The 52,404-nt window shown below is 53.5% G+C and carries 72 protein-coding genes (2 of these 72 cut by a window edge); 55 read left to right on the top strand and 17 right to left on the bottom strand.

Annotated elements, in window-relative coordinates:
* From cysG to nirB, 4 genes are all read right to left on the bottom strand, one after another.
* Window positions 1–579, bottom strand: partial view of a siroheme synthase CysG gene (cysG, locus tag CDA56_RS12970; RefSeq protein ID WP_004854905.1) — the beginning only. 795 nt of this gene lie to the left of the window's left edge; only the first 579 of its 1,374 coding nucleotides appear in the window; its start codon is at window positions 577–579; its stop codon lies beyond the left edge, outside the window.
* Between the two features lie 107 nt (window positions 580–686).
* Window positions 687–1,493 (bottom strand): nitrite transporter NirC, encoded by an 807-nt coding sequence (nirC, locus tag CDA56_RS12965; RefSeq protein ID WP_102803172.1) that lies wholly within the window; start codon window positions 1,491–1,493, stop codon window positions 687–689.
* Window positions 1,494–1,629: 136 nt separating this feature from the next.
* Entirely contained in the window at window positions 1,630–1,956 is a 327-nt protein-coding gene (gene nirD, locus CDA56_RS12960; RefSeq protein ID WP_004854898.1) for a nitrite reductase small subunit NirD, read from the bottom strand.
* Window positions 1,953–4,496: an NADPH-nitrite reductase large subunit gene (gene nirB, locus CDA56_RS12955; protein WP_032751535.1), complete on the bottom strand. Its 2,544-nt coding sequence runs from the start codon at window positions 4,494–4,496 to the stop codon at window positions 1,953–1,955. Before nirB ends, nirD begins: the two co-directional genes overlap by 4 nt.
* 240 nt (window positions 4,497–4,736) lie before the next feature.
* On the opposite strand from nirB, the gene CDA56_RS12950 reads away from it, so the two are divergent.
* Window positions 4,737–6,059, top strand: a complete 1,323-nt coding sequence (locus CDA56_RS12950; RefSeq protein WP_102803171.1) for a cytosine deaminase — start codon at window positions 4,737–4,739, stop codon at window positions 6,057–6,059.
* Here the strand turns inward: CDA56_RS12950 and tsgA are convergent.
* A complete protein-coding gene (gene tsgA, locus CDA56_RS12945; protein ID WP_004854892.1) occupies window positions 6,056–7,240 on the bottom strand; it encodes an MFS transporter TsgA in 1,185 nt (394 codons plus the stop codon). The two genes, CDA56_RS12950 and tsgA, sit on opposite strands and share 4 nt — an antisense overlap.
* 277 nt (window positions 7,241–7,517) lie before the next feature.
* On the opposite strand from tsgA, the gene ppiA reads away from it, so the two are divergent.
* The 5 genes from ppiA (at window position 7,518) to argD (ending at window position 10,860) form a co-directional block, all read left to right on the top strand.
* Window positions 7,518–8,087 (top strand): peptidylprolyl isomerase A, encoded by a 570-nt coding sequence (gene ppiA / locus CDA56_RS12940; protein WP_004854889.1) that lies wholly within the window; start codon window positions 7,518–7,520, stop codon window positions 8,085–8,087.
* Between the two features lie 108 nt (window positions 8,088–8,195).
* Window positions 8,196–8,363, top strand: coding sequence for a YhfG family protein (locus tag CDA56_RS12935; RefSeq protein WP_102803170.1), 168 nt, complete (start codon window positions 8,196–8,198; stop codon window positions 8,361–8,363).
* Entirely contained in the window at window positions 8,353–8,955 is a 603-nt protein-coding gene (locus tag CDA56_RS12930) for a putative adenosine monophosphate-protein transferase Fic (RefSeq protein ID WP_009654847.1), read from the top strand. The genes CDA56_RS12935 and CDA56_RS12930 overlap by 11 nt, the downstream gene beginning before the upstream one ends.
* A gap of 31 nt (window positions 8,956–8,986) precedes the next feature.
* Entirely contained in the window at window positions 8,987–9,550 is a 564-nt protein-coding gene (pabA, locus tag CDA56_RS12925; RefSeq protein WP_014227049.1) for an aminodeoxychorismate synthase component 2, read from the top strand.
* Between the two features lie 89 nt (window positions 9,551–9,639).
* The gene (argD, locus tag CDA56_RS12920) at window positions 9,640–10,860 is read left to right on the top strand and encodes a bifunctional acetylornithine/succinyldiaminopimelate transaminase (protein WP_025107834.1); all 1,221 of its coding nucleotides are present in this window, start codon (window positions 9,640–9,642) and stop codon (window positions 10,858–10,860) included.
* On the opposite strand, the gene CDA56_RS12915 is transcribed toward argD, so the two are convergent.
* Both CDA56_RS12915 and crp read right to left on the bottom strand, forming a co-directional pair.
* Window positions 10,850–12,928, bottom strand: a complete 2,079-nt coding sequence (locus CDA56_RS12915; protein ID WP_014839675.1) for a YccS/YhfK family putative transporter — start codon at window positions 12,926–12,928, stop codon at window positions 10,850–10,852. The genes argD and CDA56_RS12915 overlap by 11 nt on opposite strands.
* Window positions 12,929–12,979: 51 nt before the next feature.
* A complete protein-coding gene (gene crp / locus CDA56_RS12910; protein ID WP_000242758.1) occupies window positions 12,980–13,612 on the bottom strand; it encodes a cAMP-activated global transcriptional regulator CRP in 633 nt (210 codons plus the stop codon).
* Window positions 13,613–13,916: 304 nt separating this feature from the next.
* Between crp and CDA56_RS12900 the strand changes: the two genes are divergently transcribed.
* Window positions 13,917–14,321: an OsmC family protein gene (locus tag CDA56_RS12900; RefSeq protein WP_004854875.1), complete on the top strand. Its 405-nt coding sequence runs from the start codon at window positions 13,917–13,919 to the stop codon at window positions 14,319–14,321.
* A gap of 43 nt (window positions 14,322–14,364) precedes the next feature.
* Here CDA56_RS12900 and CDA56_RS12895 read toward each other — a convergent pair whose 3' ends face one another.
* From CDA56_RS12895 to CDA56_RS12880, 4 genes are all read right to left on the bottom strand, one after another.
* Window positions 14,365–15,237 carry a phosphoribulokinase gene (locus CDA56_RS12895; protein WP_102803169.1) on the bottom strand — a complete coding sequence of 291 codons (873 nt, stop codon included), beginning with the start codon at window positions 15,235–15,237 and terminating at the stop codon, window positions 14,365–14,367.
* 35 nt (window positions 15,238–15,272) lie between these two features.
* Window positions 15,273–15,491 (bottom strand): YheU family protein, encoded by a 219-nt coding sequence (locus tag CDA56_RS12890; RefSeq protein WP_004125965.1) that lies wholly within the window; start codon window positions 15,489–15,491, stop codon window positions 15,273–15,275.
* Window positions 15,488–16,447, bottom strand: a complete 960-nt coding sequence (locus CDA56_RS12885; protein ID WP_231719137.1) for a hydrolase — start codon at window positions 16,445–16,447, stop codon at window positions 15,488–15,490. The genes CDA56_RS12890 and CDA56_RS12885 overlap by 4 nt, the downstream gene beginning before the upstream one ends.
* Window positions 16,448–16,591: 144 nt before the next feature.
* Window positions 16,592–17,311 carry an NUDIX hydrolase gene (locus CDA56_RS12880; RefSeq protein WP_032693738.1) on the bottom strand — a complete coding sequence of 240 codons (720 nt, stop codon included), beginning with the start codon at window positions 17,309–17,311 and terminating at the stop codon, window positions 16,592–16,594.
* Between the two features lie 196 nt (window positions 17,312–17,507).
* On the opposite strand from CDA56_RS12880, the gene prs reads away from it, so the two are divergent.
* Entirely contained in the window at window positions 17,508–18,377 is an 870-nt protein-coding gene (prs, locus tag CDA56_RS12875; RefSeq protein ID WP_025107832.1) for a ribose-phosphate diphosphokinase, read from the top strand.
* A 4-nt stretch (window positions 18,378–18,381) separates the two neighbouring features.
* The gene (locus CDA56_RS12870; RefSeq protein WP_049084405.1) at window positions 18,382–19,872 is read left to right on the top strand and encodes a nicotinate phosphoribosyltransferase; all 1,491 of its coding nucleotides are present in this window, start codon (window positions 18,382–18,384) and stop codon (window positions 19,870–19,872) included.
* A gap of 61 nt (window positions 19,873–19,933) precedes the next feature.
* Here CDA56_RS12870 and CDA56_RS12865 read toward each other — a convergent pair whose 3' ends face one another.
* The gene (locus CDA56_RS12865; protein WP_004854860.1) at window positions 19,934–21,838 is read right to left on the bottom strand and encodes an ABC transporter ATP-binding protein; all 1,905 of its coding nucleotides are present in this window, start codon (window positions 21,836–21,838) and stop codon (window positions 19,934–19,936) included.
* A gap of 175 nt (window positions 21,839–22,013) precedes the next feature.
* Here CDA56_RS12865 and kefG point away from each other — a divergent pair, with 175 nt between their 5' ends.
* The 4 genes from kefG (at window position 22,014) to slyD (ending at window position 25,260) form a co-directional block, all read left to right on the top strand.
* Window positions 22,014–22,574 (top strand): glutathione-regulated potassium-efflux system ancillary protein KefG, encoded by a 561-nt coding sequence (gene kefG, locus CDA56_RS12855; protein WP_004854856.1) that lies wholly within the window; start codon window positions 22,014–22,016, stop codon window positions 22,572–22,574.
* The gene (gene kefB / locus CDA56_RS12850) at window positions 22,561–24,366 is read left to right on the top strand and encodes a glutathione-regulated potassium-efflux system protein KefB (RefSeq protein WP_014227043.1); all 1,806 of its coding nucleotides are present in this window, start codon (window positions 22,561–22,563) and stop codon (window positions 24,364–24,366) included. Before kefG ends, kefB begins: the two co-directional genes overlap by 14 nt.
* An 11-nt stretch (window positions 24,367–24,377) precedes the next feature.
* Window positions 24,378–24,578 carry a YheV family putative zinc ribbon protein gene (locus CDA56_RS12845; RefSeq protein WP_004106389.1) on the top strand — a complete coding sequence of 67 codons (201 nt, stop codon included), beginning with the start codon at window positions 24,378–24,380 and terminating at the stop codon, window positions 24,576–24,578.
* Window positions 24,579–24,672: 94 nt separating this feature from the next.
* Window positions 24,673–25,260 (top strand): peptidylprolyl isomerase, encoded by a 588-nt coding sequence (gene slyD, locus CDA56_RS12840; RefSeq protein ID WP_014227042.1) that lies wholly within the window; start codon window positions 24,673–24,675, stop codon window positions 25,258–25,260.
* A 59-nt stretch (window positions 25,261–25,319) separates the two neighbouring features.
* Here slyD and CDA56_RS12835 read toward each other — a convergent pair whose 3' ends face one another.
* Window positions 25,320–25,538, bottom strand: coding sequence for a protein SlyX (locus CDA56_RS12835; RefSeq protein ID WP_004106384.1), 219 nt, complete (start codon window positions 25,536–25,538; stop codon window positions 25,320–25,322).
* Window positions 25,539–25,760: 222 nt separating this feature from the next.
* Between CDA56_RS12835 and fkpA the strand changes: the two genes are divergently transcribed.
* The 11 genes from fkpA (at window position 25,761) to bfr (ending at window position 33,958) form a co-directional block, all read left to right on the top strand.
* Complete coding sequence (fkpA, locus tag CDA56_RS12830) at window positions 25,761–26,579, top strand: FKBP-type peptidyl-prolyl cis-trans isomerase (protein WP_025107830.1); 819 nt, start codon at window positions 25,761–25,763, stop codon at window positions 26,577–26,579.
* 166 nt (window positions 26,580–26,745) lie between these two features.
* On the top strand, window positions 26,746–27,468 hold the full coding sequence (locus CDA56_RS12825; RefSeq protein ID WP_004106380.1) for a helix-turn-helix transcriptional regulator: 723 nt from the start codon (window positions 26,746–26,748) through the stop codon (window positions 27,466–27,468).
* Entirely contained in the window at window positions 27,468–27,854 is a 387-nt protein-coding gene (gene tusD, locus CDA56_RS12820; RefSeq protein WP_032751527.1) for a sulfurtransferase complex subunit TusD, read from the top strand. The genes CDA56_RS12825 and tusD overlap by 1 nt, the downstream gene beginning before the upstream one ends.
* Window positions 27,854–28,213, top strand: coding sequence for a sulfurtransferase complex subunit TusC (gene tusC / locus CDA56_RS12815; RefSeq protein ID WP_004854839.1), 360 nt, complete (start codon window positions 27,854–27,856; stop codon window positions 28,211–28,213). Before tusD ends, tusC begins: the two co-directional genes overlap by 1 nt.
* A 7-nt stretch (window positions 28,214–28,220) precedes the next feature.
* On the top strand, window positions 28,221–28,508 hold the full coding sequence (tusB, locus tag CDA56_RS12810) for a sulfurtransferase complex subunit TusB (RefSeq protein ID WP_025107828.1): 288 nt from the start codon (window positions 28,221–28,223) through the stop codon (window positions 28,506–28,508).
* A 124-nt stretch (window positions 28,509–28,632) separates the two neighbouring features.
* Entirely contained in the window at window positions 28,633–29,007 is a 375-nt protein-coding gene (rpsL, locus tag CDA56_RS12805) for a 30S ribosomal protein S12 (protein ID WP_002920115.1), read from the top strand.
* A 95-nt stretch (window positions 29,008–29,102) separates the two neighbouring features.
* The gene (gene rpsG, locus CDA56_RS12800; protein WP_004106370.1) at window positions 29,103–29,573 is read left to right on the top strand and encodes a 30S ribosomal protein S7; all 471 of its coding nucleotides are present in this window, start codon (window positions 29,103–29,105) and stop codon (window positions 29,571–29,573) included.
* Between the two features lie 96 nt (window positions 29,574–29,669).
* Window positions 29,670–31,784: an elongation factor G gene (gene fusA / locus CDA56_RS12795; RefSeq protein ID WP_004115957.1), complete on the top strand. Its 2,115-nt coding sequence runs from the start codon at window positions 29,670–29,672 to the stop codon at window positions 31,782–31,784.
* A gap of 70 nt (window positions 31,785–31,854) precedes the next feature.
* On the top strand, window positions 31,855–33,039 hold the full coding sequence (gene tuf, locus CDA56_RS12790) for an elongation factor Tu (protein WP_004097636.1): 1,185 nt from the start codon (window positions 31,855–31,857) through the stop codon (window positions 33,037–33,039).
* 173 nt (window positions 33,040–33,212) lie between these two features.
* Window positions 33,213–33,407: a bacterioferritin-associated ferredoxin gene (bfd, locus tag CDA56_RS12775; protein WP_004125913.1), complete on the top strand. Its 195-nt coding sequence runs from the start codon at window positions 33,213–33,215 to the stop codon at window positions 33,405–33,407.
* A 74-nt stretch (window positions 33,408–33,481) separates the two neighbouring features.
* Window positions 33,482–33,958 (top strand): bacterioferritin, encoded by a 477-nt coding sequence (gene bfr / locus CDA56_RS12770; RefSeq protein WP_004125910.1) that lies wholly within the window; start codon window positions 33,482–33,484, stop codon window positions 33,956–33,958.
* On the opposite strand, the gene CDA56_RS12765 is transcribed toward bfr, so the two are convergent.
* The gene (locus CDA56_RS12765) at window positions 33,942–34,415 is read right to left on the bottom strand and encodes a prepilin peptidase (RefSeq protein WP_014839668.1); all 474 of its coding nucleotides are present in this window, start codon (window positions 34,413–34,415) and stop codon (window positions 33,942–33,944) included. The two genes, bfr and CDA56_RS12765, sit on opposite strands and share 17 nt — an antisense overlap.
* Window positions 34,416–34,795: 380 nt before the next feature.
* Here CDA56_RS12765 and rpsJ point away from each other — a divergent pair, with 380 nt between their 5' ends.
* From rpsJ to CDA56_RS12605, 31 genes are all read left to right on the top strand, one after another.
* Window positions 34,796–35,107 carry a 30S ribosomal protein S10 gene (gene rpsJ, locus CDA56_RS12755; RefSeq protein WP_001181005.1) on the top strand — a complete coding sequence of 104 codons (312 nt, stop codon included), beginning with the start codon at window positions 34,796–34,798 and terminating at the stop codon, window positions 35,105–35,107.
* A gap of 32 nt (window positions 35,108–35,139) precedes the next feature.
* Window positions 35,140–35,769 carry a 50S ribosomal protein L3 gene (rplC, locus tag CDA56_RS12750; protein WP_004106354.1) on the top strand — a complete coding sequence of 210 codons (630 nt, stop codon included), beginning with the start codon at window positions 35,140–35,142 and terminating at the stop codon, window positions 35,767–35,769.
* Between the two features lie 10 nt (window positions 35,770–35,779).
* Window positions 35,780–36,385, top strand: a complete 606-nt coding sequence (rplD, locus tag CDA56_RS12745; RefSeq protein ID WP_003031119.1) for a 50S ribosomal protein L4 — start codon at window positions 35,780–35,782, stop codon at window positions 36,383–36,385.
* A complete protein-coding gene (gene rplW, locus CDA56_RS12740) occupies window positions 36,382–36,684 on the top strand; it encodes a 50S ribosomal protein L23 (protein WP_000617546.1) in 303 nt (100 codons plus the stop codon). Before rplD ends, rplW begins: the two co-directional genes overlap by 4 nt.
* 17 nt (window positions 36,685–36,701) lie before the next feature.
* Window positions 36,702–37,523 (top strand): 50S ribosomal protein L2, encoded by an 822-nt coding sequence (gene rplB / locus CDA56_RS12735; RefSeq protein WP_000301869.1) that lies wholly within the window; start codon window positions 36,702–36,704, stop codon window positions 37,521–37,523.
* Between the two features lie 16 nt (window positions 37,524–37,539).
* Entirely contained in the window at window positions 37,540–37,818 is a 279-nt protein-coding gene (gene rpsS, locus CDA56_RS12730; RefSeq protein WP_001138115.1) for a 30S ribosomal protein S19, read from the top strand.
* A gap of 14 nt (window positions 37,819–37,832) precedes the next feature.
* The gene (gene rplV / locus CDA56_RS12725) at window positions 37,833–38,165 is read left to right on the top strand and encodes a 50S ribosomal protein L22 (protein WP_002919773.1); all 333 of its coding nucleotides are present in this window, start codon (window positions 37,833–37,835) and stop codon (window positions 38,163–38,165) included.
* Between the two features lie 17 nt (window positions 38,166–38,182).
* Window positions 38,183–38,881 carry a 30S ribosomal protein S3 gene (gene rpsC / locus CDA56_RS12720; protein ID WP_004106350.1) on the top strand — a complete coding sequence of 233 codons (699 nt, stop codon included), beginning with the start codon at window positions 38,183–38,185 and terminating at the stop codon, window positions 38,879–38,881.
* 12 nt (window positions 38,882–38,893) lie between these two features.
* Entirely contained in the window at window positions 38,894–39,304 is a 411-nt protein-coding gene (gene rplP / locus CDA56_RS12715; protein ID WP_002919759.1) for a 50S ribosomal protein L16, read from the top strand.
* On the top strand, window positions 39,304–39,495 hold the full coding sequence (rpmC, locus tag CDA56_RS12710; protein ID WP_002919754.1) for a 50S ribosomal protein L29: 192 nt from the start codon (window positions 39,304–39,306) through the stop codon (window positions 39,493–39,495). The genes rplP and rpmC overlap by 1 nt, the downstream gene beginning before the upstream one ends.
* The gene (rpsQ, locus tag CDA56_RS12705) at window positions 39,495–39,749 is read left to right on the top strand and encodes a 30S ribosomal protein S17 (RefSeq protein WP_004106347.1); all 255 of its coding nucleotides are present in this window, start codon (window positions 39,495–39,497) and stop codon (window positions 39,747–39,749) included. Before rpmC ends, rpsQ begins: the two co-directional genes overlap by 1 nt.
* 165 nt (window positions 39,750–39,914) lie before the next feature.
* The gene (rplN, locus tag CDA56_RS12700) at window positions 39,915–40,286 is read left to right on the top strand and encodes a 50S ribosomal protein L14 (RefSeq protein ID WP_000613954.1); all 372 of its coding nucleotides are present in this window, start codon (window positions 39,915–39,917) and stop codon (window positions 40,284–40,286) included.
* Between the two features lie 10 nt (window positions 40,287–40,296).
* Complete coding sequence (rplX, locus tag CDA56_RS12695; RefSeq protein ID WP_004106345.1) at window positions 40,297–40,611, top strand: 50S ribosomal protein L24; 315 nt, start codon at window positions 40,297–40,299, stop codon at window positions 40,609–40,611.
* Between the two features lie 14 nt (window positions 40,612–40,625).
* On the top strand, window positions 40,626–41,165 hold the full coding sequence (gene rplE, locus CDA56_RS12690) for a 50S ribosomal protein L5 (RefSeq protein WP_001096202.1): 540 nt from the start codon (window positions 40,626–40,628) through the stop codon (window positions 41,163–41,165).
* Between the two features lie 14 nt (window positions 41,166–41,179).
* Window positions 41,180–41,485 (top strand): 30S ribosomal protein S14, encoded by a 306-nt coding sequence (gene rpsN, locus CDA56_RS12685; RefSeq protein ID WP_002919667.1) that lies wholly within the window; start codon window positions 41,180–41,182, stop codon window positions 41,483–41,485.
* Window positions 41,486–41,518: 33 nt separating this feature from the next.
* Window positions 41,519–41,911 (top strand): 30S ribosomal protein S8, encoded by a 393-nt coding sequence (gene rpsH / locus CDA56_RS12680; RefSeq protein ID WP_004106343.1) that lies wholly within the window; start codon window positions 41,519–41,521, stop codon window positions 41,909–41,911.
* Between the two features lie 12 nt (window positions 41,912–41,923).
* The gene (gene rplF / locus CDA56_RS12675; RefSeq protein WP_004106341.1) at window positions 41,924–42,457 is read left to right on the top strand and encodes a 50S ribosomal protein L6; all 534 of its coding nucleotides are present in this window, start codon (window positions 41,924–41,926) and stop codon (window positions 42,455–42,457) included.
* 9 nt (window positions 42,458–42,466) lie between these two features.
* The gene (rplR, locus tag CDA56_RS12670) at window positions 42,467–42,820 is read left to right on the top strand and encodes a 50S ribosomal protein L18 (RefSeq protein WP_000358960.1); all 354 of its coding nucleotides are present in this window, start codon (window positions 42,467–42,469) and stop codon (window positions 42,818–42,820) included.
* Between the two features lie 14 nt (window positions 42,821–42,834).
* Window positions 42,835–43,338 (top strand): 30S ribosomal protein S5, encoded by a 504-nt coding sequence (gene rpsE / locus CDA56_RS12665; protein ID WP_004106339.1) that lies wholly within the window; start codon window positions 42,835–42,837, stop codon window positions 43,336–43,338.
* A 3-nt stretch (window positions 43,339–43,341) separates the two neighbouring features.
* Window positions 43,342–43,521 (top strand): 50S ribosomal protein L30, encoded by a 180-nt coding sequence (rpmD, locus tag CDA56_RS12660; RefSeq protein ID WP_001140434.1) that lies wholly within the window; start codon window positions 43,342–43,344, stop codon window positions 43,519–43,521.
* Window positions 43,522–43,524: 3 nt separating this feature from the next.
* Complete coding sequence (gene rplO / locus CDA56_RS12655) at window positions 43,525–43,959, top strand: 50S ribosomal protein L15 (RefSeq protein ID WP_004106336.1); 435 nt, start codon at window positions 43,525–43,527, stop codon at window positions 43,957–43,959.
* A 7-nt stretch (window positions 43,960–43,966) separates the two neighbouring features.
* Complete coding sequence (gene secY, locus CDA56_RS12650; protein WP_004106334.1) at window positions 43,967–45,298, top strand: preprotein translocase subunit SecY; 1,332 nt, start codon at window positions 43,967–43,969, stop codon at window positions 45,296–45,298.
* 31 nt (window positions 45,299–45,329) lie between these two features.
* Complete coding sequence (gene rpmJ / locus CDA56_RS12645) at window positions 45,330–45,446, top strand: 50S ribosomal protein L36 (RefSeq protein ID WP_000868187.1); 117 nt, start codon at window positions 45,330–45,332, stop codon at window positions 45,444–45,446.
* Window positions 45,447–45,592: 146 nt separating this feature from the next.
* Complete coding sequence (rpsM, locus tag CDA56_RS12640) at window positions 45,593–45,949, top strand: 30S ribosomal protein S13 (protein ID WP_004106333.1); 357 nt, start codon at window positions 45,593–45,595, stop codon at window positions 45,947–45,949.
* Between the two features lie 16 nt (window positions 45,950–45,965).
* Complete coding sequence (rpsK, locus tag CDA56_RS12635; protein ID WP_004138423.1) at window positions 45,966–46,355, top strand: 30S ribosomal protein S11; 390 nt, start codon at window positions 45,966–45,968, stop codon at window positions 46,353–46,355.
* A 33-nt stretch (window positions 46,356–46,388) separates the two neighbouring features.
* On the top strand, window positions 46,389–47,009 hold the full coding sequence (gene rpsD / locus CDA56_RS12630; RefSeq protein WP_004125897.1) for a 30S ribosomal protein S4: 621 nt from the start codon (window positions 46,389–46,391) through the stop codon (window positions 47,007–47,009).
* Window positions 47,010–47,034: 25 nt separating this feature from the next.
* Window positions 47,035–48,024 (top strand): DNA-directed RNA polymerase subunit alpha, encoded by a 990-nt coding sequence (locus CDA56_RS12625; protein ID WP_002919219.1) that lies wholly within the window; start codon window positions 47,035–47,037, stop codon window positions 48,022–48,024.
* A 40-nt stretch (window positions 48,025–48,064) separates the two neighbouring features.
* On the top strand, window positions 48,065–48,451 hold the full coding sequence (gene rplQ / locus CDA56_RS12620) for a 50S ribosomal protein L17 (RefSeq protein ID WP_001216372.1): 387 nt from the start codon (window positions 48,065–48,067) through the stop codon (window positions 48,449–48,451).
* Between the two features lie 107 nt (window positions 48,452–48,558).
* Entirely contained in the window at window positions 48,559–48,927 is a 369-nt protein-coding gene (locus CDA56_RS12615; RefSeq protein WP_042934199.1) for a DnaJ family domain-containing protein, read from the top strand.
* Between the two features lie 2 nt (window positions 48,928–48,929).
* Complete coding sequence (gene zntR / locus CDA56_RS12610) at window positions 48,930–49,355, top strand: Zn(2+)-responsive transcriptional regulator (protein WP_014227035.1); 426 nt, start codon at window positions 48,930–48,932, stop codon at window positions 49,353–49,355.
* A 58-nt stretch (window positions 49,356–49,413) separates the two neighbouring features.
* The gene (locus CDA56_RS12605; protein WP_072057189.1) at window positions 49,414–49,674 is read left to right on the top strand and encodes an alternative ribosome-rescue factor A; all 261 of its coding nucleotides are present in this window, start codon (window positions 49,414–49,416) and stop codon (window positions 49,672–49,674) included.
* Here CDA56_RS12605 and mscL read toward each other — a convergent pair.
* The 3 genes from mscL to rsmB all read right to left on the bottom strand — a co-directional run.
* Window positions 49,628–50,041, bottom strand: a complete 414-nt coding sequence (mscL, locus tag CDA56_RS12600) for a large-conductance mechanosensitive channel protein MscL (protein ID WP_004106310.1) — start codon at window positions 50,039–50,041, stop codon at window positions 49,628–49,630. The two genes, CDA56_RS12605 and mscL, sit on opposite strands and share 47 nt — an antisense overlap.
* Window positions 50,042–50,181: 140 nt before the next feature.
* Entirely contained in the window at window positions 50,182–51,558 is a 1,377-nt protein-coding gene (gene trkA, locus CDA56_RS12595; protein ID WP_004125888.1) for a Trk system potassium transporter TrkA, read from the bottom strand.
* 21 nt (window positions 51,559–51,579) lie between these two features.
* On the bottom strand, window positions 51,580–52,404 hold the 3' portion of the coding sequence (gene rsmB, locus CDA56_RS12590) for a 16S rRNA (cytosine(967)-C(5))-methyltransferase RsmB (protein WP_032751524.1). It continues 465 nt past the right edge of the window; 825 of the gene's 1,290 nt are visible here — the last part of the coding sequence; its start codon lies off the right edge, out of view — the gene reads right to left on this strand; the stop codon is at window positions 51,580–51,582.

Genomic DNA, 52,404 nt, shown 5'->3' with positions numbered 1-52,404 from the left:
GGCCAGCGACTGTGCCAGCCTGTCGTTAACAAACAGTTTCTCCCAAAAGCGTCGGCGCTCGCCGACGGTGGCAAACTGTTTCTTTACTCTTGAGCGCAGCTGACCTGCGTAGTGGGCCAGCTGGCCTAAATGCAGCGGTAAAACTGATTCCAGCTTTTCGCGCAGCAGGCGCGCCAGAACCGGCGAGGTGCCGCCGGATGAGACGGCCACCATCAGCGGCGAGCGGTCGATAATCGACGGCATAATAAAGCTGGCCTGCTGAGGGGCGTCGACCACGTTACAGAATATTCGCCTTTCTTCCGCTGACGCGCTGACTCGTTGATTAACCGCTTCGTTGTCGGTTGCGGCAATGGCCAGCCAGCAGTTATCAAGCAGAGCAGGATTAAACTCGCCCTGAACCAGGGTCAGCATGTTTGCATCGGCCCATACCTGGAATTGCGGCACAAAATCCAGGGCATTGACCGTTAATCTGGCGCCGGCGTCCAGTAACAGGCGAGCTTTACGTTCAGCCACATCGCCGCCGCCGACTAACAGGCAGTCGCGATCGCGTAATTGGCAAAATATAGGCAAATGGTCCACGACATTCCCTCTTAATTATTGGCAGCAGCCTTAGAATCTGGCTATCAGGCTATCTTATTTATCAGGTTGAACCTGGGCAATGTTCAACCTGCCTGCACCGATTACGTCTACTGAGCCAGACTCTTAGTCTCGTTAGTTTTTTCCGGGGCGGGGCGCTCCGATTGCGGCGTAGCATACCAATAACCCAATCCCATAAATACGACACCGGACAAAGTATTGCCGAGTGTTACCCATAACAGATTGTGACCGATTCCCGCAAGCGTGTAGGCATCGCTATGATGGCCAAACCAGGAGAGGGCGAACAGCGTCATATTCGCGACGGAGTGCTCATAGCCGGACGCGATAAACGCCAGCAGACACCACCAGATAGCAATAAATTTTGCCGCGCCTTCGGTACGGATTGCCATCCAGATCGCCAGACACACCAGCCAGTTACACAGTGCGCCTTTGAAAAAGAGCGCCATCGCGGATTGGCTGGTTTTTGCCAGCGCGACGGTGTGGACGAGGCTGGTATCGACCGGCAGCAGGCTGCCGCCGCCCCAGCTATACAGCAGCGCCACGAAAATGGAACCCACAAGGTTACCCATCCAGGTTTGCGGCAGAATCGCCCACATCTGCCCCTGGCTGATGGTCCCCGCCTTCACGCCCAGGGTCAGGAACATAGTGTGGCCGGTGAACAATTCAGAGCCGGCGATAATCACCAGCGTTAACGCAATGCCAAAGGTGGCGCCCATCACCAGCGGGCGAACGGCAGGGGCGAGCAGGTTGCCGAGGGTGAATATAAGGATGATGCCGAGGCCGACGTAGGCACCCGCCATCATGGCGCTTACCCAGAAGCTGAGTGGATGATTGGCCGAGAGGCGCGCAATGCGCCCGGCGTTGGCCGCGCACTTGTTTATTGTGTCTGTAAACATAGGAGTTCCTTTAGCACCTCATCCCTTGCGCTGGCTCTTGGTTAGCTGCCTTCGCGATGCAGTACAAATGACGTTGTGCCATCAATTGAAGAAAAAAATGCAAAAAAAGGGAGGCGTTGCGCCTCCCGTAAAGTGATTAACCGCGTAGCTGCACGACGCCGTCTTTCACTCGGGCTTCATAGTGCGCCACCGAATGGCTTTCATCTTCCATACACAGGCCGTCGCGCAGGCGGAAGCGCTGCTTTTTCAGCGGACTGGCCACCCACAGTTCGCCCTGATGCTCGGCGATCAGGCCGCGAGACAGGACGCTGGATTCAAAGAACGGGTCGATATTGCTAATCGCAAACACCTGGTCGCCGTGATAGGGGCGGAAAATCGCCACCTGTTTGTCGCCTAACAGCGCGCAGACGCCGGTTTCCGGCAGGATGTCATCGAGTTTGCAGATGTTTTTCCACTGGCTCATGCGTTTTCCTCCACCAGAGTTACCGGGATACGTTCGTAGGGCGCGGCCGGGCGATGCTGTTCACGCTCAGGGACCACCTGGACGTTCGGATCGCGCTTATCGCTGTTGATGAAGTGTTTAAAGCGCACCTGGGCCGCTGGGGTGTTAACGGTTTCCGTCCACTCGCAGACTACCGCTTCACGCAGGCGGGCCATCTCTTCTTCCAGATGTTCGTTCAGGCCCAGCTTGTCGTCGATGATGACCGACTTCAGATAATCGATGCCGCCTTCCAGGTTATCCAGCCACGGCGCGGTACGGGTCAGTTTGTCGGCGGTACGGATGTAGAACATCATGAAGCGGTCGAGGTATTTCATCAGCGTTTCGCGGTCAAGATCCGCTGCCAGCAGATCCGCGTGGCGCGGCTTCATGCCGCCGTTGCCGCAGACGTAAAGGTTCCAGCCTTTCTCAGTGGCGATGATGCCGACGTCTTTACCCTGGGCTTCCGCACATTCGCGGGTACAGCCGGAGACGCCAAACTTCATTTTATGCGGCGTACGAATGCCTTTGTAGCGGTTTTCCAGCTCGACGCCGAAACCCACGCTGTCGCCTACGCCGTAGCGGCACCAGGTGCTGCCTACGCAGGTTTTCGCCATCCGCAGCGCCTTGGCATACGCGTGACCGGTTTCGAAGCCCGCGTCGATCAGCTGACGCCAGATTTCCGGTAGATCGTCTTTTTGCGCGCCGAACAGGCCGATACGCTGAGAGCCGGTGATCTTGGTGTACAGATTAAATTCGCGGGCGATACGGCCGACGGCCACCAGTCCTTCCGGCGTGATTTCGCCGCCCGCAGAGCGCGGGATAACGGAGTAGGTGCCGTCTTTCTGGATGTTGGCCAGGAAGTTGTCGTTGGTATCCTGCAGCGGGGTATGCTGCGGCTTGAGGATATATTCGTTCCAGCAGGAAGCCAGCAGCGAGCCCACGGTCGGTTTACAAACCTCACAGCCGTAGCCTTTACCGTGTTTCGCCAGCAGCTCTTCAAAGGTTTTGATGCCTTCCACCCGGATGAGGTGGAACAGTTCCTGACGGGAGTATGCAAAGTGCTCGCACAGGTTATTGTTAACTTCGATGCCCTGTTTCGCCAGTTCGGCGTTGAGCACCTGAGTCACCAGCGGGATACAGCCGCCGCAGCCGGTACCGGCTTTGGTTTCCGCCTTCAGCGCCGCCACCGTGTGGCAGCCTTTATTAATGGCGGCAATCAATGCGCCCTTGGTGACATCGAAGCAGGAGCAAATTTGCGCGCTGTCCGGCAGTTTATCGACGCCGATGGACGGCTTACCGCTGCCCGCGTGCGCTGGGAGGATCAGCGAGTCGGGGTTTTCCGGCAGTTCTATGGCGTTCAGCACCAGCTGCAGCAGGTTGCCGTAATCGCTGGTATCGCCCACCAGCACCGCGCCGAGCAGGGTCTTGTTGTCAGGGCTGACGATAAGGCGTTTGTAGACCTCTTTGCTTTCGTCGAGGTAAACGTAGCTGCGCGCGCCCGGCGTACGACCGTGAGCGTCGCCAATGCCGCCGACGTCAACGCCCAGCAGCTTCAGCTTGGCGCTGAGATCCGCGCCTTCAAAGGCGTTTTCGGTCTGGAGGATATGGTCAACGGTAACCTGAGCCATTTTGTAGCCCGGGGCGACCAGGCCGTAAACGCGGTTGTTCCAGCTGGCGCATTCACCGATGGCGTAGATATCCGGGTCAGAGGTCTGGCAGGCGTCGTTAATCACGATGCCGCCGCGCGGAGCGACTTCCAGACCGCACTGGGTGGCCAGCTTATCGCGCGGGCGGATACCGGTAGAGAAGACGATAAAGTCGACTTCCAGCTCGCTGCCGTCGGCAAAACGCATGGTTTTACGCGCTTCGGTACCTTCCTGAACGATCTCTTTGGTGTTTTTACTGGTGTGCACGCGCACGCCCATGCTTTCAATCTTGCGACGTAGCTGTTCGCCACCCATCTGATCCAGCTGTTCCGCCATCAGCATGGGTGCGAATTCAATCACGTGGGTCTCAACGCCGAGATTTTTCAGCGCGCCCGCGGCTTCGAGGCCTAACAAACCGCCGCCGACGACCGCGCCGCGTTTGCTGCGGCGGGCGCAGGCTTCAATCGCGTTAAGGTCTTCAATGGTACGATAAACAAAGCAGTCCTGGGTTTCAGAACCTTTAATCGGCGGGATCCACGGATAGGAACCGGTCGCCATAATCAGCTTGTCATAGAAAACGGTACGCCCCGCGCTGGAGTGGATAACCTTCTCCTGGCGGTTGATGGTGATGGCGCGTTCGCCGACCAGCACCTTAACGCCGTGCTTCTCGTAGAAACCTTCCCGTACCAAAGAGAGTTCTTCGGCGGTATGGTGAGAGAAGTAGGAGGAGAGGTGCACGCGGTCGTAGGCGATACGGGGTTCTTCACAGAAGACGGTAATATCGAACAGGCTGGCGTCGGATTTATCAAGAAGGTCCTCAATAAAGCGGTGGCCGACCATACCATTACCAATGATAGCGAGTCTGACTTTGCTCATTTTTGCCTCGATTTCTTTTATATTACCGCCTACCTTAACGATTCAGCCGCGACACTTATTGATGCAAATCAATTACACCTTTGCCTACTACTTAAGTGGTATGTTTATGATTTGTCAGTATTTTTATAAGTAACGGAAAACGCTGGCTTTTCCTTTTTGCTTTTTTTATGTACAAAATTAGCAACGGATACCCCCGGCGGGTTGAGTAAAACTTCAGCAACAATTACGGGAGTCATCGATATGACAGCAGCGCCGCTTTGGTTAATTGAGAACGTTCGTCTGCCCGATCGCGAAGGGTTATGGCAGATAGCGATAGACAAGGGGCGCTTCGGGGATATCACCCCTATGGGGGAGGCGCGCAAAGAGAATTTTGAAGTGCTGAACGCCCGCGGCGGACTGGCCATCCCCCCTTTTATTGAGCCGCATATCCACCTTGATACGACCCAAACCGCCGGAGAGCCGAACTGGAACCAGTCCGGGACGCTGTTTGAAGGGATTGAGCGTTGGGCGGAGCGTAAGGCTTTATTGAGCCATGAGGACGTTAAAGCCCGCGCGTGGAAGACGCTGAAGTGGCAGATCGCCAACGGCATCCAGTTTGTTCGTACCCACGTTGATGTTTCCGATCCGACGCTGACCGCGCTCAAAGCCATGCTCGAGGTAAAGCAGGAGGTCGCGCCGTGGGTAGAGCTGCAGATTGTCGCCTTCCCCCAGGAGGGCATTTTATCCTACCCCAATGGTGAGGGCCTGCTGGAAGAGGCGCTGCGTCTGGGTGCCGACGTGGTGGGCGCGATTCCGCATTTTGAATTTACGCGCGAATATGGCGTGGAATCCCTGCACATTGCTTTCCGTCTGGCGAAAAAGTATCAGCGGCCTCTGGATATCCACTGCGATGAAATTGATGATGAACAGTCGCGGTTCGTTGAAACCGTGGCGGCCCTGGCGTTAAAAGAGGGGATAGGTCCGCAAGTGACCGCCAGCCATACCACCGCGATGCACTCCTACAATGGCGCCTATACGTCACGTCTTTTTCGTTTGCTGAAGCTCTCCGGCATTAACTTCGTCGCTAACCCGCTGGTCAATATTCACCTCCAGGGACGCTTTGACGACTATCCGAAGCGTCGCGGTATCACGCGCGTGAAGGAGCTGATGGCGGCGGGCATTAACGTCTGCTTTGGCCATGACGATGTATTTGACCCCTGGTATCCACTGGGGACCGGCAATATGCTGCAGGTGCTGCACATGGGTCTGCACGTTTGCCAGATGATGGGCTATCAGCAGATTAACGAGGGACTGAAGCTGGTCACGGAAAATAGCGCGCGCACGTTTGGCCTGAGCGATTACGGTATTGCGACGGGGAACACGGCGAATCTGGTGATTCTGCCCGCGGAAAACGGGTTTGAGGCCGTGCGTTGTCAGGTTCCGGTGCGTTGGTCAATCCGCCAGGGGAGAGTCATTGCCACCACGCAGCTGGCGCAAACCTGGGTTCAGATGGATCGGGGCGGGGAGGAGCTGTTCTTTACCCGAAATAGCCCCTTTGCCGGAACAAAGGGGCCTGAGGCTTAGTGCGATTCCGCTGCCGCGTTGTTCTGACGGTGGCGGGAGACGAAGCCGAGGATCAGACACATCACAAACACCACGGCATAGAGGCCGTTAGCGGTATGCAGCGCTGCCAGCGGACCGCTGGCGGCAACGATAGGGCCGGTCACGACGAAAGTCAGCATAGTACCCACGGTGCCGCAGGTCAGAATGAAGTTCACCAGCTTCGGCGACGACACTCGGGTTTGCTGTGAACCCAGGGTAATGATCGACGTATAGATGGCGCTGGAGAAGAAGCCGAGGGTCAGAATAAACCATGGCATATGCTCCGGCGAACCGTTGATAAACAGATACATCAGTACCGTCGCTACGCCCGCCAGCACGGTCAGAATACGCTGCAGGTCGAAGAAGCGCAGGATGAAGCTGAAAGACCACATGCCGATCATGTACGACATCCAGAAATCGCTCACCAGTTTACCCGCGTCGCCAAGACTCATGCCCAGGCCTTTGGCGTATTCCGGCACCCAGGAGATGAAGCCCAGCTGACCGAGGATGTAGCATAGCGCAGCGATGGAGAGGAACAGCACGCCGATACCCCATTTCTCTTTCACTACCGGTTGGCTATCCTGCAGGGCTTTTTTGCCCAATACCGGGAATTCGCAGCCGAAGGTCAGAATGAAAATAGCGACGTAGACCAGGCCGATGCAGGCATAAACCCAGTACCATTCGATGCTGCGCGCCAGCAGATAAGCGGCCAGCATCGGGAAGATCATCCCCGCCATGCTGAAGAAGGAGTCGGTGAACAGCAGACGCGCTCCGCGCTGACGGCCTTCATACATATGGGTGATCAGGAAGGTACCAATCGACATGGTAATCCCGCTGACCAGGCCAAGCACGAACATCGAAGCGGAAAACAGCGCCAGGCTGTGGCTGAACATTAAACCCGCGACGGCCAGAACCATCAGGATAAAGCCAAAACGCAGCTGGGTTTTCAGCGGAACAATTTCCATCAGCCAGGCGTTCAGGAAGATAGAGATCAGGATACCGGCATTAAGGAAAGTAAAGGTGTTGCTCATACTGGAAACGGGCAGATGAAAATAATCTGCGATATTTCCCATCACCATCCCGGTGACAATCACCAACGCGCCGGTCAGGGCGTAGGAGAAGAAGCTGATCCATGTGAGCTTGATACGATTGCTGTTAGTCATGACTGGCCTGTGAATAGAAATGTAAAGCGCGTTGACTCTGCGCCGGGCGGACAGATTTTATGCGTTAGCGTGATTCAAGCAAACGTTTATTCTGAAATTTATATCTTTTTGCAATTCTTAGTGTGACTCATATCACATTTATCTATTTGGCCGATCGCCAGGCCCACCGTTACAACTGTTTCAGCTAAGTAAAATTAGGTAAAAGGCTGGCCCAGGATGCAAAGGCTCTTTAGAATCAAAGCACTCGGTTTTTATTCTGCTCCGTTAAGGAATTTCCATGCTCAAATCAACTCTCGCGGCGGTGGCTGCCGTTTTCGCCATTTCAGCATTCTCCCCGGCCATGGCGGCAAAAGGGGATCCCCATGTGTTGCTGACCACGTCTGCGGGCAATATTGAGCTTGAGCTGAATAGCCAGAAAGCACCCATCTCGGTGGATAACTTCCTCAAGTACGTGAACAGCGGCTTTTATAACAACACCACTTTTCACCGGGTGATCCCGGGCTTTATGGTGCAGGGCGGCGGCTTTAACGAGCAGATGCAGCAGAAACAGCCTAATCCACCGATTAAAAACGAAGCCGACAACGGCCTGCGCAATACGCGTGGCACCATCGCCATGGCGCGTACCGCCGATCAGGACAGCGCCACCAGCCAGTTCTTTATCAATATTGCGGATAACGCCTTCCTCGATCATGGCCAGCGTGATTTTGGCTATGCGGTGTTTGGTAAAGTCGTTAAAGGTATGGACGTGGCGGATAAGATTTCTCAGGTGCCGACCCATAACGTTGGGCCGTATCAGAATGTACCGTCCAAACCTATCGTGATCCTTTCCGCAAAAGTTCTGCCGTAATTTTATTTTGCGCGGGTAACCCGTACCCGCGCAGCCCCCGCTTCCCTGCGAAATCGTTTTTTGCCGCTTATACTTGTGGCAACTGCGGACGCGTCAGGGAGGTGTTAAATGAAAAAGCTCACCGAAAAACAGAAGTCCCGTCTCTGGGAGGATCGACGTAACGTGAATTTTCAGGCCAGCCGACGGCTGGAGGGCGTCGATGTTCCGCTGATAACCCTTACCCCCGAAGAAGTCCTGGCGCGCATTGCGGCGTTAAGGAGCCACTATGAGCGATAAATTCGGCGAGGGGCGGGACCCCTATCTCTACCCCGGTCTTAAGGTGATGCGCAACCGCCTGGGAATTCGCCAGGCTCAGCGACTTGAGCAGGCGGCGTGGGAGCTGACCGCATTACGCGCGGCAACCATTGAACTCGGGCCGTTGGTGCGGGGATTGCCTCATCTCTGCGCTATTCATCGCCAGCTCTATCAGGATGTCTTCGACTGGGCAGGGCAGCTGCGTGAAGTTGATATCTATCAGGGCGACACCCGTTTCTGCCATTTTGCCTATATCGAAAAAGAGGGGAACGCGCTGCTTCAGGATCTTGAAGAGGAAGGTTATCTGGTGGGTCTCGCGCAGGATAAATTCATTGAACGTCTTGCTCATTACTACTGCGAAATTAACGTCCTGCATCCTTTCCGTCTCGGTAACGGCATGGCGCAACGCATTTTCTTTGAGCAGCTGGCTATTCATGCGGGCTATACGCTGGATTGGCGCGATATTGCGGTCGATGCGTGGAACCAGGCCAACCAGAGCGGAGCGATGGGCGACCTTTCTCCACTGCGGACGATATTTCGCAAAGTGGTAAGCGAAGCGACGGAAACTGAGTAGAATAGCGCGGTTCTTTGTTCCCGGAGCCGCTATGATCCTGCTTATCGATAACTACGATTCTTTCACCTGGAATTTGTACCAGTATTTCTGCGAACTTGGGGCGGAAGTGCTGGTCAGGCGTAACGACGAGCTGACGTTAGCGGACATTATTTCCCTGGCGCCAGCGAAAATCGTTATCTCGCCGGGCCCCTGTACGCCGGATGAGTCGGGGATTTCACTGGCGGCGATCCGCCATTTTTCCGGCCAAACGCCGATCTTAGGCGTTTGCCTCGGCCATCAGGCCATCGCCCAGGTTTTCGGCGCCGCTATCGTACGAGCCGCCAAAGTCATGCACGGGAAAACGTCCCCCGTCAGCCATACCGGCCAAGGGGTGTTCCTTGGACTGAATAACCCGCTTACGGTGACCCGCTACCACTCCCTGCTCATTGATCCGCTAACGCTGCCTGAATGCTTTGAGGTGACCGCCCGCAGCGAAGAGGGAGAGATCATGGGCATTCGCCACCGCGTGTTCGATCTCGAGGGCGTGCAGTTTCATCCGGAGAGTATTCTCAGCGAGCAGGGCCACCAGCTGCTGGCAAACTTCCTCAATCGGTGATTTGTAGTTGCCATGAGTTGATTTTTTATGCATATTTTGTGATTAGATTATCATAATCATTGCTGCATAACGTAAAGGATGGGCACCACATGGCAACTGAACAACCGGCAATCACCCGCGCTACATTCGATGAGGTCATTTTGCCGATTTATGCACCGGCAGAATTTATTCCGGTGAAGGGTAAGGGAAGCCGGGTATGGGATCAGCAGGGTAAAGAGTACGTTGATTTCGCCGGTGGGATTGCCGTGACCGCGCTCGGTCATTGCCATCCGGCGCTGGTGGCGGCACTGCATGAGCAGGGTGAAAAGCTGTGGCATACCAGCAACGTTTTTACCAACGAACCGGCCCTGCGACTCGGGCGGAAGCTGGTGGATGCGACTTTTGCCGATCGCGTCGTGTTTATGAACTCCGGTACGGAAGCTAACGAAACGGCTTTCAAGCTGGCTCGCCATTACACCGTGACCCGCCATAGCCCGTACAAAACCAAAATCATCGCTTTCCATAATGCGTTTCACGGTCGCTCGCTTTTCACCGTCTCGGTCGGCGGTCAGCCGAAATATTCCGACGGGTTTGGGCCGAAACCGGCCGATATCGTTCACGTGCCGTTTAACGATTTACACGCGGTGAAAGCCGTGATGGACGATCATACCTGCGCGGTGGTGGTCGAGCCGATTCAGGGTGAAGGCGGAGTGACGGCGGCGACGCCGGAATTCCTGCAAGGATTGCGCGATCTCTGCGACCAGCACCAGGCACTGCTGGTGTTTGATGAAGTACAGTGCGGTATGGGGCGTACAGGCTCGCTGTTTGCCTATATGCACTACGGCGTGACGCCGGATATTCTGACCAGCGCCAAGGCGCTTGGCGGCGGCTTCCCTATCAGCGCGATGCTGACCACCCATGATATCGCCAGCGCTTTCCACGCCGGTTCTCACGGCTCAACCTACGGCGGTAACCCCCTGGCCTGCGCGGTCGGCGGAGCGGCCTTCGATCTGATTAACACGCCGGAAGTGCTGGACGGCGTCACCGCGAAGCGCGAGCTGTTTGTTGAGCACCTTCAGCGCATTGACGCGCGGTTCGATCTGTTCAGCGATATTCGCGGCATGGGTCTGCTTATCGGCGCCGAGCTGAAGCCGCAGTATCACGGGAAGGCGCGCAATTTCCTCTACGCCGCCGCAGAGGCGGGCGTCATGGTGCTCAATGCCGGACCGGACGTGATGCGCTTCGTACCGTCGCTGGTGATTGATGATAGCGATATTGCTGAAGGCATGGCGCGCTTTGCCCTGGCGGTTGAGCGGGTGCTTAGCGCTTAGTGGCGCGCAGCCAGATGCCATGATGCGGACGCTGACGCCATGCCACCGATGAAATGGTGTGCATGGTGTTCAGATGCCCGAGGATGCGCTGCAAATGCTGCTCCATCGTACTGAGCGGGCCGCGAGGAACCTCCGCATCCTGCGCCTCCATAATGTTCACATCCCCCGCGCTGCCCGGCCCGTCGGAATCCAGCCGCTGCTGGCAGCGCTGGAGCGCAATCTCGCAGGATTCCAGATAACGCTGCGCCAGATCCGGCGTCAGCATATTGTGCTCGCGCGCCAGAGTGGTCATCGCGTTAATATGCTCGACAATAAACTGGCTGTGGGTCACCCACAGCTTCATGTCTTCCAGATAGTGCGAGTTAAAGCCGGGTTCCTGCATCGCCTGATTCAGCGAGTTAAACAGCGCGTTATGCGCCTGATTAACGCGCATGCGCTGGTAGGCCAGCGCCGGGGCCTGATGATCGTCGCTGAGGATCAGCCTGATCGCTTCCTGATCGGCTTCCAGCGCATCGTGGGCATTTTTGCGCAGCAGCCCGCTTTGCCACTGTGGCCATAGCCAGACCATTCCGCCGAAGGCGATCAGACAGCCAATCAGCGTATCAATCAGTCTGGCGATGATAAACTGCTCGCCGTTCAGGGTGAGCAGCTGCAGAGTGTACACCGCCGTCACCGTAAACCCGACCATCGCCCAGCCGTAGTGCTTGCGGATAATCAGATAGCTTAACAGCGTGATGAACAGCATCGCGGTCAGCGTATAGCCTTCAGGAACGTGAAAGTGCAGCGTGAGCCCGGCAATGACCAGTCCCGCAATGGTTCCGGCAGCCCGATGGACGATACGTACCCGGGTTGCGCCGTAGCCGTTTTGCGTCACGAACAGCACGGTCATCAGGATCCAGTAGGGCTTAGGCAGATGCAGCGCGCTGCCCATCAGGCTGGCGACGCTCAGCATCACGCTGATACGCGCCGCGTTTCGTAACGCCGGCGACTTAAGCGACAGATAGTTTTTCAACGCGGGCAGCAGCGGCAGGCGGCGGGTTTTATCCGCCATCAGGTTACGCGCGTATAGCGGGCGCTGGGTGCGCAGAACCCTGGCAATGCGGCTGAAGTGCCAGGCGCAGAACTGGCCAACCGGATTATCCGGATGCTGCCAGGCGATTTTTTCCAGCGCGCCGATCTGTTTATCCATCTGAAAGCGCTGAGGATAACGGTGGTAGAGGAGATCGTCCGCCAGCTCCCGCAGGCGGGCGGCAACGGTTTGCGCGTTCCAGCGAATCACCGCTTCCGCGTGGCTGCGCTCCACCAGTTTCTGCACCTCTTCCGGCTGATGAAGACTGACGGAAATATGTTCCTGAAGGTCCAGTCCAACCTGGAAAGCGCGCAGCAGGCGTTTGTGATCGCTGCGCTGGTTAGCCGCCAGCATATGCATCTGCTGATAGCACTGGGTAATCAGATCCACCACCTTCTGCTGGCGGTTGAGCAGCGGCGGCAGCGATGTGGCGGGGTCCGTATGCTGGGTAAGCAGACTGTATTTGGCCTCGCAGTAGTTGGCCAGCTCCCGGTAGAGCAGGCTTAATGATTCGCGCAGCGGCTGTTCGCGCCACAGCCAAAACCAGAACCAGTTAAACACGCCATACCATAAGGTGCCCATGGCGTAGATTAACAGCGGCTCCCAGATCGGCATATTGCCAGCGAGACTGAGGGTAAAAATAGCCGCGATAAGCGAGGCGGGCAGCAGCCGAGCGTGCAGGGAGCTGATTTCGGCGGTGACGCCGAGGATGAGCGCCAGACCCGTGAGGATCAGCGGCAAAGGGATGTCTCGCTGCAGAAGGAGCTGAACGATCAGGCTACAGCCGGCAAACAGGCTGCCGCCGATAATCAGGCGTTTAAAGAAGCGTTTATGCGGCGTATCCAGCCCGGCAACGTTGCAGCAGGCGGGAACTAGAGAAAACAGCAGCCCCTGCTGGAGATGACCGAGCAGAAGCCCAATCGCAACCGGCAGACACAACACCAGCGTTTGCCGCAGTGCATAGTTGACTTCCGGGTGGTAAATCAGCCTGCGCCACATGAGGGGAAAACAAAAACGGCGTATTGTTAGGCAATACGCCGTTTTACCGACTTAACGGGTACCGTAGACGACGATAGTTTTACCGTGCGCGGAGATCAGGTTTTGATCTTCCAGCATTTTCAGGATGCGGCCAACGGTCTCGCGGGAGCATCCGACGATCTGACCAATTTCCTGGCGGGTAATTTTAATTTGCATACCGTCCGGGTGGGTCATCGCATCCGGCTGTTTAGCCAGGTTCAGCAGCGTCTGAGCGATACGACCGGTAACGTCAAGGAAGGCGAGGTTGCCGACTTTCTCAGACGTGACCTGCAGACGACGAGCCATCTGCGAAGAGAGACGCATCAGGATGTCCGGGTTAACCTGGATCAGCTGACGGAACTTTTTGTAGGAGATTTCGGCCACTTCACATGCGGTTTTCGCACGTACCCAAGCGCTACGCTCCTGGCCTTCTTCAAACAAGCCTAATTCACCGATGAAATCGCCCTGATTAAGGTAAGAGAGGATCATCTCTTTACCTTCTTCATCCTTGATGAGTACAGCCACGGAGCCTTTAACGATGTAGTACAACGTTTCTGCTTTCTCACCCTGGTGGATCAGCGTGCTCTTTGATGGGTACTTATGAATGTGGCAATGAGACAAGAACCATTCAAGGGTAGGGTCTGTTTGCGGTTTGCCAAGCACCATGCGCGGTTATCCTCTGTTATAAGCTATCTCCGGGTGCCGACACTACACGGCATCCGGGCATGCAATCGTATTGAATCCCTATACCTGGGAATCCGGCTGAAAGTTTTCTGCAGCCTGTAATGTGAACTCCTCTGCATACATGCAGTACATCAATGTATTACTGTAGCATCCAGATTGTTTTAGCATAGCTTTCGCCGCATGTCTCCTGGTGTCTCGCTTCAGCATGACCCAGGTCGCCTTCCGTTGCGAGAATTGTTATGTACGCGTAATCTGTCAGGAAAATTACAGCCCTGGAGTTAAATTTATGCAAGCGCGAGTGAAGTGGGTTGAAGGGTTAACCTTCATCGGTGAGTCGGCTTCTGGCCACCAGATTCTGATGGACGGCAATTCCGGGGATAAAGCGCCCAGCCCAATGGAAATGGTACTGATGGCGGCAGGCGGATGCAGCGCGATTGATGTGGTTTCCATATTGCAGAAGGGCCGCCAGAACGTCACCAACTGCGAAGTTAAGCTGACCTCGGAGCGCCGCGAAGAGGCGCCGCGTCTGTTTACCCATATCAATCTGCATTTTATCGTGACCGGTAAAGAACTGAAGGACGCTGCCGTGTCTCGCGCGGTCGACCTGTCGGCGGAAAAGTATTGTTCCGTCGCGCTGATGCTTGAGAAAGCGGTAAACATTACCCACTCTTATGAAGTGATCGAAGGGTAAGCCGAACGCGCCCCGGCCGGCAATCGCGCCTCCGGGGTTCTGGCTACTCGCTGATTTTCCTGCCTTCCATCAGCCGCTCAACCAGCGGCGCCATAATCAGTTCCATCGCCAGCCCCATTTTCCCGCCCGGTACCACCAGAGTATTCATATGCGAAATAAACGAGCCCTGCAGCATCGCCAGTAGCCAGGGGAAATCGATATTTTTTAGATTACGGAAATGGATAACGACAAAGCTTTCATCCAGTGAAGGAATGGCTTTGGCCGCAAACGGGTTGGACGTATCCACCGTCGGTACGCGCTGAAAGTTGAGGTGGGTGCGTGAAAACTGCGGGGTGATAAAGTTGATGTAATCTTCCATCGAGCGGACCACGGAATCCATGACCGCCTCACGAGAGTGTCCGCGCTCGCTGGTGTCGCGGATAAGCTTCTGGATCCACTCAAGATTGACGATGGGCACCACGCCGACCAGCAGGTCGACATGGTTTGCTACGTTATGCTGCGGCGTCACAACGCCGCCGTGCAGGCCTTCATAAAACAGGACGTCAGTCGGTTCCGGCAGCGGCTGCCAGGGCGTGAAGGTCCCCGGAACCTGATTCCACGGCACGGCCTCGTCATAGGTATGTAAATATTTGCGCGACTGGCCTTTGCCGCTTTGCCCATATTCGGAGAACGTGTGTTCCAGCAGGCCGAAGTCGTTAGCCTCGGGGCCAAAGTAGCTGATATGTTTGCCCTGATCGCGCGCTTTACGGATCGCCATGTCCATTTCCGGACGGGTATAGCGGTGAAAACTATCGCCTTCAACTTCGGCGGCGTGCAGATTAAGCTGGGCGAAAATTTTGCGAAAGGCGAGGCTGGTGGTCGTGGTTCCCGCGCCGCTGGAGCCCGTGACGGCAATCACCGGATGTTTGGCAGACATAACAACTCCCAGAGTAAACGATAGTGTGTGCCGCCTTAGCCGTGAAACTGCTTGCGGGGCATGATGTTCACCGTTTCGTGCAGTTCTGACCACACCAGCACGGCTTCTCCGCTTTTCAACTGTTGTTTAACATCCGCGACTTTATCCGTCAGCGAACGTTCATGTTCACCATAATCGGTGCCTTCACGTAATACAAAACTTTCGATCAGGTTATCCAGCGTTTCGGGATCGAGATCTTGCCAGGGAATGATCATATTTGCGCTCCTAGCCAACGGGTTAGCCAATCCGGGATGCGTTTTTCAAGCCACATTTCAGGCTTACGCAGCGTGCCGCCGACGAAGCCAACGTGCCCGCCGTGCTCCGTGAGCTGATATTCGACATTCGCCGGCAGCTGCTCCTGCGGGGGAATCGAGTGGTGATCCATAAAGGGATCGTCCTTCGCGTGAATAATCAGCGTGGGCTTAGTGATATCGCTCAGGCGCGGCATGGCGCTACACTGGCGATAGTAGTCCAGCGCATCGGCAAAACCGTGGATCCTGGCCGTAATGCAATCGTCAAACTCGCGGATACGGCGCATGCTTTTTAGCTGGCGTAAATCGACGGGCAGAGAGCCGGGATAGGCTTTTAGCTTACGCGCGGCGTTGGCTTTCAGCAGGTTGAGCAGATAGCGCTGATAAACGCGGGAGAAACCTTTGTCCATATGATAGCTACAGGCTTCCAGCATAAACGGCGCCGAGACGATAACCGCGGCATCAACGGGGATAGCGTCGCCTTCTTTTGCCAGCAGGCAGCCCAGCATATTGCCCCCGAGCGAATATCCCACCGCGGCGGTGGGAACCGTGCCGTACTCGCGCTGGAGCCAGCGCAGAAACCAGGAGCCGTCTTCCGTTTCGCCCGAGTGGTAGATGCGGTTATTCCGGTTGGGTTCGCCGCTACAGCCGCGAAAGTGCATCACCACGCCCAGCCAGCCGCGCTGCATTGCCGCATGGATAAGTCCGTGTGCGTAAGGGCTGTGTAGGCTCCCCTCTAGGCCATGAAATACCACCAGACGAGGTTTATGGCGCGCCTGAGAAGGGTCTTCACTCCATGCCAGATCGACAAAATCGCCGTCTGGCAATTCCAGACGCTGCCAGTGGGGAGTAAAGCGGAGTTTGCGACGGATTAGCCGCGGCAACATGGTTTGCAAATGACGATTGCCTACGCCGCGCATCGGATGAAACTGCTGCGAGTCGTCTTCAGGGGGCGTCATTTCTGTAGGAGTGATATCAACCATAGCACCAGAGCAATAAATAATCTTTATAACATACTATACCGCGCATGAAGTGCGCAGGTTAGCCCATATGTGGCCTTGCGGCTAATCGGTCAGCAGGTTACGTGAAAAGAGATGAAAATCGACGCCGGGTTTACGCCGCCATAGCCGCGCTTTCCGCGCGCCGGTTGCCGCTGTTTCACCGGTCTCTTCAAACATTCCGGAGGCTTCGAAGCGGCGAATCAGGCTTTTGCGTTGAATCGGCTGACCAAGGATGATTTCCGTGGCTTCCAGCAGCTGACCATGGGTAAAGGTCTCCGGCAGACAGTAAACCGGCAGTAAAGAGTACATCGTTTTTTGGCGTAAGCGATGCAGACCGGCGTCGATAATCTTTTGATGATCGAAAGCCAGCGAATAGCAATCCAGCTGCGCCACCGGCACCCAGCGGGCATCGCTGACGCTGGCGATATGCGGCTGACACTCTACCCACGAGATTAACGCAAACCAGGCGATAGTCAGGCTCCAGCCGCGCGGATCGCGATCCGGCCCGGAGAAGGTGTCGAGCTGCTCCAGCCATGACGGTGAAATCCCGGTTTTTTCCGTGAGCTTACGTAGCGCCGTGGCGCGGGTTGAATCATCGTGCGCCAGATCGATAAAGCCGCCGGGTAGCCCCCACGCCCCCTGTTGCGGTGGATTAGCGCGCTCAACCAGCAGAACGCACAGCGCCCCTTCATGCAGGGTAAACAGGACGCTATCGACGGTCACCAGCGGCGAGGGAAAGCGGCTGGCATCGTATTGGCTGAGGTATTCGGCATCGTTGGTCATAGAGCGCTCGCAGCGGAAAAGAACGCTGACAAGTGTACCAGCCCCTTCCTGAGCAGCAAGCCTACATTTTTATTATTGTTTTTCAACTGCTTAATTAACATCTCCGCTTAAATGACATTTAACGCTTGCAGAGTATGTGTCTTAGGGACATTATTGATTGTGTCTTAGGGACACAATTTAATGAGCGGAGGTCATCATGAGCGAAAAATTTACCCTGGAACTGGATGATGAGGCGTTTACGCTTGCCAGCGGCGTCTTTCCCGATGGCGCTGTGTGGCTGAAGGTGACCGATCCACTACCGCCTTCCGCCCGTCTGATGCGCATCCGGGCGGTTGCTCTGCGCGACATGAACGATTTTATGCTGCTGGCGCAGCTGGTGGAGGCCGTGCGTCATGTTACCGACGTGACGTTTAGCCATCTGGAACTGCCGTGGCTGCCGTGGGCGCGTCAGGATCGTCATATGGTGCCGGGAGACAGCTTCGCGCTGAAGGTCTTTGCCCGGCAGCTTAATACCCTTGGCTTTGACAAAGTCGTGGTGCTTGACCCGCACAGCGATGCCGCAGCGGCGGCAGTCAATAATATGGTCGCGGTGGCTCAACAGCACTGTCTTCTGCAGAGCGCCGGTCTGCGTCAGGCTATTGCTGCCGGGGAGCTGATGCTGGTGGCGCCGGATGCCGGCGCGCTAAAGAAGATTCATCCTGTGGCTAAAGCCTGCGGTGCCGGAGAGTTCGCGATCCTCGGTAAAGAGCGTGATCTTGCCAGCGGCGCGTTAACCGGTTTTTCCCTGCTGGCCGGTAATGTCGCGGGGAAAGCGGTGCTTATTGTTGACGACCTCTGCGACGCTGGCGGCACCTTTATCGGCTCGGCGCAGGTGCTGCGCGAGGCGGGCGCCCGCAGCGTGAGTCTGTACGTCACCCACGGTATTTTTTCCAAAGGCGTAGAGCATCTGTTGAATAACGGCATCGATGCCGTTTACGCCACCACCTCTTTGACTTCTCCTGCCCTGGCTCATCCGCAGCTGGAGCTTATCGATATTGACGCCATCTACCGCGCACATTGGGGATAACATGATGAAAATAAATCCGATTCTGGCCATTGATGGTTATAAAGTTTCCCATCGCGTGCAGTATCCGCAGGGGACAACGAAGGTTTACTCTAACTTTACCCCGCGCAGCGATCGTTTTTTCCAGTCGCCGCAGGCCGATGGCAAGCTGGTGTTTTTCGGCCTGCAGGGCTTTCTGCAGTGGTTCCTGGTCGATCTGTTTAACGAGGCGTTTTTCGCCCGCCCGGAAGAGGAGGTCGTGAACGAGTATAAGCAGGTGATGGACGGCTATCTGGGGCGCGATACGGTTGGGGTGGAGCCTATTCGCGCTCTGCATCGGCTTGGCTATTTACCGCTGCATATCAAAGCGCTGGATGAAGGCACCAAGGTGCCGATGAAAGTACCGGTGCTGACCATCACCAATACGCAACCTGAGTTCTTCTGGCTGGTGAACTATCTGGAGACGGTGCTTTCGGCGGAGCTGTGGAAAGCGTCAACCAACGCGACCATCGCCCACCACTATCGCCTGATTTGCGAACGCTGGGCGGAGAAAACCTGTAGCGATCTGACGCACCTTGATTTCCAATGTCACGACTTTTCGTTTCGGGGGATGTCCGGACTGCACGACACTGCGCAGTCGGGCTGCGGACATCTGGCCAGCTTCAAAGGGACCGATAGCCTGCCTTCGCTGCTGTATGCCCGTGATTATTACACTCGCGGTGAAGATGAGCTCATCGGTGCCAGCATTCCGGCTACGGAACACAGCGTGATGTGTATGGGCGAGCGCGAGCGGGAAATTGAAACCTTTCGCCGGCTGATTACCGAAGTCCACCCGCAGGGTTTCGTCTCTATCGTCTCGGATACCTGGGACTACTGGCAGGTGCTGACCGAATACACCCGCGAGCTGCAGGCAATAATTATGCAGCGTCAGGGGCGCGTGGTATTCCGTCCGGACAGCGGCGATCCGGTGGCGATTCTGTGCGGAACCGCAGCTGACGACGACACCCGCAGCGAGCGCAGCGCCGAGGAGAAAGGCTCCGTGGAGGTTCTGTGGGAAATTTTTGGCGGTACTATCAACGAAAAAGGATACAAGGTGCTGGATCCGCATGTCGGCCTGATTTACGGCGATTCCATTACTCTCGCCAGAGCGGATGAGATCCTGCGTCGCCTGGAAGCGAAAGGTTTTGCCAGCGCTAACGTGGTGTTCGGCGTGGGTTCATTTACCTACCAGTACAACACCCGCGATACCTTCGGCTTCGCGATGAAGGCAACCTGGGGGGAGGTGAACGGCGAGGGAAGAGCCCTCTTTAAGGAGCCGAAAACCGATAATGGTCTTAAACGTTCGGCGCGTGGTCTGCTGCGCGTGGAACGCGACGCCTTGGGGGAACTGCAGCTGTACGATGGGCAAACGCTGGAACAGGAGCAGCAGGGTGAGTTAAAAACGCGCTTTCTGGATGGCAAGCTGTACGGCTATGTCTCGCTGTCGCAGATCCGCGCCCGGCTGGCGGCGCAGCGCTAAGCCACGGTGCGGAGGATGAAAAAAGGCGGGTTAGCCCGCCTTCTCGTATGGCATATTGCCGCTAGCCTTCCTGCAGCATCTGCTCCAGCTGCTCCTGGGCATCCAGCCAGGCCATTTCACACTCTTCCAGCCCGGACTTCGCGCTGGCCTGCTGCTGTAGACACGCAGTGAGCTCGGCTTTGCGGCTTTGATCGTACAATTCGCTGTCGCCCAGCTTCTCTTCCGCCTGCGCCAGCTGCGCGTTGAACTTCTCCATCTCTTTTTCCAGTCGGGCGATCTCTTTGCGCAGCGGCTGGGTCAGCGTACGCAGTTCGGCTTCCCGGCGTTTCTGATCTTTACGCGCCTGGGCGCTGTTGCCGTTTTCCTTTGGCTCTTCCGATGTCTGGCTTTCCTGCTTTTGCGAGTCGCTCAGCCACTGCTGATAGTCTTCAAGATCGCCATCGAAAGGTTCGACTTTGCTGTCGTGCACCAGATAAAGGTCATCGGTGGTGGAGCGAATCAGATGACGGTCGTGCGAAACCACCACCAGCGCGCCTTCAAAATCAATGAGCGCTTCGGTTAGCGCCTGGCGCATATCGAGATCGAGGTGGTTGGTGGGTTCATCAAGCAGCAGCAGGTTAGGCCGCTGCCAGACGATTAACGCCAGCACCAGGCGCGCTTTCTCGCCGCCGGAGAAACGCTTTGTCTCTTCGTTGACTTTATCGCTCTGGAAGCCGAAACCGCCCAGATAGTCGCGCAGCTTCTGCTCCAGCTCCTGCGGCGCAATACGGGCAAGATGCTGCAGCGGGGATTCGTCGGCGCGCAGGAACTCCAGCTGATGCTGGGCAAAGTAGCCAAGCTTGATGCCTTTCGCCAGACCAATTTCACCCTGCAGCGGCTGTAGCTCGCCGGCCAGCAGTTTAATCAGCGTCGATTTACCGGCCCCGTTACGCCCCAGCAGACCGATGCGCGAACCGGGAACCAGATTCAGCTTGATTGAGTCGAGAATCACGCGCTCGCCATAACCGGCGCTGACCTTTTCCATTTTCAATAGGGGATTGGGCAGGCTTTCCGGCGCGCGGAAGCTAAAGTGAAACGGGTTATCAACGTGGGCAGGGGCGATGAGCTCCATACGCTCGAGCATTTTGATACGGCTTTGCGCCTGTTTAGCTTTGGTGGCTTTAGCGCGAAAACGGTCGATGTAGCTCTGCAAATGCGCGACGCGCAGCTGCTGGCTCTCATACATCGACTGTTGCTGCGCAAGACGGGTCGCGCGCTGCACTTCAAATGAGCTGTAGTTGCCGGTGTACTCGAACATCGTTTGCTGTTCGATATGGATAATTTTGTCGACGATCGGATCGAGAAAATCGCGATCATGGGAGATCAGTATCAGGGTCCCCGGGTAGCCTTTGAGCCACTTCTCCAGCCAGATGACCGCGTCGAGATCGAGGTGGTTCGTCGGTTCATCAAGCAGCAGCAGATCGGAACGGCAAATCAGCGCCTGCGCGAGGTTGAGACGCATACGCCAGCCGCCGGAAAAGTCGCTCACCGGTCTTTCAAGCTGTTCGTTGCTGAAACCGAGCCCGTGGAGCAGGCTGGCCGCACGCGAGCGGATGGTCCAGGCGTCGATGGCGTCCAGCTTACCGTGGACCGTCGCGATGGCATGGCCGTCATTACGTTCGTTGGCTTCGTGCAGGTCCGCCTCCAGCTTGCGGAATTCGCGATCGCCATCAATAACATAGTCAATAGCCGGCTGCGCAAGCGCAGGCGTTTCCTGATTAACCCAGGCCAGCTGCCAGCTGCCGGGGAAGGTCATTGAGCCGCCGTCGGCGCTAATCTCGTTTTTCAAAAGCGAAAGCAGCGTGGATTTACCGCAGCCGTTTTTACCCACCAGGCCGACTTTTTGCCCTGGGTTGATGGTGGCGGTAGCGTTGTCCAGCAGGACGCGTACGCCGCGACGAATTTGTAAGGAGGAGAAAACAATCATAAGGCGCCGTATGTTCTGACTATGTTAATTTGTCATTATGATAATGTAGTGTCGAGCGAATCGCTCAACCGGGCCGCAATGGTAGCCCAAAATGAAGATGATACACAAAGTCATTCTGGTTGCGTCGGGACGCAGCCGCTGCACAGGCCGCCAGAAGACGTTCGGGAGGGGAAAGATGTCTCAGACAGCGAAAGTTTTGCTGCTGTATGCCCACCCAGAATCTCAGGATTCCGTGGCCAACCGGGTTTTGCTTGAACCGGCCTTACAGTTGTCGAATGTTACCGTGCACGATCTCTACGCGCACTATCCGGATTTTTTTATCGATATCGCCTGCGAGCAGGATCTCCTGCGCCAGCATGAGGTGATTGTTTTCCAGCATCCGCTCTATACCTGGAGCTGCCCGGCGCTGATGAAAGAGTGGCTGGACAGGGTGCTCAGCCGCGGCTTTGCCAGCGGGGCGGGAGGGAATCAGCTGGCGGGAAAGTACTGGCGTAGCGTCATTACTACCGGCGAGCCGGAGAGCGCCTACCGGCGCGATGCCCACCGTTATCCGATGAATGATATTCTCCGCCCTTTCGAACTGACCGCCGGTATGTGCCGCATGCACTGGATGAGCCCGATTATCGTCTACTGGGCGCGTCGGCAATCACCCGACGATCTGAAAAGCCGCGCTCGCGCCTACCGCGATTGGCTGGCTAACCCTGTAACGGCGGGAGGTCCAAATGGCGGGAGCTGATTTACTGCTGGCCGGGGTGTTATTTCTGTTTGCCGCCGTAGTGGCGGTGCCGCTGGCGGCGAGGCTGGGTATTGGTGCCGTGCTGGGGTATCTGTTGGCCGGTATCGCCATCGGCCCCTGGGGATTAGGCTTCATCAGCGATGTGGATGAAATTCTTCACTTCTCAGAATTAGGCGTCGTCTTTCTGATGTTTATCATCGGACTGGAGTTGAATCCGTCCAAGCTGTGGCGGCTGAGAAGCTCCATTTTCGGCGTCGGGGCCGCTCAGGTCGCCTTCAGCGCGCTGATACTTGGCGGTTTGCTCATGCTTAGCGACTTCTCATGGCGCGCTGCGGTGGTTGGCGGAATTGGGCTGGCGATGTCTTCCACCGCGATGGCGCTGCAGCTGATGCGGGAGAAAGGCATGAGCCGCAGCGAGTCCGGGCAGCTGGGCTTCTCCGTACTGCTGTTTCAGGATCTGGCTGTGATCCCGGCCCTGGCGCTGGTTCCCCTGCTCGCAGGGTCAGGTGACGACCATTTTAACTGGCTCACCATCGGGATGAAGGTGCTGGCCTTCGGCGGAATGCTGGTTGGAGGTCGTTATCTGCTGAGGCCGGTATTTCGGTTTATCGCCGGCTCCGGCGTGCGGGAGGTCTTTACCGCGGCGACGCTACTGCTGGTTCTTGGATCGGCGTTGTTTATGGATGCGCTCGGTTTGTCGATGGCGCTGGGGACCTTTATCGCCGGCGTCCTGCTGGCAGAGAGCGAGTATCGCCACGAGCTGGAAATCGCCATTGAGCCGTTTAAAGGGCTTCTCCTCGGGCTGTTCTTTATTTCCGTTGGCATGGCGCTGAACCTTGGGGTGCTTTATACCCATTTACTGTGGGTTGTGGCCAGCGTCGCGATACTGGTGACGGTAAAAGGTCTCGTCCTGTATCTTCTGGCACGGGTTTATGGCCTGCGCAGCTCTGAACGGGTGCAGTTTGCCGGCGTGCTGAGCCAGGGGGGAGAGTTTGCCTTTGTGCTGTTCTCACTCCCCGCTTCGCTTCGTCTGTTTCAAAACGATCAGATGGCCCTGCTGCTGGTGACGGTGACATTATCGATGATGACCACGCCGCTGCTGATGAAGCTCATCGATAAAGTCCTTTCGCGGCGATTGAACCAACCTGAAGAGGAGGGCGAGGCTCCGTGGGTTGAAGATGACAAACCGCAGGTGATCATCGTTGGTTTTGGGCGTTTCGGCCAGGTGATTGGCCGTCTGCTGATGGCGAACAAAATGCGTATTACGGTACTGGAGCGCGATATCAGCGCGGTCAATCTGATGCGTAAATATGGCTATAAAGTTTATTTTGGCGATGCGACGCAGCTGGAGCTCCTGCGCTCGGCGGGAGCCGAAGACGCGCAGTCGATCGTTATCACCTGCAACGAGCCGGAAGATACCATGAAGCTGGTGGAGATGTGTCAACAACACTTTCCACATCTCCATATTCTGGCGCGAGCGCGGGGACGCGTTGAGGCCCATGAGCTGCTGCAGGCGGGAGTGGCGCAGTTTTCCCGCGAAACCTTCTCCAGCGCGCTGGAGCTAGGACGAAAAGCGCTTATCTCGCTCGGCATGCATCCCCATCAGGCGCAGCGCGCCCAGCTGCATTTTCGGCGCCTCGATATGCGGATGCTGCGTGAGTTAATGCCGGTGCATAGTGATACCCTGCAGATATCCCGCGTGCGGGAAGCCAGACGCGAGCTGGAGGAGATTTTTCAGCGCGAGATGCAAAAAGAGAGCAGGCAGTTAGACGGCTGGGATGAATTTGAATAAAGGTAAATGATATGGCTGTGCGTAAACGTTTTATCGCCGGTGCGAAATGCCCGGCGTGCCAGGCCCAGGATTCGCTGGCGATGTGGCGTGAGAATAATGTCGATATTGTTGAGTGCGTTAAGTGCGGTCATCAGATGCGTGAGGCGGATAAAGAGGTCCGCGAGCATGTTCGCAAAGAAGAGCAAGTGATAGGCATTTTTCATCCGGACTAGCGTTATCTATCGGCTTTTTTTAAGCTAGAGGGTACACGGGTGCAGAATTCCGCTACAATCTGCGCCACTATTCTTCCCATGCTCAGGAGATATCATGAAAGTAGCAAAAGACCTGGTGGTCAGCCTGGCCTATCAGGTACGTACAGAAGACGGTGTGTTGGTTGATGAGTCTCCGGTAAGCGCGCCGCTTGACTACCTGCATGGTCACGGTTCCCTGATTTCCGGCCTGGAAAACGCGCTGGACGGCCACGACGTTGGCGACAAATTTGACGTCGAAGTCGGCGCTAACGATGCATACGGTCAGTACGACGAAAACCTGGTTCAGCGCGTTCCTAAAGACGTATTTATGGGCGTTGATGAACTGCAGGTTGGCATGCGCTTCCTGGCGGAAACCGATCAGGGTCCGGTACCGGTAGAAATCACCGAAGTGGGTGACGAACACGTTGTTGTTGACGGTAACCACATGCTGGCTGGTCAGAATCTGAAGTTCAACGTTGAAGTTGTCGCGATTCGCGAAGCAACGGCGGAAGAGCTGGAGCATGGTCATGTACACGGTGCTCACGGGCACGATCATGGCCACGACCACGATCATGATGGTTGCTGCGGTGGCCACGGCCATGACCATGACCACGAACATGGCAAAGGCGGCTGCGGCGGCAACGGCGGCTGCGGCTGCCACTAATTCCGCTGCGCTCGCGTCGCGGAATAGAAAAAAGCGGGGAAACCCGCTTTTTTTACGTCTTAATAGTGCGGCGGGGGCGTTTCTTCCGCCTGTGAAGCCATATGCGACGGCTGAGTGGCTTTCAGTTTTTCGACCATCAGGCGCATATGTTCGCGCATCCTCGCCATTTCTATCTCGTGGGCGGTGACGGTCTTGTTGAGGTCTTCAATAGTGATTTCCTGAAACGCCAGTCTGCTCTCCAGCTCCGCAAGGCGAGTCTCTAAAGTGCTATCGTGCATGAGTAACCTCTTCTGTCTTATCCTGCGGGCGGATTCTACTGAAGTTTCAGCATCCGCGCAGCATCGTTACGTCTGACAGGAAACTAATTCATACAAAAATAGTCTTAAATGAGGCGATATTCAGGTACGTCTGTATGTTGATTTGTTCTGCAACGTTCTATAGTACGTTTTTTGTTTTTTACGATAACCCTGGGGTGAGATGCCCCGGCCCTGGAGAAATGGATGAAATCACTGTTTAAAGTAACGCTGCTGGCGACCACTATGGCCATCGCCCTGAATGCACCGCTGAGCTTCGCTGCTGAGACTACAGCGAAAGCGGCACCCGCAACGGACAGCAAATCGGCATTTAAAAATGACGATCAGAAATCTGCTTATGCGCTGGGTGCATCGCTGGGACGTTACATGGAAAACTCCCTGAAAGAACAAGAAAAACTGGGCATCAAATTAGATAAAGATCAGCTGATCGCCGGCGTTCAGGACGCTTTTGCTGATAAGAGCAAACTGTCCGATCAGGAGATCGAACAGACTCTGCAGGCGTTTGAAACCCGTGTAAAAACTGCTGCTCAGCAGAAAATGGAAAAAGACGCCTCTGAGAATGAAGCAAAAGGCAAAGCTTACCGTGACGCCTTTGCCAAAGAGAAAGGCGTGAAAACGTCTAAATCTGGCCTGCTCTACAAAGTCGAGAAAGCGGGGACCGGCGAAACGCCGAAAGACAGCGATACCGTTGTCGTCAACTACAAAGGTACGCTGATCGACGGTAAAGAGTTTGATAACTCTTATACCCGCGGCGAGCCGCTTTCCTTCCGCCTGGACGGGGTGATCCCGGGCTGGACCGAAGGCCTGAAGAACATCAAGAAAGGCGGTAAAATCCAGCTGGTCATTCCACCGGATCTGGCTTACGGCAAAACTGGCGTACCGGGTATCCCGGCAAACTCTACTCTGGTATTTGATGTAGAGTTGCTGGATATTAAACCGGCGCCGAAAGCAGACGCCAAGCCTGAAGCCGCTGCTGAAGCGCCAGCCGCTGACGCTAAGAAGTAATCGGTTTTAAGCCGCCGCCTCCAGGGGCGGCGGTTTTTTTATTGCGGGCAGATATAATTAAAACTGGAAAGAACCTCAGGCGCTGTATTACTTTAGATAGATTAATAATGATGATGAGCCTGCCCTGACGATAACGACAGGCTCCTGAAAAGGAGTGCTTTTTTTCATGTCCAGGTCGCTTTTAACCAACGAGACCAGTGAGCTTGATTTGCTGGATCAACGTCCTTTTGACCAGACCGACTTCGATATCCTTAAATCCTATGAAGCGGTAGTGGACGGGTTAGCGATGCTCATCGGTTCCCACTGTGAAATCGTATTGCACTCATTGCAGGACTTAAAATGTTCCGCTATTCGTATCGCCAACGGTGAACACACCGGCCGTCAAATCGGCTCGCCAATTACCGACCTTGCGCTGCGCATGCTGCACGATATGACTGGAGCCGATAGCAGCGTTTCCAAATGCTATTTTACTCGCGCCAAAAGCGGTGTGCTGATGAAATCGGTCACTATCGCTATCCGCAACCGTGACCATCGGGTCATTGGCCTGCTGTGCATCAACATGAACCTTGATGTCCCTTTCTCACAAATCATGAGCACCTTTATTCCGCCGGAAACGACGGAGGTGAATTCCCAGGTCAACTTTGCTTCATCGGTTGACGATCTGGTGGCCCAGACGCTTGAGTTCACGATTGAAGAGGTGAACGCTGACCGTAACGTTTCTAACAACGCTAAAAATCGGCAGATCGTCCTGAACCTCTATGAGAAGGGGATCTTTGATATCAAAGATGCCATCAACCAGGTGGCCGATCGGCTGAACATCTCTAAGCACACGGTATATCTCTACATTCGTCAGTTCAAAAGTGGAGATTTCCAGGGGCTGGATAAGTAATGCGCTTTGCCATTACGGTAACGGGGCCCGCTTATGGTACCCAGCAGGCCAGCAGCGCACTACAGTTTGCCCGCGCCGTTTTGCAGGAAGGCCACGAGTTGATCAGCATCTTTTTCTATCGTGAAGGCGTCTATAACGCGAATCAACTCACGGCGCCCGCCAGCGACGAATTTGATCTGGTTCGGGCCTGGCAGAAGCTGCATGACGAACACGCCGTTTCCTTGCATATCTGTGTAGCCGCAGCGTTACGGCGTGGAATCACTGATGAACAGGAGGCCCGGCAGCTGAATTTGCCTGGGTATAATTTGCAGCCGGGTTTTACCTTGAGCGGATTGGGCGCGCTGGCGGAAGCCGCGTTAACCTGCGATCGCATGGTGCAGTTCTGATGAAGCGCGTAGCCTTTGTTTTTTCGTCTGCGCCTCATGGTTCAGCGTCGGGCAGGGAAGGGCTGGACGCCCTGCTGGCAACCTCCGCTCTGACGGAAGAGATCGGCGTTTTCTTCGTGGGTGATGGTGTCTTTCAGCTTCTTCCCGGGCAGCGCCCCGCAGCGGTGCTGGCGCGCGACTATATCTCCACCTTTAAGCTCTTATCGCTATACGATATCGAACAGTGCTGGATTTGCGCTGCTTCAGCACGGGAACGCGGTCTGAATTCTGCCACGCCGTGGGTTGTTGATGGCGAATGGCTGGAGCCAGAGGCTTTGCGCGCCCGGCTTGACGATTTTAACGTGATACTGCGGTTCTGAGGCTCGAATGCTCCACACGCTAAGCACATCCCCCTGGCACGCCGATATGGCGGCTATGCTCCGTTTGCTAAAAGAGGGCGACGATCTTCTGCTGCTGTCGGATGGCGTTATCGCCGCTCTCGCGGAAGGCCGTTTCCTTGAAATCCTGCAATCTGCCCCCATATCCCTCTACGCTCTGCAAGAAGATATCGAAGCCCGCGGGCTGGCTGGTCAAATTGCGGACAGTGTCGTCAGGGTTAGCTATACTGATTTCGTCAGACTTTCAGTCAAACATGCAGGTCAGTTGTCCTGGTAATGGCGGGATCGTTGTATATTTCTTGACACCTTTTCGGCACCGCCCTAAAATTCTGCGTCCTCATATTATATGAGGCGATTTATTACGTGTTTACGAAGCAAAAGCTAAAACCAGGAGCTATTTAATGGCAACAATTAACCAGCTGGTACGCAAACCACGCGCGCGCAAAGTTGCAAAGAGCAACGTGCCGGCGCTGGAAGCCTGCCCGCAGAAACGTGGCGTATGTACTCGTGTATATACCACCACTCCTAAGAAACCGAACTCCGCACTGCGTAAAGTTTGCCGTGTGCGTCTGACTAACGGTTTCGAAGTCACCTCCTACATCGGTGGTGAAGGTCACAACCTGCAGGAGCACTCCGTGATCCTGATCCGTGGCGGTCGTGTTAAAGACCTTCCGGGTGTTCGTTACCACACCGTTCGTGGTGCGCTTGACTGCTCCGGCGTTAAAGACCGTAAGCAAGCTCGCTCCAAGTATGGCGTGAAGCGTCCTAAGGCTTAATGGTTCTCCGTTAAGTAAGGCCAAACGTTTTATATTAATGTCAAACTAAACTCTTAGAGTTTTGGACAATCCTGAATTAACAACGGAGTATTTCCATGCCACGTCGTCGCGTCATTGGTCAGCGTAAAATCCTGCCGGATCCTAAGTTCGGATCAGAACTGCTGGCTAAATTTGTAAATATCCTGATGGTAGATGGTAAAAAATCTACTGCAGAAGCAATCGTATACAGCGCGCTGGAGACCCTGGCTCAGCGCTCTGGTAAAAATGAACTGGAAGCTTTCGAAGTCGCTCTCGACAACGTGCGCCCGACTGTAGAAGTTAAGTCTCGCCGCGTTGGTGGTTCTACTTATCAGGTTCCAGTTGAAGTCCGTCCGGTTCGTCGTAATGCTCTGGCAATGCGTTGGATCGTTGAAGCTGCTCGTAAACGTGGTGATAAATCCATGGCTCTGCGTCTGGCGAACGAACTTTCTGATGCTGCAGACAACAAAGGTACTGCAGTTAAGAAACGTGAAGACGTTCACCGTATGGCAGAAGCCAACAAGGCGTTCGCACACTACCGTTGGTAATCCCTTCGGAGTATTAGTCACCAGGCGGGCGCTTCAGATAAGTCGCCCGTTTTGGATAACTTAACTGAACGCCTAAAGAAATAAACGAGGAATCAAATGGCTCGTACAACACCCATCGCACGCTACCGTAACATCGGTATCAGTGCGCACATCGACGCCGGTAAAACTACTACTACCGAACGTATTCTGTTCTACACCGGTGTAAACCACAAAATCGGTGAAGTTCATGACGGCGCTGCCACCATGGACTGGATGGAACAGGAGCAGGAGCGTGGTATTACTATCACCTCCGCAGCGACTACTGCATTCTGGTCAGGTATGGCTAAGCAGTATGAACCGCATCGCGTAAACATCATCGACACCCCGGGGCACGTTGACTTCACCATCGAAGTAGAACGTTCCATGCGTGTGCTTGATGGTGCAGTAATGGTTTACTGCGCAGTTGGTGGTGTTCAGCCTCAGTCTGAAACCGTATGGCGTCAGGCAAACAAATACAAAGTTCCGCGCATTGCGTTCGTTAACAAAATGGACCGTATGGGTGCGAACTTCCTGAAAGTTGTTGGTCAGATCAAAACCCGTCTGGGCGCGAACCCTGTTCCGCTGCAGCTGGCGATTGGCGCTGAAGAAGCGTTCACCGGTGTTGTTGACCTGGTGAAAATGAAAGCCATCAACTGGAACGAAGAAGACGCAGGTGTAACCTTCACTTACGAAGATATCCCGGCAGACATGCAGGAACTGGCCGAAGAATGGCACCAGAACCTGATCGAGTCCGCTGCTGAAGCTTCTGAAGAGCTGATGGAGAAATACCTGGGTGGTGAAGAACTGACTGAAGAAGAGATTAAAACTGCTCTCCGTCAGCGCGTTCTGAACAACGAAATCATCCTGGTAACCTGTGGTTCTGCGTTCAAGAACAAAGGTGTTCAGGCGATGCTGGATGCGGTAGTTGACTACCTGCCATCCCCGGTTGACGTACCTGCGATCAACGGTATCCTGGACGATGGTAAAGATACTCCGGCTGAGCGTCACGCTAGCGATGATGAGCCGTTTGCTGCTCTGGCATTCAAAATCGCTACCGACCCGTTCGTGGGTAACCTGACCTTCTTCCGCGTGTACTCTGGTGTGGTTAACTCTGGTGATACCATCCTGAACTCCGTGAAAGCTGCACGTGAGCGTTTCGGTCGTATCGTACAGATGCACGCTAACAAACGTGAAGAGATCAAAGAAGTTCGCGCGGGCGATATCGCTGCTGCTATCGGTCTGAAAGACGTAACTACGGGTGACACTCTGTGCGATCCTAATGCGCCGATCATTCTGGAGCGTATGGAATTCCCTGAGCCGGTAATCTCTATCGCTGTTGAACCGAAAACCAAAGCTGACCAGGAAAAAATGGGTCTGGCTCTGGGCCGTCTGGCTAAAGAAGACCCGTCTTTCCGCGTATGGACTGACGAAGAATCTAACCAGACCATCATCGCCGGTATGGGTGAGCTGCACCTCGACATCATCGTTGACCGTATGAAGCGTGAATTCAACGTTGAAGCGAACGTCGGTAAACCTCAGGTTGCTTACCGCGAAGCGATTCGCGCGAAAGTTACCGATATCGAAGGTAAACACGCTAAGCAGTCTGGTGGTCGCGGTCAGTACGGTCACGTCGTTATCGACATGTACCCACTGGAGCCGGGCTCTAACCCGAAAGGTTATGAGTTCATCAACGACATCAAAGGTGGTGTAATTCCTGGCGAATACATCCCGGCCGTTGATAAAGGCATCCAGGAGCAGCTGAAAGCAGGTCCTCTGGCTGGTTATCCGGTAGTTGATCTGGGCGTGCGTCTGCACTTCGGTTCTTACCACGACGTTGACTCCTCTGAACTGGCGTTTAAACTGGCCGCTTCTATTGCCTTTAAAGATGGCTTTAAGAAAGCGAAACCAGTTCTGCTTGAGCCGATCATGAAGGTTGAAGTAGAAACTCCGGAAGAGAACACTGGTGACGTTATCGGTGACCTTAGCCGTCGTCGCGGTATGCTGCGCGGTCAGGAATCCAACGTGACTGGCGTTGTGATCCACGCTGAAGTTCCGCTGTCTGAAATGTTCGGATATGCAACTCAGCTGCGTTCTCTGACCAAAGGTCGTGCTTCTTACTCCATGGAGTTCCTGAAGTATGATGATGCGCCGAACAACGTTGCTCAGGCCGTAATCGAAGCCCGTGGTAAATAAGCCGCAGGGTTAAAACCAAAGTCCCGTGCTCTCTCCAGAAGGGGAGAGCACTATAGTAAGGAATATAGCCGTGTCTAAAGAAAAATTTGAACGTACAAAACCGCACGTCAACGTCGGTACTATCGGCCACGTTGACCATGGTAAAACTACTCTGACCGCTGCAATCACTACCGTTCTGGCTAAAACCTACGGTGGTTCTGCTCGCGCATTCGACCAGATCGATAACGCGCCGGAAGAAAAAGCTCGTGGTATCACCATCAACACTTCTCACGTTGAATATGACACCCCGACTCGCCACTACGCGCACGTAGACTGCCCGGGCCACGCCGACTATGTTAAAAACATGATCACCGGTGCTGCGCAGATGGACGGCGCGATCCTGGTTGTTGCTGCGACTGACGGCCCGATGCCGCAGACTCGTGAGCACATCCTGCTGGGTCGTCAGGTAGGCGTTCCGTACATCATCGTGTTCCTGAACAAATGCGACATGGTTGATGACGAAGAGCTGCTGGAACTGGTTGAAATGGAAGTTCGTGAACTTCTGTCTCAGTACGATTTCCCGGGCGACGACACTCCGATCGTTCGCGGTTCCGCTCTGAAAGCGCTGGAAGGCGACGCAGACTGGGAAGCGAAAATCATCGAACTGGCTGGCTACCTGGATTCTTACATCCCGGAACCAGAGCGTGCGATTGACAAGCCGTTCCTGCTGCCGATCGAAGACGTATTCTCCATCTCCGGTCGTGGTACCGTTGTTACCGGTCGTGTAGAGCGCGGTATCATCAAAGTTGGCGAAGAAGTTGAAATCGTTGGTATCAAAGAGACTGCGAAGTCTACCTGTACTGGCGTTGAAATGTTCCGCAAACTGCTGGACGAAGGCCGTGCTGGTGAGAACGTTGGTGTTCTGCTGCGTGGTATCAAACGTGAAGAAATCGAACGTGGTCAGGTACTGGCTAAGCCGGGTTCTATCAAGCCGCACACCAAGTTCGAATCTGAAGTGTACATTCTGTCCAAAGACGAAGGCGGCCGTCATACTCCGTTCTTCAAAGGCTACCGTCCGCAGTTCTACTTCCGTACAACTGACGTGACTGGCACCATCGAACTGCCGGAAGGCGTAGAGATGGTAATGCCGGGCGACAACATCAAAATGGTTGTTACCCTGATCCACCCGATCGCGATGGACGACGGTCTGCGTTTCGCAATCCGTGAAGGCGGCCGTACCGTTGGCGCGGGCGTTGTTGCTAAAGTTCTGGGCTAATATTTAGTTCTGAATTAAAAAGGGCGCTAAGGCGCCCTTTTTGCTGTCTGCTATTTGCGAGAAGCAGCACAGTGACTGACAGCAAAGAGATTAAACGCCTATTTAATAAACAGGCTATTGTAATCATAACTATTCTCATTTACACTTTGTCTGTAAGTTGAACGGGAGTATATATGTACGTTTGTCTGTGTAATGGTGTGAACGATAAAAAAATTCGTCAGGCTGTGCGCCAATTCAATCCTCAGTCTTTTCAGCAGCTGCGGAAATTTATTCCCGTTGGAAATCAATGCGGTAAGTGCGTTCGTGCAGCACGAGAAATTATGGAAGATGAATTAACCCGCATGCCGGAATATCAAGAGATCGCCTGAAGTCTCTCAGCTTTACTTTGACATCCCTATAGCCCGAACTACGCTTCAATAAGTGGAAGCGGAGGGACTATATAATGAAAGGTGATGTCAAAATCATAAGTTATCTCAATAAATTATTGGGAAATGAGCTAGTCGCAATTAATCAATACTTTCTCCATGCGAGAATGTTTAAGAACTGGGGCCTGATGCGCCTCAATGATGTCGAGTACCACGAATCTATCGATGAAATGAAGCATGCCGATAAATATATCGAGCGCATTTTATTTCTCGAAGGGATCCCGAACCTGCAGGATCTCGGCAAACTCCGCATCGGAGAGGACGTCGAGGAGATGCTGCAATCCGACCTGAGGCTGGAACTGGAAGGGGCGAAGGATCTACGAGAAGCCATCGCCTATGCTGACAGCGTCCACGACTACGTCAGCCGTGATATGTTAATCACCATCCTCGCCGATGAAGAAGGCCATATCGACTGGCTGGAAACCGAGCTGGATTTGATAGGTAAAATTGGTCTGCAGAATTATCTTCAGTCGCAGATTAAAGTGGCTGACTAAAAAACGTCTGCCAACCACATAGCAAACCCGCTGTGGCCAGGAAAGGGCCGAAAGGCAGCGGGTTGCGTAATGCCTGCCTGTGTTTGCCGCACAGCATCAGAACCGTTACGGCAGCGCAGGCGAGAATCGTTGCTATAAGAACGAGCTGCGGTAAAACTCTCCATCCCTGCCATGCCCCTAGTGCGGCGAGAAATTTGACATCGCCGTAGCCGATGCCTTCACGCCCGCGTATTCCCCTGTAGAGCCAATAGATCAACGCAAAGGCCAGATAGCCTGCTATCGCTCCCCAGACGGCATGCTGCAGATTGGCTGGTGACATACACAGATAATAAAGCAACCCGCCCCACAGCAGAGGGCAGGTAAATTTATCGGGTAGCAAGCCATAGCGCAGATCGTGCCAACAAAGCGTGAGTAATAACCCGCCATAAATAATAAAGAATGCCAAAGTCGCTATCATCGATGGTTTCCATGTGGTGGCCCTGGGTACCGAGTGTGATGCAGGAGCCGAGCCTCTGGCAAAAGCTAATAAACAGGAATGGATGTCACGCTCCAGAGTATTTGCCGGCCTTTCATGGCATTGCCAGGGGCCTGGAAGTGAGCTCGCAGAAACAAGTGATGATTTTGTACGCAGCCCTTGCGTTGTCGCTGAATTTGCGTATAATGCGCGGGCCTGTCAAAGTTGACGGCCGGTTCGATATGAACCCTGGTAGCAGCAACACGCTACCAAACAATGTTCCCAATTGGGGAACTATGTAAGAACGGTTACACTCTCCCATCAATCGTAATGGGTATGAGGAGTAACCATTTCGTCTATAAAATAATTGGAGCTCTGGTCTCATGCAGAACCAAAGAATCCGTATCCGCCTTAAAGCGTTTGATCATCGTCTGATCGATCAATCAACCGCGGAAATCGTCGAGACTGCTAAGCGCACTGGTGCGCAAGTCCGTGGTCCGATCCCGCTGCCGACCCGCAAAGAGCGCTTTACCGTTCTGATCTCTCCGCACGTTAACAAAGACGCGCGCGATCAGTACGAAATCCGCACTCATAAGCGTCTGGTTGACATCGTTGAGCCAACTGAAAAAACCGTTGATGCTCTGATGCGTCTGGATCTGGCTGCCGGTGTAGACGTGCAGATCAGCCTGGGTTAATCAGGTCATCGAGCGATTGAGAGGTTGAAACAATGATTGGTTTAGTCGGTAAAAAAGTGGGCATGACCCGCATCTTCACTGAAGATGGCGTATCTATCCCAGTAACCGTAATCGAAGTTGAAGCAAACCGCGTTACTCAGGTTAAAGATCTGGCTAACGATGGCTACCGTGCCGTTCAGGTGACCACTGGTGCTAAAAAAGCTAACCGTGTAACCAAACCGGAAGCGGGTCACTTCGCTAAAGCTGGCGTAGAAGCTGGCCGTGGTCTGTGGGAATTCCGTCTGGCTGACGGCGAAGAGTTCACCGTAGGTCAGGACATTAGCGTTGAGCTGTTTGCTGACGTTAAAAAAGTTGACGTAACCGGTACCTCTAAAGGTAAAGGTTTTGCTGGTACCGTTAAGCGCTGGAACTTCCGTACCCAGGACGCTACTCACGGTAACTCCTTGTCTCACCGCGTTCCGGGTTCTATCGGTCAGAACCAGACTCCGGGCAAAGTGTTCAAAGGCAAGAAAATGGCAGGTCAGCTGGGTAACGAACGTGTCACCGTTCAGAGCCTGGACGTAGTACGTGTTGACGCTGAGCGCAACCTGCTGCTGGTTAAAGGCGCGGTCCCGGGTGCAACCGGTAGCGACCTGATCGTTAAACCAGCTGTGAAGGCGTAAGGGGATAGCAATGGAATTAGTATTGAAAGACGCGCAGAGCGCGCTGACTGTTTCCGAAACTACCTTCGGTCGTGATTTCAACGAAGCGCTGGTTCACCAGGTTGTAGTTGCTTATGCAGCTGGTGCTCGTCAGGGTACTCGTGCTCAGAAGACTCGTGCTGAAGTAACTGGTTCAGGCAAAAAGCCGTGGCGCCAGAAAGGTACCGGCCGTGCGCGTTCAGGTTCTATCAAGAGCCCGATCTGGCGTTCAGGTGGCGTGACCTTCGCTGCGCGTCCGCAGGACCACAGTCAAAAAGTTAACAAAAAGATGTACCGCGGCGCGCTGAAAAGCATTCTGTCCGAACTGGTACGTCAGGATCGTCTGATCGTTGTCGAATCTTTCTCTGTAGAAGCGCCTAAAACTAAGCTGCTGGCACAGAAACTGAAAGACATGGCTCTGGAAGATGTGCTGATCATCACCGGTGAGCTGGACGAGAACCTGTTCCTTGCTGCGCGCAACCTGCACAAGGTTGACGTACGTGATGCAACTGGTATCGACCCGGTTAGCCTGATCGCCTTCGACAAAGTCGTAATGACTGCTGATGCTGTTAAGCAAGTTGAGGAGATGCTGGCATGATTCGTGAAGAACGTCTGCTGAAGGTGCTGCGCGCACCGCACGTTTCTGAAAAAGCGTCTACTGCGATGGAAAAAACTAACACCATCGTTCTCAAAGTTGCTAAAGACGCGACCAAAGCAGAGATCAAAGCTGCTGTGCAGAAACTGTTTGAAGTCGAAGTCGAAGTCGTTAACACCCTGGTTGTTAAAGGGAAAGTTAAACGTCACGGACAGCGTATCGGTCGTCGTAGCGACTGGAAAAAAGCTTACGTCACCCTGAAGGAAGGCCAGAATCTGGACTTCGTCGGCGGCGCTGAGTAAGTCGGAGGAGTAATACAATGGCAGTTGTTAAATGTAAACCGACATCTCCGGGTCGTCGCCACGTTGTTAAAGTGGTCAACCCAGAGCTGCACAAGGGCAAACCTTTTGCTCCGCTGGTTGAAAAAAACAGCAAATCCGGTGGTCGTAACAACAATGGCCGTATCACCACCCGTCATATCGGTGGTGGTCACAAACAGGCCTACCGTATTGTTGACTTCAAACGCAACAAAGATGGTATCCCGGCAGTTGTTGAACGTCTTGAGTACGATCCGAACCGCTCCGCGAACATCGCGCTGGTTCTGTACAAAGACGGTGAGCGCCGTTACATTCTGGCCCCTAAAGGCCTGAAAGCTGGCGACCAGATTCAATCTGGCGTTGATGCTGCAATCAAAGCAGGCAACACCCTGCCGATGCGCAATATCCCGGTTGGTTCTACCGTTCATAACGTAGAAATGAAACCAGGTAAAGGCGGTCAGCTGGCTCGTTCCGCTGGTACTTACGTTCAGATCGTTGCTCGCGATGGTGCTTATGTCACCCTGCGTCTGCGTTCTGGTGAAATGCGTAAAGTCGAAGCAGACTGCCGCGCTACTCTGGGCGAAGTTGGCAATGCTGAGCATATGCTGCGCGTTCTGGGTAAAGCAGGTGCTGCACGCTGGCGTGGTGTTCGTCCTACCGTTCGCGGTACTGCGATGAACCCAGTCGACCACCCACATGGTGGTGGTGAAGGTCGTAACTTTGGTAAGCACCCGGTAACTCCGTGGGGCGTTCAGACCAAAGGTAAGAAGACCCGCAGCAACAAGCGTACTGATAAATTCATCGTACGTCGCCGTAGCAAATAATTTTAGAGGATAAGCCATGCCACGTTCTCTCAAGAAAGGTCCTTTTATTGACCTGCACTTGCTGAAGAAGGTAGAGAAAGCGGTGGAAAGCGGAGACAAGAAGCCCCTGCGCACTTGGTCCCGTCGTTCAACGATCTTTCCTAACATGATCGGTTTGACCATCGCTGTCCATAATGGTCGTCAGCACGTTCCAGTTTTTGTTTCCGACGAAATGGTTGGTCACAAACTGGGTGAATTCGCACCGACTCGTACTTATCGCGGCCACGCTGCTGATAAAAAAGCGAAGAAGAAATAAGGTAGGAGGAAGAGATGGAAACTTTAGCTCAACATCGCCATGCTCGTTCTTCTGCTCAGAAGGTTCGCCTTGTTGCTGACCTGATTCGCGGTAAGAAAGTGTCGCAGGCCCTGGATATTCTGACCTACACCAATAAGAAAGCTGCTGTACTGGTCAAGAAGGTACTGGAATCTGCCATTGCTAACGCTGAACACAACGATGGCGCTGACATTGATGATCTGAAAGTTGCGAAAATTTTCGTAGACGAAGGCCCGAGCATGAAGCGCATTATGCCGCGTGCTAAAGGTCGTGCAGATCGCATCCTGAAGCGCACCAGCCACATTACTGTGGTTGTGTCCGATCGCTGAGACTCTGGAGACTAGCAATGGGTCAGAAAGTACATCCTAATGGTATTCGCCTGGGTATTGTAAAACCATGGAACTCAACCTGGTTTGCGAACACCAAAGAATTCGCTGACAACCTGGACAGCGATTTTAAAGTACGTCAGTACCTGACTAAGGAACTGGCGAAAGCGTCTGTATCTCGCATCGTTATCGAGCGTCCGGCTAAAAGCATCCGTGTGACCATTCACACTGCTCGCCCGGGTATCGTTATCGGTAAGAAAGGCGAAGACGTAGAAAAACTGCGCAAGGTCGTCGCGGATCTCGCTGGCGTGCCTGCACAGATCAATATTGCCGAAGTTCGTAAGCCTGAACTGGACGCTAAATTGGTTGCTGACAGCATCACTTCTCAGCTGGAACGTCGCGTTATGTTCCGTCGTGCTATGAAGCGTGCTGTACAGAACGCAATGCGTCTGGGCGCTAAAGGTATCAAAGTTGAAGTTAGCGGCCGTCTGGGCGGCGCGGAAATCGCACGTACCGAATGGTACCGTGAAGGTCGCGTACCGCTGCACACTCTGCGTGCTGACATCGACTACAACACCTCTGAAGCGCACACCACTTACGGTGTAATCGGCGTTAAGGTATGGATCTTCAAAGGTGAGATCCTGGGTGGTATGGCTGCTGTTGAACAACCGGAACCGGCTGCTCAACCTAAAAAGCAGCAGCGTAAAGGCCGTAAATAAGGAGCGTCGCTGATGTTACAACCAAAGCGTACAAAATTCCGTAAAGTGCACAAAGGCCGCAACCGTGGTCTGGCGCAGGGTACGGATGTTAGCTTCGGCACTTTCGGTCTGAAAGCTGTTGGCCGTGGTCGTCTGACTGCACGTCAGATCGAAGCAGCACGTCGTGCTATGACCCGTGCAGTTAAGCGTCAAGGTAAGATCTGGATCCGTGTATTCCCGGACAAACCGATCACCGAGAAGCCGCTGGAAGTTCGTATGGGTAAAGGTAAAGGTAACGTGGAGTACTGGGTTGCCTTGATTCAGCCGGGTAAAGTCCTTTATGAAATGGACGGCGTACCGGAAGAGCTGGCCCGTGAAGCATTCGGCCTGGCAGCAGCGAAACTGCCGATCAAAACCACCTTTGTAACTAAGACGGTGATGTAATGAAAGCAAAAGAGCTGCGTGAAAAAAGCGTTGAAGAGCTGAACGCTGAGCTGCTGAACCTGCTGCGTGAGCAGTTCAACCTGCGTATGCAGGCTGCAAGTGGCCAGCTGCAACAGACTCATCTGCTGAAGCAAGTGCGTCGTGATGTTGCACGCGTTAAGACTTTACTGACTCAGAAGGCGGGTGCGTAATGACCGATAAAATCCGTACTCTGCAAGGTCGCGTGGTTAGCGACAAAATGGAGAAATCCATTGTTGTTGCTATCGAACGTATGGTGAAACACCCGGTATACGGCAAATTCATCAAGCGTACGACCAAACTGCACGTACATGACGAGAACAACGAATGCGGTATCGGCGACGTGGTTGAAATCCGCGAATGCCGTCCGCTGTCCAAGACTAAGTCCTGGACGCTGGTTCGCGTTGTAGAGAAAGCGGTTCTGTAATAGAGTACGCATTCTCGATACGGATAAACGGCTCAGCGATGAGCCGTTTATTTTTTCTACCCATATCTGATTTGCGGTGTTATAATGCCGCGCCCTCGATATGGGGCTTTTTTAACGACCCTATTTTTGGGTCTCAGTAGTAGTTGACATTAGCGGAGCACTAAAATGATCCAAGAACAGACTATGCTGAACGTCGCCGACAACTCCGGTGCACGTCGCGTAATGTGTATCAAGGTTCTGGGTGGCTCGCACCGTCGCTACGCAGGCGTAGGCGACATCATCAAGATCACCATCAAAGAAGCAATTCCGCGTGGTAAGGTCAAAAAAGGTGATGTGCTGAAGGCGGTAGTGGTGCGCACCAAGAAGGGTGTTCGTCGCCCGGACGGTTCTGTCATTCGCTTCGATGGTAATGCATGCGTTATTTTAAACAATAACAGCGAGCAGCCCATCGGTACGCGTATTTTTGGGCCGGTAACTCGTGAACTTCGTAACGAGAAGTTCATGAAAATTATCTCTCTGGCCCCAGAAGTACTCTAAGGAGCGAATCATGGCAGCGAAAATCCGTCGTGATGACGAAGTTATCGTGTTAACCGGTAAAGATAAAGGTAAACGCGGTAAAGTTAAGAATGTCTTGTCTTCCGGCAAGCTCATTGTTGAAGGTATCAACCTGGTTAAGAAACACCAGAAGCCGGTTCCGGCTCTGAACCAACCAGGCGGCATCGTTGAAAAAGAAGCTGCTATTCAGGTTTCTAACGTTGCAATCTTCAATGCGGCAACCGGCAAGGCTGACCGTGTAGGCTTTAGATTCGAAGACGGCAAAAAAGTCCGTTTCTTCAAATCTAACAGCGAAACTATCAAGTAATTTGGAGTAGTACGATGGCGAAACTGCATGATTACTACAAAGACGAAGTAGTTAAAAAACTCATGACTGAGTTTAACTACAATTCTGTCATGCAAGTCCCTCGGGTCGAGAAGATCACCCTGAACATGGGTGTTGGTGAAGCGATCGCTGACAAGAAACTGCTGGATAACGCAGCAGCCGATCTGACAGCAATCTCCGGTCAAAAACCGCTGATCACCAAAGCACGCAAATCAGTTGCAGGCTTCAAAATCCGTCAGGGCTATCCGATCGGCTGTAAAGTAACTCTGCGTGGCGAACGCATGTGGGAGTTCTTTGAGCGCCTGATCACTATTGCTGTACCGCGTATCCGTGACTTCCGTGGCTTGTCCGCTAAGTCTTTCGACGGTCGTGGCAACTACAGCATGGGTGTCCGTGAGCAGATCATCTTCCCAGAAATCGACTACGATAAAGTCGACCGCGTTCGTGGTTTGGATATTACCATTACCACTACTGCGAAATCTGATGAAGAAGGCCGCGCTCTGCTGGCTGCCTTTGACTTCCCGTTCCGCAAGTAAGGTAGGGTTACTTAATGGCTAAGCAATCAATGAAAGCACGCGAAGTAAAGCGCGTGGCTTTAGCTGATAAATTCTTCGCTAAACGCGCTGAACTGAAAGCTATCATCTCTGATGTGAACGCAACCGACGAAGATCGTTGGAATGCTGTTCTCAAGCTGCAGACTCTGCCGCGTGATTCCAGCCCGTCTCGTCAGCGTAATCGCTGCCGTCAAACAGGTCGTCCGCATGGTTTCCTGCGGAAGTTCGGGTTGAGCCGTATCAAGGTCCGTGAAGCCGCAATGCGCGGTGAAATCCCGGGTCTGAAAAAGGCTAGCTGGTAATTGTCACCAATTGAATCACGGGAGTAAAGACAGATGAGCATGCAAGATCCGATCGCGGATATGCTGACCCGTATCCGTAACGGTCAGGCCGCGAATAAAGCTGCGGTCACCATGCCTTCCTCCAAGCTGAAAGTGGCAATTGCCAACGTGCTGAAGGAAGAAGGCTTTATTGAAGATTTTAAAGTTGAAGGCGACATCAAGCCGGAACTGGAACTGACTCTTAAGTATTTCCAGGGTAAAGCTGTTGTAGAAAGCATTCAGCGTGTCAGCCGCCCAGGTCTGCGCATCTACAAACGTAAAGATGAGCTGCCGAAAGTTATGGCGGGTCTGGGTATCGCGGTTATTTCTACCTCTAAAGGTGTTATGACCGATCGTGCAGCGCGCCAGGCTGGTCTTGGTGGCGAAATTATCTGCTACGTAGCCTAATCGGAGGAAAAAATGTCTCGTGTTGCTAAAGCACCGGTCGTTGTTCCTGCCGGCGTTGATGTAAAAATCAACGGTCAGGTTATTACGATCAAAGGTAAAAACGGCGAGCTGACTCGTACCCTCAACAATGCTGTTGAAGTTAAACATGCAGATAATGCTCTGACCTTCGGTCCGCGTGATGGTTTCGTGGATGGATGGGCTCAGGCTGGTACCGCGCGTGCCCTGCTGAACTCAATGGTTGTTGGTGTTACCGAAGGCTTCACTAAAAAGCTTCAGCTGGTTGGTGTAGGCTATCGTGCAGCGGTCAAAGGGGATGTAGTAAACCTGGCTTTAGGTTTCTCTCATCCTGTTGAGCATAAACTGCCGGCCGGTATCACTGCAGAATGTCCGACTCAAACTGAAATCGTGCTGAAAGGCGCTGATAAGCAGGTGATCGGCCAGGTTGCAGCAGATCTGCGCGCCTACCGTCGTCCTGAGCCTTATAAAGGCAAGGGTGTTCGTTACGCCGACGAAGTCGTGCGTACCAAAGAGGCTAAGAAGAAGTAAGGTAACACTATGGATAAGAAATCTGCTCGTATCCGTCGTGCGACCCGCGCACGCCGCAAGCTCCAGGAGCTGGGTGCAACTCGCCTGGTGGTACATCGTACCCCGCGTCATATTTACGCACAGGTAATTGCACCGAACGGTTCTGAAGTTCTGGTAGCTGCTTCTACTGTAGAAAAAGCTATCGCTGAACAACTGAAGTACACCGGTAACAAAGACGCGGCAGCAGCTGTGGGTAAAGCTGTTGCTGAACGCGCTCTGGAAAAAGGCATCAAAGATGTTTCCTTTGACCGTTCCGGGTTCCAATATCATGGTCGTGTCCAGGCACTGGCAGATGCTGCCCGTGAAGCTGGCCTTCAGTTCTAAGGTAGAGGTGTAAGATGGCTCACATCGAAAAACAAGCTGGCGAACTGCAGGAAAAGCTGATCGCGGTTAACCGCGTATCTAAAACCGTTAAAGGTGGTCGTATTTTCTCCTTCACAGCTCTGACTGTAGTTGGTGACGGTAACGGTCGCGTTGGTTTTGGTTACGGTAAAGCGCGTGAAGTTCCAGCAGCGATCCAGAAAGCGATGGAAAAAGCCCGTCGCAATATGATTAACGTCGCGCTGAACCACGGCACCCTGCAGCACCCGGTTAAAGGTGTTCACACGGGTTCTCGTGTATTCATGCAGCCAGCTTCCGAAGGTACCGGTATCATCGCCGGTGGTGCAATGCGCGCCGTTCTGGAAGTTGCTGGAGTTCATAACGTTCTGGCCAAAGCATATGGTTCCACCAACCCGATCAACGTGGTTCGTGCAACTATTGATGGCCTGGAAAATATGAATTCTCCAGAAATGGTCGCTGCCAAGCGTGGTAAATCCGTTGAAGAAATTCTGGGGAAATAAACCATGGCAAAGACTATTAAAATTACTCAAACCCGCAGTGCAATCGGTCGTCTGCCGAAACACAAGGCAACGCTGCTTGGCCTGGGTCTGCGTCGTATTGGTCACACCGTAGAGCGCGAGGATACTCCTGCTGTTCGTGGTATGGTCAACGCGGTTTCCTTCATGGTTAAAGTTGAGGAGTAAGAGATGCGTTTAAATACTCTGTCTCCGGCCGAAGGCTCCAAAAAGGCGGGTAAACGCCTGGGTCGTGGTATCGGTTCTGGCCTCGGTAAAACCGGTGGTCGTGGTCACAAAGGTCAGAACTCTCGTTCTGGTGGTGGCGTACGTCGCGGTTTCGAAGGTGGTCAGATGCCTCTGTACCGTCGTCTGCCGAAATTCGGCTTCACTTCTCGTAAAGCGATGATCACCGCAGAAGTTCGTCTGTCTGATCTTGCTCACGTAGAAGGCGATGTTATCGACCTGAACACGCTGAAAGCGGCTAACATTATCGGTATCCAGATCGAATTCGCGAAAGTGATCCTGTCTGGTGAAGTATCTCGTCCGGTAACTGTTCGTGGCCTGCGCGTGACTAAAGGTGCTCGTGCTGCTATCGAAGCTGCTGGCGGTAAAATTGAGGAATAAGTAGCAGATGGCTAAGCAACCGGGATTAGATTTTCAAAGTGCCAAAGGTGGGATTGGCGAACTGAAGCGCAGACTGTTGTTTGTAATCGGTGCGTTGATTGTGTTCCGTATTGGCTCTTTTATTCCGATCCCTGGTATTGATGCCGCTGTACTTGCCAAACTGCTTGAGCAACAGCGAGGCACCATCATTGAAATGTTCAACATGTTCTCTGGTGGCGCTCTCAGCCGTGCTTCTATCTTTGCGTTGGGTATCATGCCGTATATTTCGGCATCGATCATTGTCCAGCTGCTGACGGTTGTTTATCAGCCGTTAGCGGAGCTGAAGAAAGAAGGGGAGTCTGGTCGTCGTAAGATCAGCCAGTACACCCGCTACGGTACTCTGGTGCTGGCGATATTCCAGTCGATCGGTATTGCTACCGGTCTGCCGAATATGCCTGGTATGCAGGGCCTGGTGATTAATCCAGGCTTTGCATTCTATTTCACCGCTGTTGTTAGTCTGGTCTCAGGAACGATGTTCCTGATGTGGCTCGGCGAACAGATTACTGAGCGCGGTATCGGAAACGGTATCTCAATCATTATCTTCGCCGGTATCGTTGCGGGTCTCCCGCCGGCCATCGCCCATACTATCGAGCAAGCGCGTCAAGGCGACCTGCACTTCCTCCTGTTGCTGTTGGTTGCAGTATTAGTATTTGCAGTGACCTTCTTTGTTGTCTTTGTAGAGCGTGGTCAACGCCGCATTGTGGTAAACTACGCTAAACGTCAACAGGGTCGTCGTGTCTATGCTGCACAGAGCACACATTTACCGCTGAAAGTGAATATGGCAGGGGTTATCCCGGCAATCTTCGCTTCCAGTATTATTCTGTTCCCGGCTACCATTACATCATGGTTCGGGGGCGGTACTGGTTGGAACTGGCTGACAACAATTTCGCTGTATTTGCAGCCTGGGCAACCGCTTTATGTGTTACTCTATGCGTCTGCAATCATCTTCTTCTGTTTCTTCTACACGGCGTTGGTTTTCAACCCGCGTGAAACAGCAGATAACCTGAAGAAGTCCGGTGCATTTGTACCAGGAATTCGTCCGGGAGAGCAAACGGCGAAGTATATCGATAAAGTAATGACTCGCCTGACTTTGGTCGGTGCGTTATACATCACTTTTATCTGCCTGATCCCGGAGTTCATGCGTGATGCAATGAAAGTACCGTTCTACTTTGGTGGGACCTCACTGCTTATCGTTGTTGTCGTGATTATGGACTTTATGGCTCAAGTGCAAACTCTGATGATGTCGAGTCAGTACGAGTCTGCATTGAAGAAGGCGAACCTGAAAGGCTACGGCCGCTAACAGGTCGCTCGAGAAGTTACGGAGAGTAAAAATGAAAGTTCGTGCTTCCGTCAAGAAATTATGCCGTAACTGCAAAATCGTTAAGCGTGATGGCGTCATCCGCGTGATTTGCAGTGCCGAGCCGAAGCATAAACAGCGCCAAGGCTGATTTATTCGCATATTTTTCTTGCAAAGTTGGGTTGAGCTGGCTAGATTAGCCAGCCAATCTTTTGTATGTCTGTACGTTTCCATTTGAGTATCCTGAAAACGGGCTTTTCAGCATGGTGCGTACATATTAAATAGTAGGAGTGCATAGTGGCCCGTATAGCAGGCATTAACATTCCTGATCACAAACATACCGTAATCGCATTAACTGCTATTTTCGGTATCGGCAAGACCCGCTCTAAAGCCATCTGTGCTGACACGGGTATCGCTGAAAATGTTAAGATCAGTGAGCTGTCTGAAGAACAAATTGAATCCCTGCGTGAAGCGGTTGGTAAATTTGTCGTTGAAGGTGATCTGCGCCGTGAAATCACCCTGAGCATCAAGCGTCTGATGGACCTTGGTTGCTATCGTGGTTTACGCCATCGTCGTGGTCTTCCGGTTCGCGGTCAGCGTACTAAGACCAACGCACGTACCCGTAAGGGTCCGCGTAAACCGATCAAGAAATAGTCGGGGTGATTGAATAATGGCAAAGGCACCAGTTCGTGCACGTAAGCGTGTAAGAAAACAAGTCTCTGATGGCGTGGCTCATGTCCATGCTTCTTTTAACAACACCATCGTTACCATTACCGATCGTCAGGGTAACGCGCTGGGTTGGGCAACAGCCGGTGGTTCCGGTTTCCGTGGTTCTCGCAAATCCACTCCGTTTGCAGCTCAGGTTGCAGCAGAGCGTTGCGCTGAAGCCGTAAAAGAATACGGCATCAAGAATCTGGAAGTTATGGTCAAAGGTCCGGGTCCAGGTCGCGAATCTACTATTCGTGCACTGAACGCCGCTGGTTTCCGCATCACTAATATTACTGATGTGACTCCGATCCCTCATAACGGTTGTCGTCCGCCGAAAAAACGTCGCGTATAACGCGTTCGTTTCTAGGATTGTTGGAGAAAGAAAATGGCAAGATATTTGGGTCCTAAGCTCAAGCTGAGCCGTCGTGAGGGCACAGACCTGTTCCTTAAGTCTGGCGTTCGCGCGATCGATACCAAGTGTAAAATTGAACAAGCTCCTGGCCAGCACGGTGCGCGTAAACCGCGTCTGTCTGACTATGGTGTGCAGTTGCGTGAAAAGCAAAAAGTTCGCCGTATGTACGGTGTGCTGGAGCGTCAGTTCCGTAACTACTATAAAGAAGCAGCGCGTCTGAAAGGCAACACCGGTGAAAACCTGTTGACTCTGCTGGAAGGTCGTCTGGACAACGTTGTATACCGTATGGGCTTCGGCGCGACTCGTGCTGAATCACGTCAGCTGGTTAGCCACAAAGCTATCATGGTAAACGGTCGTGTTGTTAACATCGCTTCTTATCAGGTTAAAGCGAATGACGTTGTCAGCATTCGTGAGAAAGCGAAAAAGCAATCTCGCGTGAAAGCCGCTCTGGAGCTGGCTGAGCAGCGTGAAAAGCCAACCTGGCTGGAAGTTGATGCTGGCAAGATGGAAGGTACGTTCAAGCGTCAGCCGGAACGTTCTGATCTGTCTGCGGACATTAACGAACACCTGATCGTCGAGCTTTACTCCAAGTAAAGCTTAGTACCAAAGAGAGGACACAATGCAGGGTTCTGTGACAGAGTTTCTAAAACCGCGCCTGGTCGATATCGAGCAAGTGAGTTCGACGCACGCCAAGGTGACCCTTGAACCTTTAGAGCGTGGCTTTGGCCATACTCTTGGTAACGCACTGCGCCGTATTCTGCTCTCATCGATGCCGGGTTGCGCGGTGACCGAGGTTGAGATTGATGGTGTACTTCATGAGTACAGCACCAAAGAAGGCGTTCAGGAAGATATCCTTGAAATCCTGCTCAACCTGAAAGGGCTGGCGGTGAGAGTTCAGGGTAAAGATGAAGTTATCCTTACTTTGAACAAATCTGGCATTGGCCCTGTGACCGCAGCCGACATTACCCATGACGGTGATGTCGAAATCGTCAAGCCGCAACATGTGATCTGCCACCTGACCGATGAGAACGCAGCTATTAGCATGCGTATCAAAGTTCAGCGCGGTCGCGGTTATGTGCCGGCTTCTGCCCGAATTCATTCGGAAGAAGATGAGCGCCCAATCGGCCGTCTGCTGGTCGACGCATGCTACAGCCCTGTAGAGCGTATTGCCTACAATGTTGAAGCAGCGCGTGTAGAACAGCGTACCGACCTGGACAAGCTGGTCATCGAAATGGAAACCAACGGCACAATCGATCCTGAAGAGGCGATTCGTCGTGCGGCAACCATCCTGGCAGAACAACTGGAAGCTTTCGTTGATTTACGTGATGTACGTCAGCCGGAAGTGAAAGAAGAGAAACCAGAATTCGATCCGATCCTGCTGCGCCCTGTTGACGATCTCGAATTGACTGTCCGCTCTGCTAACTGCCTTAAGGCAGAAGCTATCCACTATATCGGTGATCTGGTACAGCGTACCGAGGTTGAGTTGCTGAAAACGCCGAACCTGGGTAAAAAATCTCTTACTGAGATTAAAGACGTGCTGGCTTCACGTGGTTTGTCTCTGGGCATGCGCCTGGAAAACTGGCCACCGGCAAGCATTGCTGACGAGTAACCGGATCACAGGTTAAGGTTTTACTGAGAAGGATAAGGTCATGCGCCATCGTAAGAGTGGTCGTCAACTGAACCGCAACAGCAGCCATCGCCAGGCTATGTTCCGTAACATGGCTGGTTCGCTGGTTCGTCATGAAATCATCAAGACGACCCTGCCGAAAGCGAAAGAACTGCGTCGCGTAGTTGAGCCGCTGATTACTCTTGCCAAGACTGATAGCGTTGCTAATCGTCGTCTGGCATTCGCCCGTACTCGTGATAACGAGATCGTGGCAAAACTGTTTAACGAGCTGGGCCCGCGTTTCGCGAGCCGCGCCGGTGGTTACACTCGTATTCTGAAGTGTGGCTTCCGTGCTGGCGACAACGCGCCGATGGCATACATCGAGCTGGTTGATCGCTCTGAATCGAAAGCAGAAGCTGCTGCAGAGTAATCTGTAGTAACGTAAAAAAACCCGCTCCGGCGGGTTTTTTTATATCCTCCCTATTCCTGCTTGTTTACAATATCTGCATTATTTTTGTTCATCCCCGGAGCCTTATGATGTGGTTACTGGATCAGTGGGCAGAACGCCATATTCTTGATGCACAGCACAAAGGTGAGTTTGATAACCTGCCGGGAAGTGGGGAGCCACTGACTCTGGATGATGACTCGCATGTGCCGCCTGAGCTACGCGCAGGCTATCGATTACTCAAGAATGCGGGTTGTTTACCTCCCGAACTTGAACATCGTAAAGAAGCCGTGATGCTCAATGACTTACTTAAAGGCGTTCAGGAGAGCGATCCCCGCTATGCTGAGCTGAGTCGTCGTCTGGCGCTGCTCGAGTTAAAGCTGCGGCAGGCGGGCTTGAACACTGACTTTCTGCGTGGGGATTACGCGGATAAGTTGCTGCAAAAGATTAATGAGGAGTAATCATGTACCGCATAGGTGAACTGGCTAAATTGGCTGACGTTACTCCCGATACCATCCGCTATTATGAAAAACAGCAGATGATGGATCATAACGTGCGCACTGAAGGTGGATTTCGTCTCTATTCGGATAACGATCTACAGAGGCTGCGTTTTATTCGCTATGCCAGGCAGCTTGGTTTTACGCTGGAATCGATCCGCGAACTTCTCTCGATCCGCATCGATCCGGAACATCATACCTGTCAGGAATCTAAAGGCATTGTGCAGGCTCGTTTAAGTGAAGTGGAATCCCGGATTAAAGAGTTACAAGCCATGCGTCGTTCTTTGCAGCGCCTCAATGATGCTTGCTGCGGAACAGCGCACAGCAGCGTCTATTGCTCAATTCTTGAAGCACTGGAGCAGGGCGCCAGCAGTCATAATCCAGCACGTTGATTTTTTCATCAGACGCGTCTACACTCACGCCGATTTCTATTACATATCTGGAGAGCTTATGAGCCGCTATCAGCATACTAAAGGGCAAATAAAAGATAACGCCCTTGAGGCACTACTTCATGACCCGTTATTCAGGCAGCGAATTGAGAAGAACAAGAAAGGGAAAGGTAGCTACCAAAGAAAAGAAAAACATGCGGGACAGAATGGTCGGGAGGCCAGTGGCAAGAAAGTAAATGACTTTTTTACCACTGGCCTTCTGCTTTTAAGGCTTCTTAAGAACGATTGTTTTGTTCTTTCAGCAGGTCACGAATTTCGCTAAGCAGGACTTCTTCTTTGGTTGGCGCCGGTGGTGCTGCCGGGGCCTCTTCCTTTTTCCTGTTCAGTTTATTCATCAGTTTGATTGCCATAAAAATAGCAAACGCCACGATAATAAAATCGAACACGTTCTGAATGAATACGCCGTAATGCATGACGACCGCCGGGATGTCGCCCTGGGCATCCCGTAGCGTCACGGCAAACTGTTTAAAGTCGATTCCGCCAATGAGTAAGCCTAGCGGCGGCATAATAATATCGGCAACTAACGACGATACGATTTTACCAAATGCTGCGCCAATGATGACACCGACTGCCAAATCAACCACATTCCCGCGCATCGCAAATTCGCGAAATTCTTTTAAAAAACTCATTTTATTCTCCTTGAGCCAGCTGACACTGATAAGTTTAACAAATGTATTACTATTTTCCATTACCACGAAATAATTGCAGAAAAATATTATCCTTTGATATACAAGGGATAAAAGAAAGGCGTCTTGTCGACGCCTGCGAACTACAAAAAGAAAGGACTTGGCTGGAATAGTCTTTCGACGTCTGAGATGAATTTTTTGTCAGTCAGGAACATAACGACATGATCCCCTTGCTCAATACGCAGATTGTTATTCGCTATCATGACATCATTACCGCGTACAACGGCGCCAATAATTGTTCCGGGGGGAAGCTTAATCTCATCAATAGCGCGTCCAACCACCCGCGAAGTACTTTCATCTCCGTGCGCGACAGCTTCAATAGCCTCTGCGACACCGCGGCGTAGGGAGGAAACGCCGACAATATCGGCTTTACGCACATGGCTGAGCAGTGCAGAGATGGTTGCCTGCTGCGGTGATATTGCAATGTCGATCACGCTCCCCTGGACAAGATCGACGTAGGCACGACGCTGGATCAGCACCATCACCTTTTTGGCCCCCATGCGCTTTGCGAGCATGGCAGACATAATATTGGCTTCATCATCGTTGGTGACGGCAATGAAAAGATCGACTTGATCGATATGTTCCTCAGCCAGCAATTCTTGATCTGAAGCATCGCCGTAGAAGACGATCGTATTTTGCAGCTTCTCTGCAAGCTCTGCGGCACGCTGTTGATTACGTTCAATCAGTTTGACGCTATAATCTTTCTCCAGCTTATGGGCGAGCCCGGCGCCAATGTTTCCGCCGCCAACCAGCATGATGCGCTTATACGGCTTTTCGAGGCGCTGAAGTTCGCTCATGACGGCGCGAATATGCTGCGAAGCGGCGATGAAAAACACTTCATCACCGGCTTCAACAATGGTTGAACCTTGTGGCCTGATGGGGCGATCGTGGCGGAAGATAGCGGCTACGCGTGTGTCAATATGCGGCATATGTTCGCGCATAGTTGAAAGTGCGTTTCCCACTAAAGGACCGCCATAATAGGCTTTAACGACTGCCAGGCTTACTTTTCCTTCGGCAAAATTGACAACCTGCAGCGCGCCTGGATACTCAATCAGGCGGTGAATGCTGTCAATGACCAGCTGCTCTGGCGCGATGAGGTGGTCAATAGGAACCGCTTCTGAGTGGAAAAGTTTATCGGCATCACGCACATAATCCGGGGAGCGGATGCGAGCAATACGATTTGGGGTATTAAACAGCGAATAGGCGACCTGGCAGGCCACCATATTCGTTTCATCTGAGCTGGTCACTGCGACCAGCATGTCGGCGTCATCCGCACCCGCCTCACGCAGCACGCGTGGATGCGAGCCGTGGCCCTGAACCACTCTGAGATCAAATTTGTCCTGAAGACTGCGAAGGCGGTCGCCATTCGTGTCTACCAGCGTAATATCGTTGTTCTCTCCGACAAGGTTTTCTGCCAGAGTTCCACCGACCTGCCCTGCGCCCAATATGATAATTTTCATCAGTCGCGACTCGTTATCTCATTACTTTTTGATTAGCTTAGCGTAAAAGAAGCCGTCACCTTCTTCAGCACCTGGCAAATTTTGCTGGCCCGGCAAATCTGCGCTGCCGGTTTCGCTGAGAACCGCATCCGCAGTACGCTGCAGGAAGGCTTTAATTTGCTGGCTGTTCTCTTCCGGCAATACCGAACACGTTGCGTAAACCAGAGTCCCACCAGTTTTCAAATGCGGCCATACGGCATCCAGAATTTCAGACTGCAGCTGGGCCAGTTCCGCGATATCACGATCCCGGCGCAGCCACTTGATATCCGGATGACGGCGAATGACGCCGGTGGCGGAACAAGGGGCGTCCAGCAGAATACGATCGAACTGCTGCTCTCCACACCATTGGGCTGGATAACGGCCATCACCTTGTTTAACGGTGGCCTTCATGCCCAGACGCTTCAGGTTGTCATAGACGCGGGAGAGTCGCTGCTCATCAACATCGACGGCCAGCACCTGTGCTTCGGGCGCCGCTTCGAGAATATGCGTGGTTTTACCCCCCGGTGCCGCGCACAGATCCAGAATTTGCTCGCCGTTTTTTGGATCAAGAAATGTGATGCAGCCCTGAGCGGAGGCATCCTGAACGGTAACCCAACCCTCTTCAAACCCCGGCAATGCGTGGACCGGCACCGGTGTTTCCATGCGCACAGCGTCAGGGTAAGCAGGATGAGTAAAACCTTTCATTCCCGCCTCTTCCAGCAGTGCCAGCCAGCTATCGCGCGGATGGTGGACACGGTTTACGCGCAACCACATTGGCGGGCGCTGGTTGTTCGCTTCCACGATCGCTTCCCACTGTGCTGGATAGGC

It is taken from the genome of Klebsiella michiganensis (genome assembly GCF_002925905.1).
Taxonomy (GTDB): Bacteria; Pseudomonadota; Gammaproteobacteria; order Enterobacterales; family Enterobacteriaceae; genus Klebsiella; species Klebsiella michiganensis.
The sequence above is the reverse complement of the archived record's forward strand: the minus strand, read 5'-3'. Positions and strand labels throughout refer to the sequence as shown.

Excerpts from the sequence above, each read along its gene's own strand:
- nirC (WP_102803172.1), bottom strand. The coding sequence starts at position 1,493 with ATGTTTACAGACACAATAAACAAGTGCGCGGCCAACGCCGGGCGCATT.
- nirD (WP_004854898.1), bottom strand. The coding sequence starts at position 1,956 with ATGAGCCAGTGGAAAAACATCTGCAAACTCGATGACATCCTGCCGGAA.
- nirB (WP_032751535.1), bottom strand. The coding sequence starts at position 4,496 with ATGAGCAAAGTCAGACTCGCTATCATTGGTAATGGTATGGTCGGCCAC.
- CDA56_RS12950 (WP_102803171.1), top strand. The coding sequence starts at position 4,737 with ATGACAGCAGCGCCGCTTTGGTTAATTGAGAACGTTCGTCTGCCCGAT.
- tsgA (WP_004854892.1), bottom strand. The coding sequence starts at position 7,240 with ATGACTAACAGCAATCGTATCAAGCTCACATGGATCAGCTTCTTCTCC.
- ppiA (WP_004854889.1), top strand. The coding sequence starts at position 7,518 with ATGCTCAAATCAACTCTCGCGGCGGTGGCTGCCGTTTTCGCCATTTCA.
- CDA56_RS12935 (WP_102803170.1), top strand. The coding sequence starts at position 8,196 with ATGAAAAAGCTCACCGAAAAACAGAAGTCCCGTCTCTGGGAGGATCGA.
- CDA56_RS12930 (WP_009654847.1), top strand. The coding sequence starts at position 8,353 with ATGAGCGATAAATTCGGCGAGGGGCGGGACCCCTATCTCTACCCCGGT.
- pabA (WP_014227049.1), top strand. The coding sequence starts at position 8,987 with ATGATCCTGCTTATCGATAACTACGATTCTTTCACCTGGAATTTGTAC.
- argD (WP_025107834.1), top strand. The coding sequence starts at position 9,640 with ATGGCAACTGAACAACCGGCAATCACCCGCGCTACATTCGATGAGGTC.
- CDA56_RS12915 (WP_014839675.1), bottom strand. The coding sequence starts at position 12,928 with ATGTGGCGCAGGCTGATTTACCACCCGGAAGTCAACTATGCACTGCGG.
- crp (WP_000242758.1), bottom strand. The coding sequence starts at position 13,612 with ATGGTGCTTGGCAAACCGCAAACAGACCCTACCCTTGAATGGTTCTTG.
- CDA56_RS12900 (WP_004854875.1), top strand. The coding sequence starts at position 13,917 with ATGCAAGCGCGAGTGAAGTGGGTTGAAGGGTTAACCTTCATCGGTGAG.
- CDA56_RS12895 (WP_102803169.1), bottom strand. The coding sequence starts at position 15,237 with ATGTCTGCCAAACATCCGGTGATTGCCGTCACGGGCTCCAGCGGCGCG.
- CDA56_RS12890 (WP_004125965.1), bottom strand. The coding sequence starts at position 15,491 with ATGATCATTCCCTGGCAAGATCTCGATCCCGAAACGCTGGATAACCTG.
- CDA56_RS12885 (WP_231719137.1), bottom strand. The coding sequence starts at position 16,447 with ATGCGCGGCGTAGGCAATCGTCATTTGCAAACCATGTTGCCGCGGCTA.
- CDA56_RS12880 (WP_032693738.1), bottom strand. The coding sequence starts at position 17,311 with ATGACCAACGATGCCGAATACCTCAGCCAATACGATGCCAGCCGCTTT.
- prs (WP_025107832.1), top strand. The coding sequence starts at position 17,508 with ATGAGCGAAAAATTTACCCTGGAACTGGATGATGAGGCGTTTACGCTT.
- CDA56_RS12870 (WP_049084405.1), top strand. The coding sequence starts at position 18,382 with ATGAAAATAAATCCGATTCTGGCCATTGATGGTTATAAAGTTTCCCAT.
- CDA56_RS12865 (WP_004854860.1), bottom strand. The coding sequence starts at position 21,838 with ATGATTGTTTTCTCCTCCTTACAAATTCGTCGCGGCGTACGCGTCCTG.
- kefG (WP_004854856.1), top strand. The coding sequence starts at position 22,014 with ATGTCTCAGACAGCGAAAGTTTTGCTGCTGTATGCCCACCCAGAATCT.
- kefB (WP_014227043.1), top strand. The coding sequence starts at position 22,561 with ATGGCGGGAGCTGATTTACTGCTGGCCGGGGTGTTATTTCTGTTTGCC.
- CDA56_RS12845 (WP_004106389.1), top strand. The coding sequence starts at position 24,378 with ATGGCTGTGCGTAAACGTTTTATCGCCGGTGCGAAATGCCCGGCGTGC.
- slyD (WP_014227042.1), top strand. The coding sequence starts at position 24,673 with ATGAAAGTAGCAAAAGACCTGGTGGTCAGCCTGGCCTATCAGGTACGT.
- CDA56_RS12835 (WP_004106384.1), bottom strand. The coding sequence starts at position 25,538 with ATGCACGATAGCACTTTAGAGACTCGCCTTGCGGAGCTGGAGAGCAGA.
- fkpA (WP_025107830.1), top strand. The coding sequence starts at position 25,761 with ATGAAATCACTGTTTAAAGTAACGCTGCTGGCGACCACTATGGCCATC.
- CDA56_RS12825 (WP_004106380.1), top strand. The coding sequence starts at position 26,746 with ATGTCCAGGTCGCTTTTAACCAACGAGACCAGTGAGCTTGATTTGCTG.
- tusD (WP_032751527.1), top strand. The coding sequence starts at position 27,468 with ATGCGCTTTGCCATTACGGTAACGGGGCCCGCTTATGGTACCCAGCAG.
- tusC (WP_004854839.1), top strand. The coding sequence starts at position 27,854 with ATGAAGCGCGTAGCCTTTGTTTTTTCGTCTGCGCCTCATGGTTCAGCG.
- tusB (WP_025107828.1), top strand. The coding sequence starts at position 28,221 with ATGCTCCACACGCTAAGCACATCCCCCTGGCACGCCGATATGGCGGCT.
- rpsL (WP_002920115.1), top strand. The coding sequence starts at position 28,633 with ATGGCAACAATTAACCAGCTGGTACGCAAACCACGCGCGCGCAAAGTT.
- rpsG (WP_004106370.1), top strand. The coding sequence starts at position 29,103 with ATGCCACGTCGTCGCGTCATTGGTCAGCGTAAAATCCTGCCGGATCCT.
- fusA (WP_004115957.1), top strand. The coding sequence starts at position 29,670 with ATGGCTCGTACAACACCCATCGCACGCTACCGTAACATCGGTATCAGT.
- bfd (WP_004125913.1), top strand. The coding sequence starts at position 33,213 with ATGTACGTTTGTCTGTGTAATGGTGTGAACGATAAAAAAATTCGTCAG.
- bfr (WP_004125910.1), top strand. The coding sequence starts at position 33,482 with ATGAAAGGTGATGTCAAAATCATAAGTTATCTCAATAAATTATTGGGA.
- CDA56_RS12765 (WP_014839668.1), bottom strand. The coding sequence starts at position 34,415 with ATGATAGCGACTTTGGCATTCTTTATTATTTATGGCGGGTTATTACTC.
- rpsJ (WP_001181005.1), top strand. The coding sequence starts at position 34,796 with ATGCAGAACCAAAGAATCCGTATCCGCCTTAAAGCGTTTGATCATCGT.
- rplC (WP_004106354.1), top strand. The coding sequence starts at position 35,140 with ATGATTGGTTTAGTCGGTAAAAAAGTGGGCATGACCCGCATCTTCACT.
- rplD (WP_003031119.1), top strand. The coding sequence starts at position 35,780 with ATGGAATTAGTATTGAAAGACGCGCAGAGCGCGCTGACTGTTTCCGAA.
- rplW (WP_000617546.1), top strand. The coding sequence starts at position 36,382 with ATGATTCGTGAAGAACGTCTGCTGAAGGTGCTGCGCGCACCGCACGTT.
- rplB (WP_000301869.1), top strand. The coding sequence starts at position 36,702 with ATGGCAGTTGTTAAATGTAAACCGACATCTCCGGGTCGTCGCCACGTT.
- rpsS (WP_001138115.1), top strand. The coding sequence starts at position 37,540 with ATGCCACGTTCTCTCAAGAAAGGTCCTTTTATTGACCTGCACTTGCTG.
- rplV (WP_002919773.1), top strand. The coding sequence starts at position 37,833 with ATGGAAACTTTAGCTCAACATCGCCATGCTCGTTCTTCTGCTCAGAAG.
- rpsC (WP_004106350.1), top strand. The coding sequence starts at position 38,183 with ATGGGTCAGAAAGTACATCCTAATGGTATTCGCCTGGGTATTGTAAAA.
- rplP (WP_002919759.1), top strand. The coding sequence starts at position 38,894 with ATGTTACAACCAAAGCGTACAAAATTCCGTAAAGTGCACAAAGGCCGC.
- rpmC (WP_002919754.1), top strand. The coding sequence starts at position 39,304 with ATGAAAGCAAAAGAGCTGCGTGAAAAAAGCGTTGAAGAGCTGAACGCT.
- rpsQ (WP_004106347.1), top strand. The coding sequence starts at position 39,495 with ATGACCGATAAAATCCGTACTCTGCAAGGTCGCGTGGTTAGCGACAAA.
- rplN (WP_000613954.1), top strand. The coding sequence starts at position 39,915 with ATGATCCAAGAACAGACTATGCTGAACGTCGCCGACAACTCCGGTGCA.
- rplX (WP_004106345.1), top strand. The coding sequence starts at position 40,297 with ATGGCAGCGAAAATCCGTCGTGATGACGAAGTTATCGTGTTAACCGGT.
- rplE (WP_001096202.1), top strand. The coding sequence starts at position 40,626 with ATGGCGAAACTGCATGATTACTACAAAGACGAAGTAGTTAAAAAACTC.
- rpsN (WP_002919667.1), top strand. The coding sequence starts at position 41,180 with ATGGCTAAGCAATCAATGAAAGCACGCGAAGTAAAGCGCGTGGCTTTA.
- rpsH (WP_004106343.1), top strand. The coding sequence starts at position 41,519 with ATGAGCATGCAAGATCCGATCGCGGATATGCTGACCCGTATCCGTAAC.
- rplF (WP_004106341.1), top strand. The coding sequence starts at position 41,924 with ATGTCTCGTGTTGCTAAAGCACCGGTCGTTGTTCCTGCCGGCGTTGAT.
- rplR (WP_000358960.1), top strand. The coding sequence starts at position 42,467 with ATGGATAAGAAATCTGCTCGTATCCGTCGTGCGACCCGCGCACGCCGC.
- rpsE (WP_004106339.1), top strand. The coding sequence starts at position 42,835 with ATGGCTCACATCGAAAAACAAGCTGGCGAACTGCAGGAAAAGCTGATC.
- rpmD (WP_001140434.1), top strand. The coding sequence starts at position 43,342 with ATGGCAAAGACTATTAAAATTACTCAAACCCGCAGTGCAATCGGTCGT.
- rplO (WP_004106336.1), top strand. The coding sequence starts at position 43,525 with ATGCGTTTAAATACTCTGTCTCCGGCCGAAGGCTCCAAAAAGGCGGGT.
- secY (WP_004106334.1), top strand. The coding sequence starts at position 43,967 with ATGGCTAAGCAACCGGGATTAGATTTTCAAAGTGCCAAAGGTGGGATT.
- rpmJ (WP_000868187.1), top strand. The coding sequence starts at position 45,330 with ATGAAAGTTCGTGCTTCCGTCAAGAAATTATGCCGTAACTGCAAAATC.
- rpsK (WP_004138423.1), top strand. The coding sequence starts at position 45,966 with ATGGCAAAGGCACCAGTTCGTGCACGTAAGCGTGTAAGAAAACAAGTC.
- rpsD (WP_004125897.1), top strand. The coding sequence starts at position 46,389 with ATGGCAAGATATTTGGGTCCTAAGCTCAAGCTGAGCCGTCGTGAGGGC.
- CDA56_RS12625 (WP_002919219.1), top strand. The coding sequence starts at position 47,035 with ATGCAGGGTTCTGTGACAGAGTTTCTAAAACCGCGCCTGGTCGATATC.
- rplQ (WP_001216372.1), top strand. The coding sequence starts at position 48,065 with ATGCGCCATCGTAAGAGTGGTCGTCAACTGAACCGCAACAGCAGCCAT.
- CDA56_RS12615 (WP_042934199.1), top strand. The coding sequence starts at position 48,559 with ATGTGGTTACTGGATCAGTGGGCAGAACGCCATATTCTTGATGCACAG.
- zntR (WP_014227035.1), top strand. The coding sequence starts at position 48,930 with ATGTACCGCATAGGTGAACTGGCTAAATTGGCTGACGTTACTCCCGAT.
- CDA56_RS12605 (WP_072057189.1), top strand. The coding sequence starts at position 49,414 with ATGAGCCGCTATCAGCATACTAAAGGGCAAATAAAAGATAACGCCCTT.
- mscL (WP_004106310.1), bottom strand. The coding sequence starts at position 50,041 with ATGAGTTTTTTAAAAGAATTTCGCGAATTTGCGATGCGCGGGAATGTG.
- trkA (WP_004125888.1), bottom strand. The coding sequence starts at position 51,558 with ATGAAAATTATCATATTGGGCGCAGGGCAGGTCGGTGGAACTCTGGCA.